The 57,671-nt window shown below is 60.1% G+C and carries 47 protein-coding genes, 4 tRNA genes and 1 pseudogene (1 of these 52 running past the window's edge); 31 read left to right on the forward strand and 21 right to left on the reverse strand.

The features are described 5' to 3' along the window. Window positions 1-195: 195 nt before the first annotated feature. From ASD58_RS32370 to ASD58_RS30785, 5 genes and pseudogenes are all read left to right on the forward strand, one after another. Window positions 196-285, forward strand: a pseudogene (locus ASD58_RS32370) (VOC family protein); the annotation flags it as partial. A gap of 9 nt (window positions 286-294) precedes the next feature. Then, window positions 295-756, forward strand: a complete 462-nt coding sequence (locus tag ASD58_RS22990; RefSeq protein ID WP_057263549.1) for a hypothetical protein — start codon at window positions 295-297, stop codon at window positions 754-756. Window positions 757-780: 24 nt separating this feature from the next. Further along, entirely contained in the window at window positions 781-1,338 is a 558-nt protein-coding gene (locus ASD58_RS22995; RefSeq protein WP_156401444.1) for a hypothetical protein, read from the forward strand. A gap of 13 nt (window positions 1,339-1,351) precedes the next feature. Continuing rightward, a complete protein-coding gene (locus ASD58_RS23000) occupies window positions 1,352-1,873 on the forward strand; it encodes an alpha-ketoglutarate-dependent dioxygenase AlkB (protein ID WP_057263551.1) in 522 nt (173 codons plus the stop codon). A gap of 10 nt (window positions 1,874-1,883) precedes the next feature. After that, window positions 1,884-2,279: a GFA family protein gene (locus ASD58_RS30785; RefSeq protein ID WP_082565623.1), complete on the forward strand. Its 396-nt coding sequence runs from the start codon at window positions 1,884-1,886 to the stop codon at window positions 2,277-2,279. Between the two features lie 21 nt (window positions 2,280-2,300). Here ASD58_RS30785 and ASD58_RS23005 read toward each other — a convergent pair whose 3' ends face one another. Beyond that, window positions 2,301-2,876 (reverse strand): helix-turn-helix domain-containing protein, encoded by a 576-nt coding sequence (locus ASD58_RS23005; RefSeq protein WP_057263552.1) that lies wholly within the window; start codon window positions 2,874-2,876, stop codon window positions 2,301-2,303. A gap of 114 nt (window positions 2,877-2,990) precedes the next feature. Here ASD58_RS23005 and kbl point away from each other — a divergent pair, with 114 nt between their 5' ends. The 9 genes from kbl to ASD58_RS23050 all read left to right on the forward strand — a co-directional run bounded on the left by kbl (window position 2,991) and on the right by ASD58_RS23050 (window position 13,822). Beyond that, window positions 2,991-4,193, forward strand: coding sequence for a glycine C-acetyltransferase (gene kbl, locus ASD58_RS23010; RefSeq protein ID WP_057263553.1), 1,203 nt, complete (start codon window positions 2,991-2,993; stop codon window positions 4,191-4,193). 19 nt (window positions 4,194-4,212) lie between these two features. Beyond that, window positions 4,213-5,175 carry an NAD-dependent epimerase/dehydratase family protein gene (locus tag ASD58_RS23015; protein WP_057263554.1) on the forward strand — a complete coding sequence of 321 codons (963 nt, stop codon included), beginning with the start codon at window positions 4,213-4,215 and terminating at the stop codon, window positions 5,173-5,175. A 20-nt stretch (window positions 5,176-5,195) separates the two neighbouring features. Next, entirely contained in the window at window positions 5,196-6,575 is a 1,380-nt protein-coding gene (locus ASD58_RS23020; RefSeq protein WP_057263555.1) for an L-serine ammonia-lyase, read from the forward strand. Window positions 6,576-6,722: 147 nt separating this feature from the next. Then, window positions 6,723-8,198, forward strand: coding sequence for a threonine synthase (gene thrC, locus ASD58_RS23025; RefSeq protein ID WP_057263556.1), 1,476 nt, complete (start codon window positions 6,723-6,725; stop codon window positions 8,196-8,198). 9 nt (window positions 8,199-8,207) lie between these two features. Further along, complete coding sequence (gene glp / locus ASD58_RS23030; protein ID WP_156401470.1) at window positions 8,208-9,404, forward strand: gephyrin-like molybdotransferase Glp; 1,197 nt, start codon at window positions 8,208-8,210, stop codon at window positions 9,402-9,404. Between the two features lies 1 nt (window position 9,405). After that, window positions 9,406-9,660 carry a molybdopterin converting factor subunit 1 gene (gene moaD, locus ASD58_RS23035; protein WP_057263558.1) on the forward strand — a complete coding sequence of 85 codons (255 nt, stop codon included), beginning with the start codon at window positions 9,406-9,408 and terminating at the stop codon, window positions 9,658-9,660. 166 nt (window positions 9,661-9,826) lie between these two features. After that, window positions 9,827-10,645, forward strand: a complete 819-nt coding sequence (locus tag ASD58_RS23040; protein WP_057263559.1) for a substrate-binding domain-containing protein — start codon at window positions 9,827-9,829, stop codon at window positions 10,643-10,645. Window positions 10,646-10,649: 4 nt separating this feature from the next. Then, entirely contained in the window at window positions 10,650-12,629 is a 1,980-nt protein-coding gene (locus ASD58_RS23045; RefSeq protein ID WP_057263560.1) for a bifunctional diguanylate cyclase/phosphodiesterase, read from the forward strand. Next, on the forward strand, window positions 12,602-13,822 hold the full coding sequence (locus ASD58_RS23050) for a TIGR03862 family flavoprotein (protein WP_057263561.1): 1,221 nt from the start codon (window positions 12,602-12,604) through the stop codon (window positions 13,820-13,822). The genes ASD58_RS23045 and ASD58_RS23050 overlap by 28 nt, the downstream gene beginning before the upstream one ends. Here the strand turns inward: ASD58_RS23050 and ASD58_RS23055 are convergent. The 5 genes from ASD58_RS23055 to hpnC all read right to left on the reverse strand — a co-directional run bounded on the left by ASD58_RS23055 (window position 13,796) and on the right by hpnC (window position 18,609). Continuing rightward, complete coding sequence (locus tag ASD58_RS23055; RefSeq protein ID WP_307178081.1) at window positions 13,796-14,611, reverse strand: head GIN domain-containing protein; 816 nt, start codon at window positions 14,609-14,611, stop codon at window positions 13,796-13,798. The two genes, ASD58_RS23050 and ASD58_RS23055, sit on opposite strands and share 27 nt — an antisense overlap. An 11-nt stretch (window positions 14,612-14,622) precedes the next feature. Continuing rightward, entirely contained in the window at window positions 14,623-15,408 is a 786-nt protein-coding gene (locus tag ASD58_RS23060) for a DUF1700 domain-containing protein (protein WP_057263562.1), read from the reverse strand. Window positions 15,409-15,534: 126 nt separating this feature from the next. Next, window positions 15,535-16,920: a hydroxysqualene dehydroxylase HpnE gene (gene hpnE, locus ASD58_RS23065; protein ID WP_057263563.1), complete on the reverse strand. Its 1,386-nt coding sequence runs from the start codon at window positions 16,918-16,920 to the stop codon at window positions 15,535-15,537. Then, window positions 16,913-17,746, reverse strand: a complete 834-nt coding sequence (gene hpnD / locus ASD58_RS23070; RefSeq protein WP_057263564.1) for a presqualene diphosphate synthase HpnD — start codon at window positions 17,744-17,746, stop codon at window positions 16,913-16,915. The genes hpnE and hpnD overlap by 8 nt, the downstream gene beginning before the upstream one ends. A gap of 38 nt (window positions 17,747-17,784) precedes the next feature. Further along, on the reverse strand, window positions 17,785-18,609 hold the full coding sequence (gene hpnC / locus ASD58_RS23075) for a squalene synthase HpnC (protein ID WP_057263565.1): 825 nt from the start codon (window positions 18,607-18,609) through the stop codon (window positions 17,785-17,787). A gap of 166 nt (window positions 18,610-18,775) precedes the next feature. Here hpnC and ASD58_RS23080 point away from each other — a divergent pair, with 166 nt between their 5' ends. Both ASD58_RS23080 and ASD58_RS23085 read left to right on the forward strand, forming a co-directional pair. Then, window positions 18,776-19,849, forward strand: a complete 1,074-nt coding sequence (locus ASD58_RS23080; protein ID WP_229210078.1) for an efflux RND transporter periplasmic adaptor subunit — start codon at window positions 18,776-18,778, stop codon at window positions 19,847-19,849. Then, window positions 19,846-22,935, forward strand: a complete 3,090-nt coding sequence (locus tag ASD58_RS23085; RefSeq protein WP_057263566.1) for an efflux RND transporter permease subunit — start codon at window positions 19,846-19,848, stop codon at window positions 22,933-22,935. Before ASD58_RS23080 ends, ASD58_RS23085 begins: the two co-directional genes overlap by 4 nt. Here ASD58_RS23085 and ASD58_RS23090 read toward each other — a convergent pair. Beyond that, the gene (locus ASD58_RS23090) at window positions 22,932-24,065 is read right to left on the reverse strand and encodes a hypothetical protein (protein ID WP_057263567.1); all 1,134 of its coding nucleotides are present in this window, start codon (window positions 24,063-24,065) and stop codon (window positions 22,932-22,934) included. The genes ASD58_RS23085 and ASD58_RS23090 overlap by 4 nt on opposite strands. A 139-nt stretch (window positions 24,066-24,204) precedes the next feature. Here ASD58_RS23090 and ASD58_RS23095 point away from each other — a divergent pair. The 11 genes from ASD58_RS23095 (at window position 24,205) to ASD58_RS23145 (ending at window position 34,170) form a co-directional block, all read left to right on the forward strand. Beyond that, window positions 24,205-24,291, forward strand: a tRNA-Leu gene (locus ASD58_RS23095). Between the two features lie 34 nt (window positions 24,292-24,325). After that, the gene (gene tig / locus ASD58_RS23100; protein WP_057263568.1) at window positions 24,326-25,663 is read left to right on the forward strand and encodes a trigger factor; all 1,338 of its coding nucleotides are present in this window, start codon (window positions 24,326-24,328) and stop codon (window positions 25,661-25,663) included. Between the two features lie 57 nt (window positions 25,664-25,720). Beyond that, window positions 25,721-26,338 (forward strand): ATP-dependent Clp endopeptidase proteolytic subunit ClpP, encoded by a 618-nt coding sequence (gene clpP / locus ASD58_RS23105; RefSeq protein WP_057263569.1) that lies wholly within the window; start codon window positions 25,721-25,723, stop codon window positions 26,336-26,338. A 134-nt stretch (window positions 26,339-26,472) separates the two neighbouring features. After that, window positions 26,473-27,741, forward strand: a complete 1,269-nt coding sequence (clpX, locus tag ASD58_RS23110) for an ATP-dependent Clp protease ATP-binding subunit ClpX (RefSeq protein ID WP_057263570.1) — start codon at window positions 26,473-26,475, stop codon at window positions 27,739-27,741. Between the two features lie 236 nt (window positions 27,742-27,977). Beyond that, window positions 27,978-30,386 carry an endopeptidase La gene (gene lon, locus ASD58_RS23115; protein WP_057263571.1) on the forward strand — a complete coding sequence of 803 codons (2,409 nt, stop codon included), beginning with the start codon at window positions 27,978-27,980 and terminating at the stop codon, window positions 30,384-30,386. 223 nt (window positions 30,387-30,609) lie between these two features. Continuing rightward, a complete protein-coding gene (locus ASD58_RS23120; protein ID WP_055927923.1) occupies window positions 30,610-30,882 on the forward strand; it encodes an HU family DNA-binding protein in 273 nt (90 codons plus the stop codon). A 41-nt stretch (window positions 30,883-30,923) separates the two neighbouring features. Beyond that, a tRNA-Val gene (locus tag ASD58_RS23125) sits at window positions 30,924-30,999 on the forward strand. 38 nt (window positions 31,000-31,037) lie between these two features. Continuing rightward, a tRNA-Asp gene (locus ASD58_RS23130) sits at window positions 31,038-31,114 on the forward strand. 21 nt (window positions 31,115-31,135) lie between these two features. Further along, window positions 31,136-31,212: transfer RNA gene (locus ASD58_RS23135), tRNA-Asp, on the forward strand. A 135-nt stretch (window positions 31,213-31,347) separates the two neighbouring features. Next, window positions 31,348-33,249, forward strand: coding sequence for a SurA N-terminal domain-containing protein (locus ASD58_RS23140; RefSeq protein ID WP_082565625.1), 1,902 nt, complete (start codon window positions 31,348-31,350; stop codon window positions 33,247-33,249). Between the two features lie 120 nt (window positions 33,250-33,369). Continuing rightward, window positions 33,370-34,170 carry a hypothetical protein gene (locus ASD58_RS23145; RefSeq protein WP_057263572.1) on the forward strand — a complete coding sequence of 267 codons (801 nt, stop codon included), beginning with the start codon at window positions 33,370-33,372 and terminating at the stop codon, window positions 34,168-34,170. On the opposite strand, the gene mnmH is transcribed toward ASD58_RS23145, so the two are convergent. Both mnmH and ASD58_RS23155 read right to left on the reverse strand, forming a co-directional pair. After that, window positions 34,097-35,152, reverse strand: coding sequence for a tRNA 2-selenouridine(34) synthase MnmH (gene mnmH, locus ASD58_RS23150; RefSeq protein ID WP_057263573.1), 1,056 nt, complete (start codon window positions 35,150-35,152; stop codon window positions 34,097-34,099). The two genes, ASD58_RS23145 and mnmH, sit on opposite strands and share 74 nt — an antisense overlap. Further along, window positions 35,149-35,778: an arylesterase gene (locus ASD58_RS23155; protein ID WP_156401471.1), complete on the reverse strand. Its 630-nt coding sequence runs from the start codon at window positions 35,776-35,778 to the stop codon at window positions 35,149-35,151. The genes mnmH and ASD58_RS23155 overlap by 4 nt, the downstream gene beginning before the upstream one ends. Window positions 35,779-35,782: 4 nt before the next feature. On the opposite strand from ASD58_RS23155, the gene ASD58_RS23160 reads away from it, so the two are divergent. After that, a complete protein-coding gene (locus tag ASD58_RS23160; RefSeq protein ID WP_057263575.1) occupies window positions 35,783-36,481 on the forward strand; it encodes an ABC transporter ATP-binding protein in 699 nt (232 codons plus the stop codon). Window positions 36,482-36,485: 4 nt separating this feature from the next. Here ASD58_RS23160 and ASD58_RS23165 read toward each other — a convergent pair whose 3' ends face one another. Continuing rightward, window positions 36,486-38,012, reverse strand: coding sequence for a bifunctional ADP-dependent NAD(P)H-hydrate dehydratase/NAD(P)H-hydrate epimerase (locus ASD58_RS23165; protein WP_057263576.1), 1,527 nt, complete (start codon window positions 38,010-38,012; stop codon window positions 36,486-36,488). Between the two features lie 54 nt (window positions 38,013-38,066). Here ASD58_RS23165 and ASD58_RS23170 point away from each other — a divergent pair, with 54 nt between their 5' ends. Then, entirely contained in the window at window positions 38,067-41,684 is a 3,618-nt protein-coding gene (locus ASD58_RS23170; protein ID WP_057263577.1) for a hydantoinase B/oxoprolinase family protein, read from the forward strand. Here ASD58_RS23170 and ASD58_RS23175 read toward each other — a convergent pair. After that, the gene (locus ASD58_RS23175) at window positions 41,681-43,318 is read right to left on the reverse strand and encodes a tetratricopeptide repeat protein (RefSeq protein ID WP_057263578.1); all 1,638 of its coding nucleotides are present in this window, start codon (window positions 43,316-43,318) and stop codon (window positions 41,681-41,683) included. The genes ASD58_RS23170 and ASD58_RS23175 overlap by 4 nt on opposite strands. Window positions 43,319-43,330: 12 nt before the next feature. Beyond that, window positions 43,331-44,941: a tetratricopeptide repeat-containing response regulator gene (locus tag ASD58_RS23180; protein ID WP_057263579.1), complete on the reverse strand. Its 1,611-nt coding sequence runs from the start codon at window positions 44,939-44,941 to the stop codon at window positions 43,331-43,333. 219 nt (window positions 44,942-45,160) lie between these two features. Here ASD58_RS23180 and purL point away from each other — a divergent pair, with 219 nt between their 5' ends. Further along, on the forward strand, window positions 45,161-49,204 hold the full coding sequence (gene purL, locus ASD58_RS23185; protein ID WP_057263581.1) for a phosphoribosylformylglycinamidine synthase: 4,044 nt from the start codon (window positions 45,161-45,163) through the stop codon (window positions 49,202-49,204). A gap of 4 nt (window positions 49,205-49,208) precedes the next feature. On the opposite strand, the gene ASD58_RS23190 is transcribed toward purL, so the two are convergent. From ASD58_RS23190 to ASD58_RS23225, 8 genes are all read right to left on the reverse strand, one after another. Next, window positions 49,209-49,889, reverse strand: a complete 681-nt coding sequence (locus ASD58_RS23190; protein WP_156401446.1) for a hypothetical protein — start codon at window positions 49,887-49,889, stop codon at window positions 49,209-49,211. Between the two features lie 143 nt (window positions 49,890-50,032). Then, window positions 50,033-50,731: a DNA alkylation repair protein gene (locus tag ASD58_RS23195; protein WP_229210079.1), complete on the reverse strand. Its 699-nt coding sequence runs from the start codon at window positions 50,729-50,731 to the stop codon at window positions 50,033-50,035. A gap of 26 nt (window positions 50,732-50,757) precedes the next feature. Continuing rightward, entirely contained in the window at window positions 50,758-51,534 is a 777-nt protein-coding gene (locus ASD58_RS23200; protein ID WP_057263583.1) for a peptidylprolyl isomerase, read from the reverse strand. Window positions 51,535-51,598: 64 nt separating this feature from the next. Further along, a complete protein-coding gene (locus tag ASD58_RS23205; protein WP_057263585.1) occupies window positions 51,599-52,378 on the reverse strand; it encodes a peptidylprolyl isomerase in 780 nt (259 codons plus the stop codon). A gap of 120 nt (window positions 52,379-52,498) precedes the next feature. Next, entirely contained in the window at window positions 52,499-52,771 is a 273-nt protein-coding gene (locus tag ASD58_RS23210; RefSeq protein ID WP_057263587.1) for a BolA family transcriptional regulator, read from the reverse strand. After that, a complete protein-coding gene (locus tag ASD58_RS23215; protein WP_057263588.1) occupies window positions 52,768-53,397 on the reverse strand; it encodes a septation protein A in 630 nt (209 codons plus the stop codon). The genes ASD58_RS23210 and ASD58_RS23215 overlap by 4 nt, the downstream gene beginning before the upstream one ends. Before the next feature lie 4 nt (window positions 53,398-53,401). Then, the gene (gene msrB, locus ASD58_RS23220) at window positions 53,402-53,800 is read right to left on the reverse strand and encodes a peptide-methionine (R)-S-oxide reductase MsrB (RefSeq protein ID WP_057263591.1); all 399 of its coding nucleotides are present in this window, start codon (window positions 53,798-53,800) and stop codon (window positions 53,402-53,404) included. A 12-nt stretch (window positions 53,801-53,812) separates the two neighbouring features. Further along, window positions 53,813-55,276, reverse strand: coding sequence for a YdiU family protein (locus ASD58_RS23225; protein WP_082565626.1), 1,464 nt, complete (start codon window positions 55,274-55,276; stop codon window positions 53,813-53,815). Between the two features lie 145 nt (window positions 55,277-55,421). Between ASD58_RS23225 and ASD58_RS23230 the strand changes: the two genes are divergently transcribed. Next, window positions 55,422-56,225, forward strand: a complete 804-nt coding sequence (locus tag ASD58_RS23230) for a PEP-CTERM sorting domain-containing protein (protein ID WP_057263593.1) — start codon at window positions 55,422-55,424, stop codon at window positions 56,223-56,225. A gap of 56 nt (window positions 56,226-56,281) precedes the next feature. Here the strand turns inward: ASD58_RS23230 and ASD58_RS23235 are convergent, their stop codons facing one another. After that, window positions 56,282-57,671 carry the 3' portion of a S8 family serine peptidase gene (locus ASD58_RS23235; RefSeq protein ID WP_057263594.1) on the reverse strand. It continues 377 nt past the right edge of the window, so 1,390 of the gene's 1,767 nt are visible here — the last part of the coding sequence; its start codon lies beyond the right edge, outside the window; the stop codon is at window positions 56,282-56,284.

A 57,671-nucleotide genomic window follows, 5' to 3' on the forward strand; every position in this document is an offset into this window, starting at 1 on the left:
GATGTCGATTCCGAGGCGACAACTGCATTTCGCGACGCGCCAGGCCCTTGGCCAGGTTCCAATCAAAGCGATTGAATTACCCGACAAGTAGTCTGACACGGGGGGGGCTTAAGGAGCTGCAATGTTCGATCACGTAAAATCGGCGCGAGTGATTATGCGGCGAGCAAGGCCTCGCCCATCTCTACCTGGCGTTCGCGGCCCAGGTATCACGCAAACTACTACGCCGCATTTGTCATCGGCCCGGACGGGCACAGCATCGAAGTTGTTTGCCACCAACCTGGTTGATTATTCAGAATGATTCAGGTCTTTGGAGCGCCGAACGATATAACGAATCGTTTTGCAGGATCATTGGTGACCGGTAGTGTCGTGATCCTCGTAATGGCTGCACTCGTGCTCCTTCTTGCGTGGGATCGCAAGCGCAGGCTTTACCTGCAACCTGCCATTGCGCTTGCTTTAGCCGGGATCGTCGTTGTAGCGTGGGGCTCGTACTCGGCATCTTATGCGCGCTTTATCGTTGCAGAGGTGAAGGACTCGGAACTGCGCCTGGGATTTGCGGGCCCCTTCGCAAGGGAACTCCCAGTTTCGCCGGCTTCGATTGAAACCGTACTATTTGGGTCGCCGGGCAAATCGAACCGGCAGTGCTATATCAAGATAGTCTTGAAGACCGGCGATAGCTATCGAAGTTCGACACTCGACGAGGAGCCTGGCGCATGCAAGAAGTTGAGGCGGGAATTGCTTGAGGCACTAGCCCGCTGAACGTAGAACCGGAATTCACCAAAAATGATCAAAATACTATTCCCCCTGGCGAGTCTCGCCTTGGCAGTTCCTGCTTTTGCAGAAGGCCCACCAAGCAAATATGTGATGCAAGCGCTGTCTCCTGCGGAAGGTCGCATTGCCCGCCCCGAGTCCTGGTTTTACAGGGAAAACCATCAACCGTGGACCCAAATGTGGGCCATTTCGCGGGAAGAGATCACTGACGATAATGGCGCCGACATACCTTTCACAACCGGTGTGATCATCCAGGCATTGATCGCAGTTGAGGCGAGTGGCGGCAAACGTGCGAAGCAGGTGGTCCTGGACTATGTCAATGGTAAGAAGCAGACCGTCAAGGTGATCAGGAGCTGTAAAGAAAAAGTCGTGGGCCAGTTCACATATACCTGCCTTGAAACGGAAGAAGATTCCAGGCACGTACTGTATTCGCTGTACTGGGGTAATAATGGCCTGGATGTCGCGATATTCTCGACCGCACTCACTACCAAGGACCTTTGGGCAAGCTATGCAACAACGTTTGAAAAGATGAGTGAGTTCGAGATCCGCTACCCAACTTCGTCGAAGTAAGCTTTTGAATCCAATGACTCCACCAGATGTTCGCTTCGAGCCACACTTCCTGCCGTCGCCTGGCGACTTGTTCAACCATCTGATTTCATCGGTTACATGGGATGAACGCATGAAGGCGCGAAAGACTGCCAGCTTTGGCGTCTCTTACGATTACTCGCAAATCTCTTACGAGCCGGCACCTATGCCGGGCGAGCTTGCCGCTGTCGCGCAGCGCATCGGGCGGCTTCTCGGGTTCATGCCTAACAATTGCCTGCTTAATTATTATCAGGATGGGAATTCATCCATGGGTTTCCATTCCGATTTGAGTGAAGAACTTGGTGCTGGCACAGGTGTCGTGATTGTTTCGTTGGGGAGCGTAAGGTCCCTCGTCTTCAGGAGTAAGACCGACAAGGCAGTGGAATTCGACTATCCGCTCCCGCCGGGGTCTTTGATTTACATGACGAAGGATGTACAAGACCACTGGCTTCACGCCATACCGAAAAAGGAAGGCGCAGGTCCCCGTATCAGCCTGACCTTCAGGTCTATCGTCAAATAGGAGCTATGTAATGACTAAACGCCTTGCATCCTGCAGTTGCGGCCAGCTGACGGCCGAAGTTTCGGGCGAACCTGTGCGAATCTCGATCTGTCACTGCCTGGCATGCCAACGCCGTACTGGCAGCGTGTTTGGCGAGCAGGCCAGGTTCCCGCGCGAGAACGTGACCGTGTCGGGAGTTTCAACCGAATACGAGCGGGTCGGGGACGAAGGTGGGAAGGTCAGGTTTCATTTCTGCCCGACCTGCGGTTCGACAGTCTATTACGGCCTGGAGAGCCTCGACGGGTACGTCGGCATTCCTGTCGGGGCTTTTGCCGATCCGGGTTTTCCGGTTCCACGTGTCTCGGTCTACGAGGAACGAATGCATAGCTGGGTTGTCCCGCCGGTGGATGCGGAACATATCCCATAACGATTGACTCGGGCGCGTTATTTAGCGGTGAATCACCACCAGCAGCGCTTTCGCTTCCGCCTTTCCTGGATTGCGGATGGCGTGATGCAGGTCTGCCGCGTAACGTGCGGTGCCGCCTAGCTTGATCTTCTTCTTGTTGGTGCCCACTTCCAGTTCCATCGATCCGTGCAGGATCGTCAGGTGTTCGGTCGTGCCCGGATCGTGCGGCTGCGACACCAGTTCGCCGCCTGGCGACAGTGTCAGCTCGTACCACTCATATTTACCCGCCAATTCCATCGGGCCGAGAATGCGCAGCACGTAGCCAGCGTGGGCGCCTGGCAGGGTAGGGGTTTCATGCGCATCCACTAACTTTATCGCTTCGACATCCTTTTCAACGTCTGACAGCAGCTCGCCGATCTGCACGCCGAGTGCATTAGCCAGGCGCCAGGTAATGGCGATGGTCGGATTGGCCTTTTCACGCTCAATCTGGGACAGCATGGATTTTGAAACCCCGGCGATGCGGGACAGGTCTTCCAGTGTCAGGCCGCGGGCCAGGCGCAGTCGTTGCAGGGCGGCGCCGACTTCCGGCGGGGCGTTGGTGGAAATGTTCGGCTTCACGCTTGCAGAGTTCAATATAGTAAAGTAGGATTCCGTATATCGAATTTACGTTCAATATAGTGAATTCCGGTCTTGTTAGTGAAATAAGAGTAAACTTTACATCAGAGGACGACCATGAGCCAAGCGACGAATGCGTTTTACACCGGCCTGCAACAAAACCTGGAAAAGCTGCGCAATGATGGCCTGTATAAACCTGAGCGCGTCATCGCTTCCCGCCAGGGCAGCGAAGTGCAGTCGGAAGATGGTCGTACCCTGATCAATATGTGCGCCAACAATTACCTCGGCCTGTCGGGCCAGGAATGGGTGGCTCAGGCTTCCATCGACGCAACCGAGAAGTACGGCTACGGCCTGTCCTCGGTGCGCTTTATTTGTGGCACCCAGACCGTGCACAAGCAACTGGAGAAGGCCATCTCTGAATTCCTGGGCACTGAAGACACCATCCTTTACGCGGCGGCATTTGACGCCAACGGCGGTGTTTTCGAGCCTTTGTTCGACGAAAACGACGCCATCATTTCGGATGCGCTGAACCACGCCTCGATCATCGACGGCATCCGCCTGTGCAAGGCCGCGCGCTTCCGCTACGCCCACAATGATATGGCCGACCTGGAAAAGCAACTGCAGGCTGCCGCCGACAAGCGCCATAAAGTCGTCGTGACCGATGGTGTGTTCTCGATGGACGGCACCATTGCCCAGTTGGACAAGATCGTTGAACTGGCTGAAAAATACGGTGCCCTGGTCATGATCGACGAATGCCACGCTTCCGGCTTCATGGGCAAGACCGGCCGCGGCACCCACGAGCATCACAATGTGCTGGGCAAGATCGACATCATCACCGGCACCCTGGGCAAGGCCCTGGGCGGTGCGATGGGCGGCTTCACCTCTGGCCGCAAGGAGGTAATCGATACCCTGCGCCAGAAATCCCGTCCTTACCTGTTCTCGAATACTCTGGCACCAGCCATCGCCGGCGCTTCGCTGGAAGTGCTGAAGCGCCTGTCCGCTTCGACCGAACTGCGCGACCGCCTGCATGAAAACACCGCTTACTTCCGCAAGGAGATTGAGCGTATCGGCTTCACCATCAAGCCAGGTACCCATCCCGTCGTGCCAGTGATGCTGTTCGAGGCGCCGGTGGCGCAGAAATTTGCGGCCCGCATGTATGAACTGGGCGTGCTGCTGTCCGGCTTCTTCTATCCGGTGGTGCCGATGGGCCAGGCGCGCGTGCGCGTGCAGCTCTCCGCCGCCCACACCCGCGAGCAGTTGGACAAGGTCCTCGCAGCATTCGAACAAGCCGGCAAAGAGCTGGACATCATCAAGAACTAATCAGGAATATAGGTAGATCATGGAACGCATTCTCGTCATCGGCGCCAACGGCCAAATCGGTAGTGAATTGGTGGACGCGCTGGCCAAACAGCACGGTGCACAAAACGTCATCGCCACCGACATCGGCCCGATCAACAAGTACAACGCAGCCCGCTACCAGGTGCTGAACGTGATGGACAAGGCCGCGCTGGAAGCATTGGTTGCTGCGGAAGGCATCACCCAGGTGTACCAACTGGCCGCGATGCTGTCCGCCACCGGCGAAGCGGCGCCGCTGAAGGCGTGGGACTTGAATATGGACGGCTTGCTGAACATCCTGGAAGTGGCGCGTGAGCGCGGCGAGCAGGGCAAGCCGCTGCGTATTTTCTGGCCGTCTTCGATCGCGGCTTTCGGCCCGAACACCCCAGCCGAGAACACCCCGCAGTACACCGTGATGGACCCAACCACGATTTACGGCATCTCGAAACTGGCCGGCGAACGACTGTGCGAATACTACTTCCTGAAGTATGGCGTGGACGTGCGTTCGATCCGCTACCCTGGCATCATCAGCTTCAAATCGCCTCCAGGCGGCGGCACCACCGACTACGCAATTGCGATCTTCCACGCTGCGTTGCGCGGAGAACGCTACGATTGCTTCCTCGGTCCAAAGACCACTTTGCCGATGATCTACATGCCTGACGCGATTCGCGCAACCATTGAATTGATGGACGCACCCGCTTCACAAATCAAGATTCGTTCGTCGTACAATGTCGCCGGCGTTTCCTTTAATCCGGAAGAACTGGCCACAGCGATTACCCGCGCGCTGCCGGACTTCAAGATCGCTTACACGCCGGACAGCCGCCAGGCTATCGCCGACAGCTGGCCGCGTAGCCTGGATGATTCCAAGGCGACCGCGGACTGGAACTGGAAGGCCCGCATCGGCGTGGATGAGATGGTGAAGGACATGCTGGCGAATATTGACGTGAGCCTCAGCGAGGCCGCATAACTAGAGAGAGACAAGCAACAATGGACATGAGTGTTTTCGACTTATTCAAGATTGGCATTGGCCCATCGAGCTCGCATACGGTGGGACCAATGGTGGCGGCGCGCCGCTTCCTGGTCGAAAACGGTCCATTGGATGATGTCACCTCGGTGACGGCAGAGCTCTATGGCTCGCTGGCCTTGACCGGTGTTGGTCACGGCACCGACAAGGCAGTGCTGCTTGGCCTGATGGGTGAGACGCCGCAAGGCGTCGATCCTGACGCGGTGGACGACATGCTGGCAGCGGCCGACGTAGACGGCGAGCTGCGCCTGCTGGGCGAAAAGACGATTGCTTTCACCCGCAAGCAACACCTTGTTTTCCATATGGCCGAGAACCTGCCGGGGCACCCGAACGGCATGCGCTTTACGCTGACCCGCACGGATGGCAGCTCGGTTTCCAGGATTTACTACTCGATTGGCGGTGGCTTCATTCGCGCCGAAGGCGAGGAGGCGGCCACTGATGGCAAGCCTGCTGTTCGCCTGCCGTACCCGTTCAACACCATGGCCGAACTGCTGGGACATGGTGTCAGCAGCGGCAAGACCATCCCACAGATGCTGCGTGCAAATGAGCTGACTCGCATCAGCGAGGCTGAACTCAACGAGGGCATGGACCGCATCTGGCACGTGATGCGCGACTGTATCCAGCATGGCCTGGAGACGCGCGGCCAGTTGCCGGGCGGCCTGAATGTGAAGCGCCGCGCGGCTGATCTTTGGCGCCAGGCGCAAGGCGGCGATCGCGCCAACCAGCTTCCGCACGATGCACTGAACGGCGTGAGTTTGTACGCGATGGCGGTCAATGAAGAGAATGCAGCGGGCGGACGTGTTGTAACGGCGCCTACAAATGGTGCTGCAGGCATCATTCCCGCTGTGCTGAAATACTATGCGGAAGACTGCAAACCGGTCGATCCGGTTTCCGGCGTGCGTGCGTTCCTGCTGACCGCTGCGGCGATTGGCATGCTGTGCAAGCGTAATGCCTCGATCTCCGGTGCCGAAGTAGGGTGCCAGGGCGAAGTTGGCGTGGCATGCGCGATGGCGGCTGCCGGCCTGGTGGCGGCTCTCGGCGGTAGCAATGCACAGATCGAGAATGCGGCGGAAATCGGCATCGAACACCACCTGGGCATGACTTGCGACCCGATCGGTGGTCTGGTGCAGATTCCTTGCATCGAACGCAATGGCATGGGGGCGGTGAAGGCGATTACCGCGGCGTCGCTGGCCTTGAAAGGCGACGGCACCCACTTTGTTACGCTGGACAATGTGATCGAGACCATGCGCCAGACGGGCGCTGATATGCAGGCGAAGTATAAAGAGACTTCGCTGGGCGGGTTGGCTATTCATGTCGTGTCGGTGAATCACGCTGCGTGTTAAGCAGGTAGACCTGGGTCAGACCCGAGGGTCTGACCAAGAACTGGCGGGTTTCAGTAGAAAATTTCAAAAACTAGCTTAATTCACAAAGAAACTCCGGCCAGACTATAATAGGTGTCCGTTTTCACCTGCCACCGGACTTTCTAATTTATGCAATACGTGTCTACCCGGGCCGACGCGTCGGCTGCATCACACTCCCCACAGCAATTTTCCGACATCCTCCTGGGTGGTCTGGCGCCAGACGGCGGCCTCTACCTGCCAGTCGAGTATCCGCAAGTTACCGGCGAAGAGCTGAACAAGTGGCGGCACATCTCGTATGCCGACCTGGCCGTGGAAATCCTGAAGAAATTTGCCGGCGACGTCCCGGAAGGCGACTTGCGGGCCCTGGCACACAAGACTTATACCGCAGATGTGTACCGCAACGTCCGTGATGGGGAAAACGCTGCCGAGATCACGCCGCTGCGCTTATTGGAAGAAACCGGCGGCAAGAAGCTGGTGCTGCAATCCCTGTCCAACGGGCCGACGCTGGCCTTCAAGGACATGGCGATGCAACTGCTCGGCAACCTGTTCGAGTATGCGTTGGCCAAAAAGGACGCGCAACTGAACATTTTCGGCGCCACCTCCGGCGACACCGGCAGTGCGGCCGAATACGCGATGCGCGGCAAAAAAGGGATCAAGGTCTTCATGCTCTCGCCGCATAAGAAGATGAGTGCATTCCAGACCGCGCAGATGTTCAGCCTGCAGGACCCTAACATTTTCAACATTGCCGTTGAAGGCGTGTTCGACGACTGCCAGGACATGGTCAAGGCCGTGTCGAACGACCTGGAATTCAAGGCCCGCCACAAGATCGGCACTGTGAACTCGATCAACTGGGCGCGCGTGGTGGCGCAGGTGGTGTACTACTTCCGCGGCTACCTTGCCGCAACCAGGAGCAATGACCAGAAGGTGTCGTTCACTGTCCCATCGGGCAATTTCGGCAATATCTGCGCCGGCCATATCGCCCGCCAAATGGGCCTGCCGATCGACAAGCTGGTCGTCGCCACCAATGAAAACGACGTGCTGGACGAGTTCTTCCGCACCGGCATCTACCGTGTGCGCAAGTCGGCCGAGACTTATCACACCTCCAGCCCGTCGATGGACATTTCCAAAGCCTCGAACTTCGAGCGCTTCGTATTCGACCTGGTGAAGGGCGACGGCAAGCGCGTGCGCGAGCTGTTCAGGAAAGTCGAAACCGAAGGCGGCTTCGACCTGTCCGGCGCGCCGGGCAGCGATGGCGATGAATTCAAGCTGGTGGCCAACTACGGCTTTAAATCCGGCAAGTCGACCCACGATGACCGCGTGCAAACCATCCGCGACGTCGCTGACGATTATGGCATCGTGATCGACACCCATACCGCGGACGGCATCAAGGTCGCCAAGGAATACATGGAACCTGGCGTGCCGATGATCGTGCTGGAAACCGCACTTGCCGCCAAATTCAACGAAACCATCCTGGAAGCGCTGGGCGAAGACGCCGAACGCCCGGCCGGTTTCGAAAATATCGAAGCGCTGCCGCAGCGTTTCGAAGTCATGCCGGCTGATGTGAGCAAGATGAAGGCCTACATCGCCGCCAACACAGGACTGTAAAACATGGCAATGCTCGCTGTCCGCGAAGCCCTTGATTTCCTGCTCTCGGCCGCCCGTCCGGTGGCGGAAGTGGAGAAGGTCCCAACCCTGGAAGCCAATGGCCGCGTACTCGCAAGCGCCGTGGTATCGGGCATGAACGTGCCAGGCCATGACAACACGCAGATGGATGGCTACGCGGTACGCGCAGCCGATTGCGCCAGTGGCGACGCTACCCTCACGGTCACGCAGCGGATCCCGGCGGGCCATGTTGGCCAGCCGCTGCTGCCTGGCTGTGCCGCGCGCATTTTCACCGGCGCCTTGATTCCAGAGGGCGCAGATGCAGTCGTCATGCAGGAGCAATGCGAAGCGAACGACGGCCTGGTGACCATTCGCCACAGCCCCAAGGTGGGCGAGTGGATCCGCCGCACCGGCGAAGATATCGGCATCGGCAGCGTGATCCTGGCCGCCGGCACGCGCCTGCGCAGCCAGGAACTGGGGCTTGCCGCATCGATCGGCATGGCGGAGCTGAACGTGCGCCGCAAGCTGCGCGTGGCCGTGTTCTTCACTGGCGACGAGCTCACGATGCCAGGCGAGCCTTTGGCGCCGGGCGCCATCTACAATTCCAATCGTTTCACGCTACGCGCCTTGCTGGAGAACCTGGGCTGTGAAGTGCGCGATTTCGGCATCGTTCCGGATTCGCTTGAGGCCACGCGCAATGTACTGCGCCAGGCGGCTGAAGGCAATGACCTGATCATCACTTCCGGCGGCGTGTCGGTAGGCGAGGAAGACCATATCAAGCCTGCTGTCGAAGCGGAGGGCAAGCTGAATATGTGGCAGATCGCCGTCAAGCCGGGCAAGCCGCTGGCCTTTGGCGAAGTAGGGCAGGCGTTCTTCCTTGGCCTGCCGGGCAATCCGGTGTCGAGCTTTGTCACTTTCCTGCTGTTCGTGCGGCCGTTCCTGCTGCGCCTGCAGGGTGCCGACGTGCCGGCCCAGCCGCGCGGCATGCTGGTGCGCGCCGATTTCAACTGGCCGAAGGCAGACCGCCGCAACGAATTCCTGCGCGCTAAACTGAACGAGAAGGGCGGCCTGGACCTGTTCCCGAACCAGGGTTCCGGTGTGTTGACGTCGACCGTCTGGGGCGACGGCCTGGTGGACAACCCGCCCGGCAATCCGATTGCGCCTGGTGACGCAGTCCGATTCATTCCCTTCAGTGAACTGATGTATTGATATGCTGATCAACCTTAAATATTTTGCCAGTGTGCGCGAAGCACTGGGCAGTGGCGAGCAGGTAGTACTGCCGCCTGGCGCCGAGACTGTGGGCGATGTGCGTGCGTGGCTGCTGGCGCGCGGCGAGCCCTGGTCCAGCGCCCTGGCTGAAGGACGCGCCTTGCGCATGGCCTGTAACCAGCGCATGTGTGAGGCAAGTGCCCGCGTTGCCCCGGGTGATGAAGTTGCCTTTTTCCCACCTGTGACAGGCGGTTAACGCTTATTGCTGTGCGCACGCAACAGTCGAGGTCAGACTGTTGACCATAGGCATTGTCACGTTATACTTGATCACATGCGGCCCAAAACCTGCGCCGCATTTATCCTTCCCGATTTCCCGTCGCCTCTTCCCTGCGGCTTTTCCCTTCCCTGCAAGGAGAGTCGCAATGGGTTTCGTCTTTGCCGCCCTTGGCCTGAATGGCCTCGCCCGCAACCAGGTTCCAGTCCCGCCGCGCAAGCGTGCGCAGAAGCTTCACATCGCCGGGTCCACTACGATGGGGCCGTTGCTGAAGGAAATTGCTTCCAAATACCGCCTGATGCATCCGGAGATCGGGGTCGAGGTGGCGCTGGGCGGTTCCTCGCGCGGGCTGGACGACGTGCGTTCCGGCCATGCACATATTGCCATGTTGTCCCGCGCACTTGCACCGGCCGAACGCGATTTGTATGGCATCCCGATTGCACGCGACGGCGTCGGCGTTGTGGTGCATGCCAATAACCCTGTGCGCCAGTTAAGCGTCGAAGAACTGCAAGCCATTTTCACTGGCCGCATGCGCGAATGGCGTGACGCCGGCGGCCTGCAGGATTCGGTGTATGCGCTTGGCGGCCTGCGCGACGGTGCTTCCAGCGCGCTGTTTGCGCGCTTTCTCAGGCAGCCGTTGGATGCGTTCAGCCTGAACGCCGCAGTCGAATCGAATATCGAGCGCCTGGCCGTAGTGGCCTCATGTGAAAACGCAATTGCCTACGTTTCTGTCGGTGCCGCAGAGCGTGCGATCTCGCAAGGCGTTTCGGTGCGCCTGCTGCCGATTTCCGACGTCGCCGCCAGCACCGCAAATATCCGTAACGGCAGCTATCCGATCTGCCGCGTACTCACCCTGGCAAGCAGGGATGCGCCAACCGGCGTCGCACGAAGTTTCTTCGCCTTCTGCCTTTCCGCCCAAGTGAACGGCATCCTGTCGGCATTCGACTTTGTACCTTACCTGGACTGACGCCATGGAAAACTATATTTTGCCTGGATTGCTTGCTGCTTGTGCAGCGCTGACGACGTTCAAATGGTTCGTGGCGCGCGAGGCGGAGCGCCAGCGCGCGAATGCGCAAACTGCTGAACTGCTGCGTGCCAACCGCGCGCTGCGCATGGCCTCACGCTGCCGTGAAGCGCTGCTGCACGCCAGTAGTGCGGAGGAAATGATGGCAGCCGTCTGTCGTGCCATTTCGGAAGAAGGCAGCTATTCCCTGGTGTGGACTGGTTTGGCCATGGCGGGCAGCAGCAAGGATTTGCTGGCCAGCGAGATCCAGGGTACGCCGGCGGGACGTTTCGCCGCAGCCTCCGGTGGATTGCAGCGTGGCTGCGCTTGCGAAGGCATCGCGCTGGACGTGATGTGGGACGGCAAATCGCGCCTGCGCCGTGGAGCCCCGGCCGAATACGGCTACCCAAGCGTGCTTGCCATGCCCTTGGCAGGCTCGAACGACGATGCAGCGCCGATGGGCGTGCTGTGCATGTATTCGATTGACCCCTGCGCGTTCGAAAGCGAAGAAGTACAGATGTTGCAGGAGCTGGCCGCCGACCTGGCGCTTGGCTTGAGCAAGATGCACGAGGCACGCAAGCGCCGGGCAGCGGAGCACGCCCTGGCTTATCAAGCGCACCACGATCCGGCCACTGGGCTGGCCAATCGGTCGCTGTTCAATGACCGCTTGCGCCAGGCGCTGGTGGCAGCGGAGCGCACCGGCCGCAAGGTCGCAGTGCTGGCTTTGACGATGGACCGCTATCGCGGCGTCAAGGCGAGCCTCGGGGCCGACGCCTGCAGCGCCTTGCTGATGCACGCTGCTTCTGCCATGAAGTCCTGCTTGCGCGAGGGCGATACCGTGGCGCATCTGCTTGGGAATGAATTCGCGGTGATCCTGGCCGACATGGTCAGCGACGACGATGTGCTGCCGGTGGCCACCAAGCTGCTCGAGGCCATCAAGGCACCAATGCGCTGGAAGGACAATATCGTCAACAGCACCGCCAGCATCGGCATCGCATTGATGGGTGAGGAGGGTGGCGACGCGACGGGTATGCTGCGCTCGGCCAATTCGGCGATGGCCCATGCAGTTGGCCACGGCGGCAATCGCTTCCGCTTCGTCGCGCAGGAAATGAACGATCGCGCCTCGCGCATGTTCGCGCTGGAAACTGAGCTGCGCAGCGCCCTGGTGCACAATGAAATGGTGGTGCACTACCAACCGCGCGCATCCTTGAGCGATGGCAACCTGTGCGCCGCTGAGGCCCTGGTGCGCTGGCAGCATTCGACCCGAGGCTTGGTGCCGCCGGCCGAGTTCCTGCCGCTGGCCGAGAGCAGTGGCTTGATCGTCCCCCTTGGCGCCTGGGTGATTCGCGAGGTCTGCCGCCAGCAGCGGGCATGGCGCGAAGCGGGGCTGCCGATGGTGCCGATCTCGATCAACCTGTCGCCGCGCCAGTTCCGCGAAGAGGGCCTGGTCGAGCACATTGAGGTGGCATTGGAAGAATACGACGTGCCGTCGGCCATGCTGAGCTTTGAAATTACCGAATCGATGGTCATGGAAGATCTGGAGGATGCCGTCGCCAGGATGAATGAATTGAAAGCGATTGGCGTCAAGTTGTCGATGGACGATTTTGGCACTGGGCATTCTTCGCTGGCCCGACTGCGCCTGCTGCCATTGGACCAGTTGAAGATCGACCAGTCCTTCGTGCGCCAGCTCGGCAGCGAGCAGGCCGACGAGGCAATCTGCCGCTCCATCATCGACGTGGGACACAACCTCAATATGCAGATCGTGGGCGAGGGCGTGGAAACGCTGCTCCAACGCGAATGGCTGCGCGATCACTACTGTGACGAGATCCAGGGCTGCTTCTTTGCCCGGCCGATGACGCCGGAGGACTTTGCCCAGCAGCTGGCAGCCGATCGCCCGAGATCGACTACAATGCTGCCCCTATGGAAAGCAATCAATTACAAGGTGTAGCGGTTATCGGTGGCGGACCCGCCGGCCTGATGGCGGCGGAAGTATTGGCCGAGGCGGGCGTGCATGTCGATGTGTATGACGCCATGCCGTCGGTCGGCCGCAAGTTCCTGCTTGCCGGCCGCGGTGGCATGAATATCACCCATTCCGAGCCTTACGAACCTTTCGTGGCGCGCTATGGCAGCCGTGCGGGTGCCTTGCGCCCCATGCTGGATGCCTTCAAGCCCGACGACTTGCGCAGCTGGGTGCATGGCCTTGGCATCGACACCTTTGTCGGCACCTCGGGCCGCGTCTTCCCGACCGAGATGAAGGCCGCGCCCATGTTACGCGCCTGGCTGCACCGCTTGCGTGAAAGCGGAGTACATTTCCATCAGCGCCATCGTTGGCTGGGCTGGTCGCCCGATGGCGCCTTGCGATTCCAGGTGCCGGATGGAGAACGCACGGCACGTCACCGTGCGGTGTTGCTGGCACTGGGTGGCGCGAGCTGGGCGCGCCTCGGTTCGGACGGCGCATGGCAAGGGCTATTGGCGGAACGTGGTGTCGAAATGGCGCCGCTGGTTCCTGCCAATTGCGGTTTCGATGCCGATTGGAGCGCCCATTTCGCCGAAAAATACGCGGGCCAGCCACTGACCACCGTGGCGATTGGCGGCCGCAAAGGCCAGATGATTGTTACGGGGACTGGTGTGGAAGGCAGCTTGGTTTACGCCCTGTCCGCAGGGATTCGCGATCGCATTGCGGCGCATGGCAGCACCACCATTGAGCTGGACCTGCTGCCGGACTGGCCGCTGGAACGCCTGCAGAAGGAACTGTCGCATCCGCGCGGCGCGCGCTCGATGTCCAGCTTCCTGCAAAGCCGCGTGCACATCAAGGGCGTCAAGACCGGCCTGTTGCATGAAGTGCTGGACAAGGAAGCCTTCCACGACCCGATGCGCGTGGCGGCGGCGCTGAAGGCCCTGCCTGTGAAGCTGCGTGCAGCACGCCCGATCGACGAGGCGATCAGTAGTGCCGGCGGGGTCCGCTTCGAAGCGCTGGAAGGTATGATGCTGAAGGCCATGCCTGGCGTGTTTGTCGCCGGCGAGATGCTGGACTGGGAGGCGCCAACCGGCGGTTACCTGCTCACTGCCTGTTTTGCCAGCGGGCGCGCCGCCGGCAGGGACATGCTGCGCTACTTAATGAACCCAGCTAACGCCGCCTGAGCCGCTGCGGCTCACGTTGCGTTCGGAGGGATTGCCAAACACGCGGATGTTGCCGTTGCCTTTGACGGTAAGGTCTGCCGATTGGCGGGCAAAGACATTGGTGGTTCCAGAGCCCAGCAGGGTGACGACCACCTTGTCGGTTGCCAGGTGCTGCGCGTCGAGGTCGCCGGAACCTGTCACTTCGGCGGTCAGCTCCTTGCAGCTGCCACTGGAGGTGATCGCGCCTGATCCAATCATTTCCAGCATGACTTTCTCGCCGTGGCCGGTGTTCAGGTTCAGGTCGCCACTGCCGTGCACGCCGGCTTCCACGTTCTTGTAGCGGCCATTGAAGGTCAGGTTGCCTGAACCTTGCAACTGTACGCTCAGGTGTTCGCCGCTGAAGCCATTGACGTTGCTGTCGCCGCTGCCGTTGATCACCAGTTCGTTCAGGGACGGCAGCACCAGCTCGACCTCGATCGGACGGCGCGGATGCAGCAGCAGGCCTTTCGATCCGATGCGCAGGGTCGAGCCATCCTGCTCGGTGGCGATATTACCCAGCAGGCGTTGTTCGCCGCGCACTTTCAGCAGCGGGACATCGCCCTGTTTCAGGCGCAGGTCGATCGGGCCGACCAGTTCAACATTGGAAATCGTCGCGCTCACTTCGCGCACTTCAGTGCGAGCGGCACGGCCAGCCACACTGGTGGGGTTGGCAGCGCCTTGCGCGCGCAGCATGCTGTAAGTGATGCCAGTCAGCAGCACTGCCAACACGGCCATGCCGAAACCAATCTTGAGCAGGGAACGGATGTTCATGGCGTTTCCTTTCAGTGGCCGCGCAGCAGCGAAACGTTCATCTGGATGTAGCGTTTCAAGCCAATCAAGGAGAAACGTGTAATCACGATGCTCACGAGGCTCAATACGATGCCGAGCAATACCAGGCCGATGCCGACGGCGGTTTGCGTGGCGCGCGATTCGTTGTCGAGGTCCGAGGTGATGCGCACGCCGCCTTCAGCCATCGCTTCCGCACCTTCCAGCCATTTTTCGGACTTGCTGTCCGCCTCGTCCCATTCCTTGCGCAGGCCGGCCGAGGGTTCCTGGAAGACGTCGATGCCCTGGTCGCTGATCGAAATCTTGGTCTGCATGCGGGAATCGACCTGGTCGCCTTCATCGTCGAAGATGACAAGGTGGCGCAATGGGCCGGTCAGGACCAGTTCATTGGCGCCCGCCAGGCCGGTTGCGGTAATGGCAATCCCGCTGATGTAAAAGGCAAAGGCACTGGCATAAATCGATACCAGCAAGGCGGAAAAGACTGCCGCCGGCACCACCATGAAGAGGTTGAAGATGCCAAGGCCGATCAGAGAAAACATCATGCGCACCAGGTTGGCCGGGTTGCGTTTCTGCTCGAATGCGCTGCGATGGGCGTTGGCGCGCAGGGTCATGGCGATCTTGCGCGGTTCGTCCAGCTCGGCCGAGATTTCTTCTTCAGTCTTGCCCGCGGCCACGCTGTCGATAAAACGCTGCTCGTAGTAGGCCATCGTCTTGGCCGCCACGTCGGGCGGCAAGCCGGCAAGCGCCTTCTTCAGTGCGTCGAGGTACTCGTTTTTGCTCATTGGAAACTCAAGCCTCCTGTTGTCCCATGCTTGCACTGTATCGCTTGCACGGGAGGAGCTCGGGTTGTTTACGACAGGATGCAGAATCGGGGGAGCAGGCGACTAAAACGCGGGACAGGCGGAACATCAAGGTTTCGCCTTTGCGAGCAGTCCAGCGGCCCGAACGCCGCTGCGGATGGCCATTTCCAGCGTCGCGGGGTATTCGCCAGCCGTGTAATCGCCGGCCAGGACCAGGCCTTTTGCCTGCGTTTCGTTGGGTGGACGCTTGAGGCCAGGCGTGCAGGCGTAAGTGGCGCGTTTTTCGGTGATGACCTTGCTCCAGGATGGACGCGCGAGCTCCGGTCTTGCCAGGTCGACGGCCAACTGGCTTGCGATTGCCGCCGTCAGCGCATCTTGGGACAGGCTGGCTGCCTCGCTTGAGGCGCTGATGACGACGGTGAACAGGCCATCCTGCCTGGCATCAAGCTGGCCGCGGTCGAACACGAACTGCCCCCAGCGTTGGGTTGCTGGATCGTCGATCAGGGCGTAGAACGGGATTTCCAGGCGGGTGCCGGGGGGGTATTGCAAGTAGCAAGTCGTGATCGGCTCTGGTTCGAACGCGGCCAATTGGCTTGCCAGATCGGCAAATCCGCCGGCCGGCGGCGAGGCCTCGCCGCCGGCGCCGGGGTTCCGCAGGACGCCGAGCAGGCTGGCGGAAGCGGCAGGTGACGCGGCGAGTACCACGCCGGCAAATTTGCCGCTCCAATCACCCCCGACAGCTGCGCCGCTGGCCTCGACGGTCCAGCCATCGGCAGCGGGGCGGAGGGCGGTGACTTTGGCGCCGAGGTGGATGGTATTGCCTTTTCCCTGGAGCCAGGAAGCAGCCGCCTCCGGGAACAGGGCGGAGAGGTCGGCACGCGGCACCAGCATGTCCGATGCGGCACGGCGCGCTCCCAGGCTGTCCCGCAGCACGGCGAGGAAAACCTGCGCCGAGGCGCGTTCCGGCGGCGTATTCAACGCGGCAAGGCATAACGGGCGCCACATCAGCGCCACCAGCCGCGGCGTCTGGTCAAAGCGCACCAGTAATTCCGCCACGCTGCAATCGTTGTTCAGGCGCCAATCCATCCAGCGCGCAGTCGTGGTGAAACGCGCCAGGGCCATTTTGTCTGCGCGCTCCAGCCCACGCGCCCGCAATAGTGCAATGCTGACATGCAGCGGTGCCGGCAAACGAGGCGCCACAAAATCCATGCCGCCGCCAGCGGGCGGATACCGCATCTGCAGGGGAAGCGTGAGTACGGCCGAACGCAGATCCACCCCAACCGCGCGCATGATGCGCAGCGATTCCGAATAAGCCCCGAGCATGATGTGCTGGCCGTTATCGAGCTCACGCCCATCGAAAGAAACGCGTCGCGCCCGGCCGCCCAAGGTTCGGGCAGCCTCGAAAACGGTGGCCTGGTGACCGGCGCGCACCAGTTCGACGGCGGCGGCGAATCCGGCCCAGCCGCCGCCGACTACGGCAAAGTGCTTAGCCACGAACCCAGGTCTTCCACGCCAGCCACAGTTTGCGGATCGGGGTCAGCGAAATACGCTGTTTGAGGACGTGATAACCGTCTTCCTCGATTTCGTTCAACAAGGTGCGATAAATGGCCGCCATGATCAAGCCCGGACGCTGGGCACGGCGGTCTTCCTTCGGCAGCAGCGCAAATGCCTCGTCGTAAGCCTTCTGCGCGCGCGCCACCTGGAATTCCATCAGTTTCGAGAAATTCTCGGTCTCGCGAGCGTTGAGCAGGTCGGCCGCAGTCACATTGAACTGCTGCAGTTCGTTGACTGGCAGGTAGATGCGGCCCTTGCGCGCATCTTCCCCCACGTCGCGGATGATATTCGTGAGCTGGAAGGCATGCCCCAGCTTTTCGGCATATTGCAGGGTCTCCGCCCGTGTTGCGCCGAAAATCGACGCCGACAGGATGCCAACCACGCTGGCCACATGCCAGCAATACTTGGTCAGGCCTGCGTAATCCAGGTAGCGGGTCTGGTTCAGGTCCATTTCCATGCCATCGATGATGGCCTGCATATGCTCCTGTTTCAGGTTATAAACCGTGATATGCGGCTGCAAAGCCTGGGTCACAGGGTGCGTCTGCTTGCCTTCGTACATCTGGGCGATCTCGTTGCGCCACCAGGCGAGCTTGATGCGTGCCAGCGATTCATCGCTGCATTCATCGACGGTGTCGTCAACTTCACGGCAGAAGGCATACAGCGCCGTAATGGCGCGGCGGCGCTCCGGCGGCAGGAACAGGAAGCTGTAGTAGAAACTGGAACCGCTGGCGGCGGCCTTCTGCTGGCAGTATTCGTCGGGGGACATGTTGTTATGGCTTGGGTAATGCTGTCAAAGGCGCTATTTTATAGGGAAGAGCGCTTCATCCGAAGCGCGCGCCACAAAAGCTTGAACCAATCGCGCTTTTCGAGCTTCGGACGACGCAGGAAAACGTCGTAATCGACTTCTTCGATGGCTTCCAGGATGCGCAGGCCGCCCTGGACCACCATGCGCAGTTCCAGGCCAATGCGGCCCTTCAGGCGGCAGGCCAGCGGTGCACCGGAGAGCATCAGGGCGCGGGCACGATCGACCTGGTACTTCATCATGGCGCGCCATTTTGCCTTGTTGTCGGGGCGGGCCAGGTGGGCAGGCGACAGCGCATAGCGCGCCAGGTCTTCCATCGGCAGGTAAATACGCTCCTTATGCTCGTCGATCGCTACATCTTGCAGGAAGTTGATGATCTGGAGTGCCGAACAGATTGCGTCCGACTGGCGGATGTTTTCTTCATCGGCCGCGCCGTACAGGTGCAGCATCAGCCGGCCGACCGGGTTGGCCGAGCGTGCGCAATAATCCAGCAGGGACGAATAGTCCTGGTAGCGGTGCACCACAATGTCTTGCTTGAAGGCGGACAAGAGGTCGTAAAAAGGCCGCAGTGGAAGTTTGTGCTGTTCAATCACCGCAGCCAGGCGTTCGAACATTGGTTCGTGGCCGCCTTCGGCGCGCTCGATGCGCCCAAGGGCTTGTTCATAAGCGGCCAGGCCCGCCAGGCGCTGTTCAGGCGTGGCGTCGCCTTCGTCAGCGATATCGTCGGCACTGCGGGCAAAGGCGTAAATCGCCTCCACCGCCGGGCGCAAGCGGCGCGGCATCAGGATCGAGGCGACAGGGAAATTCTCGTAATGGTCAACGGACATAGAGGTGCTGTTCTAAATTAATGACGCGAAAGTCATTTGCAAGTACGGTTGACCCGGCTATAATTTTTTCTTACTAAACGGAAAGTCATTTAGTTCCAAACGGGAAATAATAATGGCAAACATATACACCCTGCAATTGCCAGAGACACTAAAAAGGAATTCCATCGTGTTCGTAGCGAAAAAACTACCCCTGGTTGCGGCTTGCGCCTTATTGCTCGCAGCCTGCTCAAAAGAAGCCCCCAAGACCGAAGATATCCGGCCGGTACGCGCCATGGTGCTGCAAAGCTCGGACATTGACGTCAATGCCGAATTTTCCGGCGAGGTCCGCTCGCGCGTTGAATCGCGCCTTGGCTTCCGGGTCGGCGGCAAGATTATCTCCCGCAAAGTGGATGTGGGGAGCATCGTCAAGCGCGGCCAGGCGCTGATGGATCTTGATCCCCAGGATTTGAAATTGTCGCAGGCGCAATCCATGGCTGCCTTGCGCGCTGCGGAAACCACGCGCGACCTGGCCAGTGCCGAATTGAAGCGCTACCAGGAACTGCGCGAAAAGAACTTCGTCAGCCAGGCCATCCTCGATGCCAAGCTCTCCGCCTTTAAATCGGCGCAGGCGCAAGTCGATTCGGCGCAGGCGGCGTATCGCGGCATGTCCAACCAGGCCGGTTACGCCAGCCTGGAGTCGGACATCGACGGCGTCGTCACCGCAGTGGATGCTGAAGTAGGGCAGGTAGTATCGCCTGGCGCGCCGGTTGTTCGTGTCGCCAAGACCGATGAAAAGGAAATCGTGTTTGGCGTGCCGGAAGACAAAGTCGACACGCTGCGCGCGATTACCGACGTTCACGTGCGCCTGTGGGCCAGCCCGGATAAGGCGGTGCAGGGCAAGATTCGTGAAATTTCGCCGGTGGCAGATCCGTCTACCCGTACTTACGCCTTCCGCGTGTCGATTCCCGCCAGCTTGTCCGAAGCGAAACTGGGGATGACTGCGCTGGTGGCTTTCGCCTCGCGCACGCCCCAACCTCAAATCAAGGTTCCGCTGACTGCACTGTTCCACGAAAAAGCCGCGACCTCGGTGTGGGTGGTCGAAAATGGCGCGGTGCGCCTGGTGCCGGTTACGGTAAGCGGCGTGTCCGGCAATGACCTGGTGTTGGGCAGTGGCGTCAAGCCTGGCCAGACTGTGGTGACTGCCGGCGTGAACCTGCTGAAGCCGGGCCAGAAGGTCACCATCCTTGGAGCTGCCAAATGAAGGGCTTCAACCTCTCGCGTTGGGCGCTGGAGCACATCCCGCTCACACGCTACCTGATTGCCGTGTTGCTGTTGGGCGGCCTGCTGGCGTACAAGAACCTGGGACAGGACGAAGACCCGCCGTTCACCTTCCGCTCCATGGTGGTACAAGCTTTCTGGCCAGGCGCCACGTCGCTGCAGATGGCCGAGCAGGTGACCGACAAGCTGGAAAAGAAGCTGCAGGAAACCCCATTTATCCACGAAATCACCAGCTATTCAAAGCCGGGCCAGACGCTGATCATTCTCAGCCTGCGTGAATCGACGCCGCCCAAAGAGGTGGCCCAGGCCTGGTACCAGGTGCGCAAGAAGATCGGCGACATCCGTTCGACGTTGCCTTCCGGAGTGCAGGGCCCCGTCTTCAACGATGAATTCGGAGATACCTACGGCTCCATCTTCGCGCTCTCCGGCGACGGTTTTACCTATGCGGAGTTGAAAGACTACGCCGACCTGGTGCGCCAGCAACTGCTTGGGGTAAAGAAGGTCTCCAAGGTCGAACTGTTTGGCGTACAGGACGAGAAGATCAATATCGAGTTCTCGCACAAGAAGTTTGCCCAACTGGGCCTGACCATCGAGCAGATCGCCAACCAGATCACGACCCAGAACGTGGTTGAAGCAACTGGCGTCGTGGTGACGCCGACCGACAACCTGCAGGTCCGCGTATCCGGTGCGCTGCGCACGGTCAAGGACCTGGAAGAGCTGGAACTGCGTGCCAACAACACGACCTTCCGCCTGGGCGACTTTGCGACCATCAAACGCGAATACCTTGATCCGCCGCGCGACAAAATGCGCTTTAACGGCAAAGAGGTGATCGGCCTTGGCGTGTCGATGGAGAAGGGCGGCAACATTATCCAGATGGGTAAGGACCTGGAGAAGACCGTCAATGCCATGAAGACCAAGCTGCCGGTCGGTGTTGAGCTGGAGCGCGTGTCGGACCAGCCGGCCGCAGTTACCGCATCGGTGGGCGAATTCCTGCATACCTTGATCGAAGCGGTGCTGATCGTGCTGGCGGTGAGCTTCGTCTCGCTCGGCTTGCATACCAAGCCCAAGCTGCGCCTGGATGCGCGCCCTGGCCTGGTGGTGGCGCTGACCATCCCGCTGGTGCTGGCGGTGACCTTCCTGTTCATGCGTATCCTGGATATTGACCTGCACAAGATTTCGCTCGGCGCCCTGATCATCGCGCTTGGCCTGCTGGTGGACGATGCCATCATCGCTGTTGAAATGATGGTGCGGAAGATGGAAGAGGGCCATTCCAGGCTGGAGGCTGCGACCTTTGCCTACACCTCGACGGCGATGCCGATGCTGACCGGCACCCTGATTACCGTCGCGGGCTTCCTGCCGATTGGCCTGGCGGCTTCGGCAGCGGGCGAATATACCTTTTCGCTGTTCTCTGTGAATGCGATTGCACTGGTCACTTCGTGGATCGTGGCGGTGGTGTTCACGCCGTACATCGGCTACATCCTGCTGAAGGTCAAGCCGCATTCGGAAGGCGGCGGTCATCACGAACTGTTCGATACGCCGGGGTACCGCAAGTTCCGCTCGATCGTGAACTGGTGCGTGGAATACCGAAAGACCACGATTATCGCGACGCTGGTGGTGTTCTTCCTCGGCGTGTATGGCTTCAAGTTCATCGAAAAGCAGTTCTTCCCGGACTCCAGCCGCCCGGAACTGATGGTGGAAATGTGGTCGCCGGAAGGCACGGCTTTCGCGCAAACCGAGCGCCAGGCGAAGAAGTTCGAGGAATTCATCCGCAAGGAGCCAGGCGTAGCCAGTGTGACGACCTATGTCGGCACCGGCAGCCCGCGCTTCTACCTGCCGCTGAACCAGATCTTCCCGCAAACGAACGTGTCGCAGACCGTGGTGCTGGCGAAAGACCTGCATTCGCGTGAAGAGCTGCGCAAGAAGATCAGCAACATCTTCAAGACCGACTTCCCTGAGGTACGCGGCCGCGTGCAGCTGCTGCCGAATGGCCCGCCGGTGCCGTATCCAGTGCAGTTCCGCATCACCGGTACCGAGGTGGAGGGCGTGCGCTCGATCGCCGACCAGGTCAAGGACATCATGCGCGCCAACCCGAACGCGGTAGGCGTGAACGACAACTGGAACGAATCGATCAAGGTGCTGCGCCTTGACCTGGACCAGGACAAGATGCGTGCGCTGGGCGTGACTTCGCAAACCGTGATGCGTGCTGCGAACACCATCCTGTCCGGCACGCCGATCGGCCAGTTCCGCGAAGGCATCCGCCTGATCGACATCCAGGTGCGCCAGCCGCTGGACGAACGCAGCACGATTGCAGTGCTGAACGACACCTACATCCCGACCAATAGCGGACGTTCGGTGCCGATCTCGCAACTGGCCCGGGTGCATTTCGTATGGGAACCGGGCGTGGTGTGGCGAGAGGGCCGCGAATGGGCGATTACCGTGCAGTCCGACGTGGTGGAGGGCGTTCAGGGGCCGACCGTATCGGACCAGATCAACCCCAAGCTCGATGCCTTGCGCGCCAAGCTTCCGCCCGGCTATGAGATCAAGGTGAAGGGCGCCGCTTCCGACAGCAGCGCGGCAGAGGAATCGATCGGCGCGAACTTGCCGCTGGCCGTGTTCATCATCTTCACCTTGCTGATGCTCCAGCTTCACAGCTTCTCGCGCGCACTGCTGGTATTCCTGACCGGGCCGCTGGGTGTGGCGGGAGCGGCGATGGCGCTGCTGGTGATGGGGCGTCCCCTGGGCTTTGTGGCGAACCTCGGCATTATTGCGCTGTTCGGCATGATTATCCGGAACTCGGTGATCCTGGTGGACCAGATCGAGCAGGATATCAAGGCCGGCGTGCCGGCCTGGGATGCGATCGTGGAATCGGCGGTGCGCCGCTGCCGCCCGATCATCCTGACTGCCGCTGCGGCGGCGCTGGCCATGATTCCACTGTCGCGGTCCGTGTTCTGGGGCCCGATGGCAGTTGCGATCATGGGCGGCCTGATTCTGGCCACTGCCCTGACGCTGCTGTTCCTGCCGGCGCTTTATGCGGCCTGGTTCCGCGTGCCGAAGCCGGCAGGCCGCTAGTACTCGAACGTGAAGCGCCGCGGGAATTCAGCGGGATAACGCGGAATATCGCGGATGCCTGCAGCGACGGCGTAGTCGTTAGCCTGGTCGCCGGAGCTTTGCAACAGCCGGACTTCGTGCGGCCGCCCGGTGCTGTCCAGGATCACGTCGTATTGCGTGGTCCTGACAGCGCGCGGCAGTTCTTTGCGAATCCGGTACACGATGAAACGGTGCTGTTCCTCCGTCAGGTCTTCGGGCTTGAGGCTGTAATTGACGGCTTCAGGCGGGGGCGGGGGCGGGGGCGGTGTCGGTTCATTCTCCGGATGGGTAATCCTGCTGATCATTCGCAGGGCGTAAAAGAGAGAAATGAGCACCAGCGCAATGGCCGCCTTGTAGCGGAACTTCAAACCAGGATCCGGCCTGCGCAGCGCCTGGCGCCAAGCCTCCACGCGTTGCGGGAGCGCCAGAATGTTAAGCAGCGGGGCGAAATTCTTTTCGAGGAACTCGGCATATGCCAGATCCCTGCGCAATGCTTCCTTGCTAGGCTCGTATTGCTGCCGCAAATCCCGGATCACGTAGCGGAAATGACGCCGTTCCGCCTCTTCAAAGTGCTCAAGACAGTGGCGTAGGGCGAGGGCGGCGTCCAGGGTTGCGCCGTTCGCGCCCAGGTTCTCCCAACGCCAGCCGGCTTCATTCCAGCCAAATGCTTCGCTGGCGGCGACGAGCAGGGCTTCGTGCCCATGCCGCCAGCCGTTGAGGAGCAGGATGCCGACCTGGTGCTCGAATTCGGCCTGGGCGGCAAAGCTTGCCGGGCGCAACTCTTCGAGCAACGCCCGGATCTCGTCTTTCCATATCAATTCGTCATCGGCGACCCGGCCGCGGGCAGTATTGGCAATCCCGAGCTGGAGGCGTGCGATCAGCTTCGCCACCGGTTCTTCGGCGGGCAAAGCTTCCGTTTGTGGAGTCGGATCCACCCGGATCGGCGCCAGGGCTGACTCTGGCGCGCCGGCTGGCTCCGGCTGGTGGGCATTCTTTAAGGCTGCTTCATATGCCTCGCGCAGTTTCTGGAACGCTTCTGGATTCTTTTCGAGGTCAATCAGCTTGAGTTCGCGGGCGTAAGCGCGTTTGATTTCTTTGACAGTGCCTTGCATAAAAACTGAATGTTGTGTGTAAGCTAAAAAACACTACCACACTCCTGCAACACCGTATAGAATGCCGGGTTGAAGTTGAAAGCCCCGGGCGACCCCGTTTTCACTGTAAGGTCGCCCTTTGCTTTTGTGCAAATATGCCGCGAGGATGGCGAAATTGGTAGACGCACCAGGTTTAGGTCCTGACGCCAGCAATGGTGTGGGGGTTCGAGTCCCCCTCCTCGCACCATAAGTACACTTATTTTTATTGGACGATTTTTACAATGGCCACTGCAGTTGAAACCCTGGGCAAACTCGAACGCCGCATGACGATTTCCTTCCCACTGTCGGACGTGCGTTCCGAAGTGGAAAAGCGCCTGAAAGTACAGGCTCGCTCCGCACGTGCTCCTGGCTTCCGTCCAGGTAAAGTGCCAATGAAGATGGTTGCCGCACAATACGGCTACCAGATCGAAACCGAAGTGCTGAACGATAAAGTCGGCCGCGCTTTCAACGATGCTGCCAACGAAAACCAACTGCGTGTAGCAGGCTTCCCACGCATCGAGCCAAAACAGGACGCGCCTGAAGGCCAACTGTCCTTCGACGCAACCTTCGAAGTGTACCCGGAAGTTGAGGTCGGCGACCTGACCAAGGTCGAGATCGAAACCGTCAAGTCCAACGTGACCGACGCAGAAATCGACAAGACCCTCGACATCCTGCGCAAGCAGCGCGTGCACTTCCACGTAAAAGGCGAGAAGGGCGAGCACGGCGACGGCGGCGAAGCTATCGCTGCTAACGGCGACCGCGTGACCGTGGACTTCGTTGGCTCCATCGACGGCGTTGAGTTCCCAGGCGGTAAAGCTGAAGGCTACCCATTCGTACTGGGCGAAGGCCGCATGCTGCCAGAGTTCGAAGCCGCTACCGTCGGCCTGAAAGTGGGCGAGTCCAAGACCTTCCCGCTGTCGTTCCCAGAGGACTACCACGGCAAGGACGTAGCCGGCAAAACCGCTTCGTTCACCATCACCCTGAAGAACCTGGAATGGGCGCACCTGCCGGAAGTCGACGCTGAATTCGCCAAGTCCCTGGGCGTGGCTGACGGCGACCTGGCCAAAATGCGCGAAGACATCAAAGTGAACCTGGAGCGCGAAGTTGCTGGCCGCGTCAAGGCGCGCAATAAAGAAGCCGTGATGGACACCCTGGTGAAGACCGCGACCCTGGAAGTTCCACAGTCGCTGATCGCACAAGACACCGAGCGCCTGGCTGAAATGACCCGCCAGGACATGGCTCAGCGCGGCATGAACGTAAAAGATGTACCATTCCCTCCAGAGCTGTTCAAGGACAAAGCCGAGCGCCGCGTGCGCCTGGGCCTGATCCTGTCCAAGCTGGTGGCTGACCAGAACCTGCAGGCTACCCCTGACCAGGTAAAGGCGCAGATCGAAGACTTCGCACAGAGCTACGAAGATCCGCGCGAAGTGCTGAAGTACTACTACTCCGATCGCCGCCGCCTGGCTGAAGTCGAAGCTCTTGTATTGGAAGAAAACGTCGTTACTTACGTCCTGGGCCTGTGCAAGAACGTCTCGAAAGAAATTCCTTTCGACGAACTCATGGGAAGCGTACAAGCTTAATAGCTTGATATCATTCGACGCCGGCCCCGAGCCGGCGTTGTTTTCAAAGGAATTGGAATGAATCGTAATCCCGCACTCGATACGGAAATGCTCGGCCTGGTGCCGATGGTGATCGAACAAAGCGGCCGCGGCGAGCGCTCGTATGATATCTACTCGCGCCTGCTGAAGGAACGCGTGATCTTCCTGGTCGGTCCGGTCAATGACCAGATGGCCAACCTGATCGTGGCACAGTTGCTGTTCCTGGAAAGCGAAAATCCGGACAAGGATATCTCGCTCTACATCAATTCCCCGGGCGGCTCCGTTTCCGCGGGCCTGGCGATCTTCGACACCATGCAGTTCATCAAGCCTGACGTGTCGACCCTGTGCACCGGCATGGCCGCCTCCATGGGCGCCTTCCTGCTGGCTGCAGGCGCCAAGGGCAAGCGTTTCTCGCTGCCGAACAGCCGCATCATGATTCACCAGCCTTCTGGTGGCTCGCAGGGCATGGCGTCGGATATCGAGATCCAGGCGAAAGAGATTCTCTACCTGCGTCATCGCCTGAACAGCATCATGGCAGAACGCACCGGTCAGTCGATCGAGCAAATCGCCAAGGATACGGACCGCGACCGCTTCATGTCTTCGGACGAAGCAGCGGAATATGGCCTGATCGACAAAGTCTTGACCAGCCGCGCATAAGCGTCCTTGCAAGTCGACGCCCGGACGCTACAACGTTCGGGCGTTTTGCTTTTATTTCGGGTAGCATGTGGTTGTGCGCAGGATTTCTTGCTTGTGCGCACGGCAAATTTGCACCAAAACTAAAGATTAGTCCCATGTCAGAGAAAAAATCCTCCAGCGGTGAAAAACTCCTTTACTGCTCGTTCTGCGGCAAAAGCCAGCACGAGGTGAAGAAGCTGATTGCCGGCCCGTCCGTCTTCATCTGCGATGAATGCATTGACTTGTGCAATGACATCATCCGCGACGAGACCTCCAGCATCGAATCTGTCACGGGTGCCAAGTCGGACCTGCCGACCCCGCTGGAAATCACCGAACTGCTGAACCAGTACGTGATCGGCCAGTCGACTGCCAAGCGCATCCTGTCCGTGGCGGTGTACAACCATTACAAGCGCCTGAAGCACCTGGGCAAGAAGGATGACGTCGAACTGGCGAAGTCCAACATCCTGCTGGTGGGCCCGACCGGCTCCGGCAAGACCTTGCTGGCCCAGACCCTGGCGCGCATGCTGAACGTGCCTTTCGTGATCGCCGACGCCACCACCCTGACCGAAGCCGGTTATGTGGGCGAAGACGTGGAAAACATCATCCAGAAGCTGCTGCAGAGCTGCAACTACGATGTTGAGAAGGCGCAGCGCGGCATTGTCTACATTGATGAAATTGACAAGATTTCCCGCAAGTCCGACAACCCATCGATCACGCGCGACGTGTCGGGTGAGGGCGTGCAGCAAGCGCTGCTGAAGCTGATCGAAGGCACCATGGCTTCCGTGCCTCCGCAAGGCGGCCGCAAGCACCCGAACCAGGACTTCGTGCAGATCGACACCACCAACATCATGTTCATCTGCGGCGGTGCGTTTGACGGCCTGGCCAAGATTATTTCCAACCGTTCCGAAAAGTCCGGCATCGGCTTTGCGGCGGAAGTGAAGAGCAAGGAACAGCGTTCGAACAGCGACCTGATGATGGAAGCCGAACCGGAAGACCTGATCAAGTTCGGCCTGATCCCTGAATTGGTGGGCCGCCTGCCGGTAGTGGCAACCCTGGCCGAGCTGACCGAGGAAGCCCTGATCGAAATCCTGGTCGAGCCAAAGAACGCCCTGGTCAAGCAGTACTCCAAGCTGTTGGAAATGGAAGGCGCCGAACTGGAAATCCGTCCAGCCGCCTTGCACGCCATCGCCCGCAAGGCGCTGGCCCGCAAGACCGGTGCCCGCGGCCTGCGTTCCATCCTGGAACACGCGTTGCTGGACATTATGTTCGACCTGCCAAACCAAACGAACGTCACCAAAGTCGTAATCGATGAAAATACGATCACCAGTGGCGCAAAACCCCTCCTGATTTATCAGGAATCCCCAAAAGCAGCAGGGGAAAACTAAATAGGGTTTTGAATCCCTGAGGCAAGGCGTTACAATCGGTCTCAATAACCAAAACGCCGGCTTCAGTCGAAAAGCCACTCGCGATCACCCGTCGCGCGTGGCTTTTTTTGTTCTGAATCGGCAATTTGTTTAGAGTGCCACTGCATTTTCTCAAAGCAAATATAATTGCAGCATAGGGCTTGTGAATTAGCCGCTGGGGCTTATATCAGATCCAAGCTTTTAAAATAAGGTACGCCATGACAACTACCAAATTAACTGAGCAAACTCAACTGCCTCTGTTGCCACTGCGTGATGTCGTTGTCTTCCCGCACATGGTAATCCCGTTGTTCGTTGGCCGACCAAAGTCCATCAAGGCGCTCGAAGCTGCCATGGAGCAGGGTAAGAGCATCATGCTGGCGGCGCAAAAAGCCGCTGCCAAGGACGAACCTTCGCCTTCGGATATCTATGAAATCGGCTGCGTGGCCAACATCCTGCAGATGTTGAAGCTGCCTGACGGCACCGTGAAGGTGCTGGTCGAGGGCGCACAGCGTGCCCGCATCAAGAAGATCACCGATGCGCCAACCCATTTCATCGCCGACCTGATGCCGCTCGAATCGGAGCAGGGCGACGAGTCGGAGATCGAAGCGATGCGCCGCGCGATCGTCCAGCAGTTCGATCAGTACGTCAAACTGAACAAGAAAATCCCGCCGGAGATCCTGGCATCGCTGTCGGGCATCGACGATGCCGGCCGCCTGGCCGACACCGTGGCGGCGCACCTGCCGCTCAAGCTCGAGCAGAAGCAGGTGATCCTGGAAATCATTGAAGTCTCGAAGCGCCTGGAGCACCTGCTCGGCCAGCTGGAAGGCGAGCTCGATATCCTGCAGGTGGAAAAGCGCATCCGTGGCCGCGTCAAGCGCCAGATGGAGAAGTCGCAGCGCGAGTACTACCTGAACGAACAGGTCAAAGCCATCCAGAAGGAACTGGGCGAGGGCGAAGAGGGCGCCGATATCGACGAACTCGAGAAGAAAGTCGCCGCCGCCAAGATGCCGAAGGAAGCGCTGGAAAAGGCCCAGGCCGAGCTGAAGAAACTGAAGCTGATGTCGCCGATGTCGGCCGAAGCGACCGTGGTGCGCAACTATATCGACACCCTGGTTTCGCTGCCATGGAAGAAGAAATCCAAGGTCAACAACGACCTGGCCAACGCCGAGAAAGTGCTCGACCACGACCACTACGGCCTGGAAAAGATCAAGGAACGCATCGTCGAGTACCTGGCAGTCCAGCAACGCGTGGACAAGCTGAAGGCGCCGATCCTGTGCTTCGTGGGTCCTCCAGGCGTGGGTAAGACCTCGCTGGGCCAGTCGATCGCCAAGGCCACCAACCGCAAATACGTGCGCATGGCGCTCGGCGGCGTGCGCGACGAAGCCGAGATCCGCGGCCACCGCCGTACCTACATCGGCTCGATGCCGGGCAAGGTGCTGCAGTCGCTGTCGAAAGTCGGCGTGCGCAACCCGCTGTTCCTGCTGGACGAAATCGACAAGATGGGCGCGGACTTCCGCGGCGATCCGTCGTCGGCGCTGCTGGAGGTGCTGGATCCTGAGCAGAATCACACCTTCTCGGACCACTACATCGAAGTCGACTTCGACCTGTCCGATGTGATGTTCGTTGCGACTTCGAACTCGTACAACATCCCGCCGGCACTGCTGGACCGCATGGAAGTGATCCGCCTGTCCGGCTACACGGAAGACGAGAAAACCAACATCTCCTTGCGCTACCTGTTGCCGAAGCAGGTCAAGAACAATGGCCTGAAGGACGAAGAAATCTCCGTCAGCGAAGGCGCTGTGCGCGACATCATCCGCTACTACACTCGTGAAGCGGGCGTGCGTTCGCTGGAGCGCGAAATCTCCAAGATCTGCCGCAAGGTCGTGAAGATGCTGCTGCTGAAGAAATCGGACAAGAAGGTCAGCGTCACGCCGAAAAACCTGGACAAGTTCCTGGGCGTGCGGCGCTACGATTTCGGCGTGGCCGAGAAAACCAACCAGGTGGGCCAGGTGGTCGGCCTGGCCTGGACCGAAGTGGGCGGCGACCTGCTGACCATCGAATCGGTCGGCATGCCTGGTAAGGGCAATGTGATCCGTACCGGTACGCTGGGCGATGTGATGAAGGAGTCGATCGAAGCAGCGCGCACCGTGGTGCGCAGCCGCGCCTCGCGTCTCGGCATCAAGAACGAAGTGTTCGAGAAGCAGGACATCCACATCCACGTGCCGGAGGGCGCAACGCCGAAGGATGGTCCATCGGCAGGCATTGCGATGACCACGGCGATGGTGTCGACCTTCACCGGCATTCCGGTCCGTGCGGACGTGGCGATGACCGGCGAGATCACGCTGCGCGGCGAAGTGTTGCCGATCGGTGGCTTGAAGGAGAAGCTGCTGGCAGCGCATCGCGGCGGCATCAAGACCGTGCTGATTCCCGAGCAGAACGTGAAGGACCTGGCCGAGATTCCGGACAATGTGAAGAACAAGCTGGAAATCGTGCCGGTGCGCTGGATCGACAAGGTGCTGGAAGTCGCGCTGGAGCGCCAGCCGGAGCCGATCACCGAGCCAGTGGCTGCAGTGGAGGTCCCGGCCGTCGCGGCAGCCGAGGGGAGTGGTGAAGTAGTTAAACATTAAACCGGTAACCCAGTGTCTGACCCGCAGGGCCAGACACTGCGGGTCAGACACCGAATTACCTGTTTTGGAATGAAAAGGGCGCCAGAAATGGCGCCCTTTTCATTTCTACCCTTGACACAGTGCAACCCCGACCTGTCTAATACGGCCCTGAGATTTTTATACGCACCACAACGCGGCATAAAAAACGGTATAAACGATATAAACCTTTGTGACGGGGACTGTAATGAACAAGACCGAACTGATCGACCACATCGCGACTTCCGCTGACATCTCCAAGGCTGCTGCTGCACGCGCCCTGGATGCTGTGATCGATGGCGTAACCACCACCCTGGCCAAGAACGACAGCGTCACCCTGGTTGGCTTTGGCACCTTCTCCGTAAGCGAACGCGCAGCCCGTACCGGCCGCAATCCGCGCACCAAAGAAGAGATCAAAATCGACGCAGCAAAAGTTCCTAAATTTAAAGCTGGCAAAGCTTTGAAAGACGCTGTACAATAATGGCCTTCGGTAAGCAGTGATGCTTACCGGGTAGTTTAAGCGGGCGTTTAGCTCAGTTGGTAGAGCGGATCCCTTACAAGGATTAGGTCGGGAGTTCGAGCCTCTCAACGCCCACCAAAGCTTAAGCAAAATGTAGTACCTGTGTTGTGAATGCTGGAGCGGTAGTTCAGTTGGTTAGAATACCGGCCTGTCACGCCGGGGGTCGCGGGTTCGAGCCCCGTCCGCTCCGCCAGCAAACGCACACACACTACCTGGAGCGGTAGTTCAGTTGGTTAGAATACCGGCCTGTCACGCCGGGGGTCGCGGGTTCGAGCCCCGTCCGCTCCGCCAGAATCCCGAAAAAGCCCCACAAGTCCCCAAGACTGTGGGGCTTTTTCATTTGCTTTCATTTGCTATTGGAGCAACTGCGCTGTAAAATCGCGCGAGCAGTTTTCACGCCTCCTCTATACGGAATAAATAGCTGACATGTTTGATTTTGTACGCACGCATCAAAAACTGATGCAGATTATCCTGGCGCTCCTGATTGTGCCGTCGTTTGTGCTGGGCGGTGCGATTGTCGGCGGCGTCAAGCTGTTCGGCGAAGATGCGAACACCATCGCCAAAGTGGCCGACTACCCGCTGACCCAGCAAGAATGGGAAAACGCGCAGCGCCGCCAGTTGGACCAGGCGCGCCAGCAAATGGGCAAGAACTTTGACCAGAAGGCGTTTGATACCCCGGAGTTCAAGCAGAACATCCTGGATCAACTGATCGCCCAGCGTGCCGTGAATGTGGAAATCCGCAGCGCCCACCTGACTGTCAGCGACGACAAGATTCGCCAGCAACTGTGGGCGATTCCTGGTCTGACCAAGCCTGATGGCACCTTCGACACCGAACGCTACCGCCAGATCCTGGATTCGCAAGGCATGAACGTCAATATGCACCAGAGCCAGATGCGCAACGACATGGTGCTTGGACAGGTGGCCGCCGGCGTGGAGCTGAGCGCCTTCGTTCCGCGTACCGTTGCCAAGGCTATTTCCGATTTCGGCTCGCAAGAGCGTGAAGTGCAGGAGATGGCGCTGCCGGTTTCCCAATTCCTGCCGAACGTGAAGGTCACCGACGACATGGTGAAAGCCTTCTACGACAAGAATGCCAAGCTGTTCGAGATCCCTGAGTCGGCCAAGATCGAATATGTGGTGCTGAACGCGGATGCCGTCGCGTCGCAAGCCACCGCAAGCGACGAGGAAGTTGCGAGCTACTATAAGTCGAACGACAAGCGCTTTACCACCGAAGAAACGCGCCGCGTCTCGCACATCCTGATCAGTGCAGAAGGCGGCAAACCTGCCGCCAAGGCCAAGGCCGAAGCTGTGCTGGCCGAAGTTCGCAAGAACCCGGCTGACTTTGCCAAGATCGCCAGCGCCAAGTCCGATGATGCGGGCTCCGCTGCCCAAGGCGGCGATCTGGGCGTGCTGGTCAAGCCTTCCAGCCCGGCCGAAATTGCAGCGCTCAAGCTGAAACAAGGGGAAATCAGCGATCTGGTGGAATCCGACTTCGGTTACCACATCGTTACTGTGACCGAGCTGAAACCGACGCACCTGAAGCCGCTGGATGAAGTGAAGGACGACATCGCTGCGGAAATCAAGAAGCAGAAAGCCGCCAAGCTGTACTCGGAACTGTCGGAACAATTCACCGATGCCGTGTATTCGCAATACGAAAGCCTGAAGCCGGCCGCCGACAAGCTGAAACTGAAGATCGAAACCATGGACGGCGTATCGCGCCAGCCTAACCCGATCCTCGGCGCCGCGCCATTCAACAACGCCAAGTTCCTGACCGCGCTGTTCTCCGACGATTCGCTGAAGAACAAGCGCAACACCGAAGCGGTTGAAGTCGCGCCACAAACCCTGGTGTCCGGCCGCGTCGTTGAATTCAAGCCAGCATCCAAGAAGCCGTTGGCTGAAGTGGAAGCAGCCATCAAGCAGCAGGTAACGCTGGAAGAAGCCGTGAAAGCAGCGAAGAAGGCGGGTGAAGAAAAACTCGCGGCCGCCAAAAAGACCGGTGACGCTGCAGGCTTCGGCGAAGTGAAGACCATTTCCCGTTCCAAGGCCGACGGCATCAATCCTGCGGCCGTTGCTGCGGTGATGAAGGCCGACGCCTCCAAGCTGCCAGCCTACGTTGGCGTGGAAATTCCAGGCCAGGGCTACGGCGTGTACCGCATCGGCAAAGTCAGCCAACCAGCGGAGCAGGACGCGGCCCGTCGCGAGCAGGAAAACGTGCAGATGAACCAGATCATCTCGCAGCAAGAGATGTCCGGATACATCGCCGCGTTGAAACAGAAGGCCAAGGTCAAGATCGTGCGCCCAGTCGCAACGATCAAGCCGCAAGTCGAATAAAGCGCTTAACGCTCTATGAAAGCCGGTGTCCGTGCAAACGGACCCCGGCTTTTTTCTTATGTGCCGATAATGCTAGCGGGGGACGGCGCCCCGCGGTCCCTGTAATGGGAGGAGCACATCATGCACTTAATCCGCTACGCTTTGGCGGCGCTTGCCTGCGCCTGTATTGGCAGCGCAAGCGCTTCGACGGTCACGCTGCAACTGACTGACCTCACATACAGCGCATACTCGCTGAATCCCCAGGGTGGGTCCGCCGCTGTCAGCGTGCAGCACGATCCCTATCACATCGTCGCCGACCTGCTTGGCACACGCGAGCAGCAGCACGAGGAAAGTACCTGGAGCAACGGCAATATCGCTGCCGGCGTATGGGGCGCGTCAACGCGCATGCCCAATGCCGCTTCGGCCTCCGGATGGTGGAATATTCTGATGGGGAACCAGCTTTACGATATCGACGCCAGCGCCGCCATCAATGACCCTTTGAGCCAGTGGTATTTCGCAGAGACCAAGCTGGATACCAGTGCGATCCTGACGCTGACGCCAAATTCCGTTGTGGTGGTAAGCGGGCACCTGGCTGGGGTGAGCACGCTGGTCGATACGGATGCTGTAGGGTATTTTTCGGCACTGCTGGAAGGCGGTGGCGGCATCACTGCCTACGAGCGCACATTCGGAACCGGTTCTGCATTGAGCGCGGTGAACGACTTCTTCACGTTGACGCTGTTTAACCGGACCGACAGCGCAATGGATTTCAACTGGAAGATTGATGCTGGCGTCACCGCGTCAAGGGAAGTCCCGGCAATCCCGGAGCCACCGTTTATCGCGATGGCCCTGGCCGGGCTGCTGGTAATGTTTATGCCTCGTGCAGTTTTCGTGCTGCAGCGACAAAGGATTCGGGAGAAATATCGGGCAGCGCCACTTCTATAGCTTTGTCGAATTGCACGAAATTGCGATGGATCGACTTGAGGTAGGCTGGGTCATAGTGGTCCACCAGCAGTTCATCCACCAGCGCCGGCATTTCTCCGGCCGTTGCCATCGACTGCCAGCGCTCGATGCGTTCGCGGCCATGCAATTGAACGAGGAATTCAAGCTGCGCATTCAGGGCCGGCGCGTTGCAGGCAAAATGCTGATAGTCCTCGATCAGCAGCTTGACACGGTCCTCGCGCGATACCTGCATGGAAATGCACGGGGATGCGCGCATGCGGTCCATCAGCGCGCCCGGCACGCGCAAGCTGCCGACTTTGCGGCTCTCCGCTTCAACAAAGACCGGAAGTTTCGGATCGTAGCGGCGCAAGCGGTCCCAGATCGAGGTCTCGAATGCCTTTTGCGAAGGCTGCGGCTGGCAAGGGATGTTGCCCAGCACCGAACCGCGGTGCGCTGCCAACTGCTCCAGGTCCAGCACCTGGGCACCAATGGCTTCCAGCGTATCGAGCAGGCGGGTTTTGCCACTGCCTGTGGTGCCGCAGATGACGCGGAAGTCCAGTTCGGGCGTTTGTTCAAGCTGGGTATTGATGGCGGCGCGGAAGGCCTTGTATCCGCCATCGAGCTGCACTACCGGCCAGCCGATCTTCGCCAGCACTGTGGCCATGGACCCGCTGCGGTTGCCGCCGCGCCAGCAGTAGATCAAAGGCTTCCAGTCGCGCGGCTTGTCCAGCCACAGCGTCTCGATGTGGTAGCCGATATTCTTCGACACCATCGCTGCACCGGCCTTTTTCGCCTCGAAGGAGCCGACTTGCTTGTACATGGTGCCGACCGTGATGCGCTGCTCATCGTCCAATACAGGGCAGTTGATGGCGTTCGGCAGGTGGTCAAGCGCATATTCGGATGGACTGCGCGCGTCGATGATGGTGTCGAAATCGTCCAGGCGGGCGAGAACGTCTTCGATAGGCAGGATTTCTGGATACTTCATTTGGTTTTCAGTATTGGCTGGAGGTGGGGCCAGATATTGCCCAGGATGATAGGATGCGCCGCCGCGAGCGGATGCAGGCGGTCGGCCTGGAACAGCTCCGGTTTTTGCACGACGCCATCGAGCATGAACGGCGCCAGCGGCACCTTCACATCCTTGCTCAAGGTGCCGTACATGGCGAAAAACTTGTCGGCGTAATCGCGTCCGTAATTCGGCGGCATGCGCATGCCGACCAGCAGCACCTGGGCGCCGGCCTTGCGCGATTCGTCCACCATGGCGCGCAGGTTGGATTCGGCCGCGGCGACCGGCAGGCCGCGCAAGCCATCGTTGGCGCCCAATTCGATGATCACAATGTTCGGTTTGTGCTTGCTCAGCAGGGCCGGTAAGCGGGTGCGGCCGCCGCTGGTGGTTTCGCCGCTAACGCTGGCGTTGACCACGGTTGCCGGCAGTTTCTGGTCCTTCAGGCGCTGGTCGAGCAGGGCCACCCAGCCGGCGCCGCGCGAGATGCCGTATTCTGCGGAAAGGCTGTCGCCCACCACCAGGACGGTTTTTGATGCAGAATAAGCGTTGGTGGCGGCGCTAAACATCAGGATCAGCACTGCGAAGCGGCGAACTATATTTTTGAACATGACCATGCGTGATATTCCTCAAACTTCCAGCCAGGTGGCCAAGGCGGCTATTGCCGTTTCGGGCCTGGGCAAGCGGGTGGCCGACGCCAGCGGCGAACTGACCATCCTGCATGGAGTGGATTTTACAGTGCAAAAGGCGGAAACGCTTGCCATTGTAGGGGCCTCCGGCTCCGGCAAATCAACCTTGCTTGGCCTGCTGGCGGGCCTGGATACGCCTACCGAGGGTACAGTGGTTCTCGATGGCGTCGATATTTTCGTGCTGGACGAAGATGGGCGGGCCGCCTTGCGCAAGGAAAAGCTTGGCTTCGTGTTCCAGTCCTTCCAGCTGCTGCCTCATTTGACCGCAGTTGAGAACGTGATGCTGCCGCTGGAACTGGCGGGCGATGGCGGCGCCCGTGAAAAGGCGGAGGCCATGCTGGGCCGCGTGGGCCTTTCGAGCCGCCTGAAGCATTACCCGAAATTCTTGTCCGGCGGCGAGCAGCAGCGCGTTGCACTGGCGCGCGCCTTTGTGACCGAGCCGCCATTGCTGTTGGCCGACGAACCGACCGGCAGCCTGGATGCGGCCACTGGGGAATCAGTGATCCAGTTGATGTTCGAATTGAACCGCGAGCACGGCTCGACCCTGGTGCTGGTAACGCATGACACCCATATTGCAGCGCGCTGCGGGCGCGTCATCACGATCGCGGCAGGCCGGATCGCCTGACGCTTCAAGTGCCGTGGTGTGCGGCCAGGCGGTTGACGGCCGTGCGGATGGCAGGAATCAGTTCGCTGGCGGTGAGTCCGATCGGGCCTGCTCCCTCGGTGACGAGGACGTCGGCCGCCATGCCGTGCAGCCATACCCCCGCCAGCGCCGCTTCCCATTCCGGCCAGCCCTGGGCCAGCAGGCTGCCACACAGTCCTGATAGCACATCGCCGGTTCCCGCCGTAGCGAGGGCTGGGTTGCCGGTTGTATTGACCGCAATCTCGCCGTTGCGGGCCGCAATCACGGTTCCCGAGCCCTTGAGCACGACGGTCGCCGCCAGCCGGGCGGCCAGGGCGCGTGCCGCCTTCGGCCGGTCGGCCTGGATCTCGGCTGCCGTCATCCCAAGCAGGCGGGCCGCTTCCAGCGGGTGGGGCGTCAGGATACAGGGCGCCTTGCGCTGAGCCAGTTGCTTGCGCAGGGCCTCTGAGCCAGCCAAAAGGTTGAGTGCATCTGCGTCGAGTACTGCCGGGCTTTGACTATGCAGCGCGCCGGCCAGCATTTCTGCGCTCGCCGCGGAGCCGCCCATGCCGGGGCCGAGCACCAGTACTGCACTATTAAAATCGAATTCTTGCGCGCTGCGGCACATGAGTTCGGGTTGCGCGGCATCGAATGCCGGCGGTTCGCCCACGAAGCAGGCGTAGACGCGGCCCGCGCCGCTGTTGAGGGCCGTGCGGGCTGCCAGGATCGGCGCTCCGGCCATGCCGCGCGCGCCGCCCACCACCGCGACGCTGCCATTGCTGCCTTTGTGTGAACTGTGGCGGCGCCTGCGTGCACAATGGGCGAACAAGGCCACGTCATTCAGCCTTGCTCGCGCGGCGGTGAACAGCTCGCGGCCAATCTCGAGGTTGCTGACCATGATTACGCCGGCGTGGTCTCGGCCCTCTGCCGTGTGCAAGCCTGGCTTGTCGCCGATGAAGGTGACAGTGTGCGTGGCGCGTATCGAGACGCCCTGGACGGCGGCGCCGACGATTGCGCCGGTATCGGCGTCAAGGCCGCTGGGGACGTCGAGGGCGAGTATTGGGCAGCCTATTGCATTGACCGTCGTGACCAGCCTTGCGAAGTCGCCAGTGATCGGCCGCGCCAGGCCGATGCCGAACAAGCCATCGACAACCAGGTTCCACTCTGTGCCTGCCGCGACAGTACACGCTTCAGCAGTGCTGTTGATCGCTGCAAAGCGGGCAGGGGAATTTCGTGCACGCTGGAGCGCATCCACGCGTTCCGCAGCAGCCGTGCCCGGGGGCGCGAAATGCAGTACGGTGACCTGTGCACCGGCATGGCCGAGATGCGCTGCGGTTTCCAGCGCGTCGCCGCCGTTATTGCCGGGACCCGCCAGCACCAATACTTGTGCGCGTTGAATGGTGAAGGGCAGCAGGTCGAGCGCCTCGTTCGCACCTGCCTGTCCAGCGCGCTGCATGAGCGCGCCGTCGGGCAAACGCTGAGCCGCAGCGTGCTCGATCGCGCGGATTTCTGCAATCGTAAAGAGGGGCGTCATGCGGGGCATTCTAGCACTACAATAACTGCTTCACGATTAGAGCGAGGCAGCGCAATGGATTGGCAATTCTGGATCGACCGTGGCGGTACTTTCACCGATATCGTGGCGCGCCGGCCTGATGGCAGCCTGGCTACCCATAAGCTGCTGTCGGAAAGTCCCGAACATTACCGCGATGCCGCCATTGCCGGTATTCGCCACCTGCTCGGCGTCGCCGCAGGCGGTCCGATTCCGGTCGAGCAGGTCGACGCCGTGAAGATGGGCACCACCGTGGCCACCAACGCGCTACTCGAGCGCAAAGGCGAGCCCACCGTGCTGGCGATTACGCGCGGTTTCCGCGACGCGCTGCGCATCGCTTACCAGAACCGGCCACGCCTGTTCGAGCGCCATATCGTGCTGCCTGAGCTGCTCTACCGGCACGTCGTCGAAATCGATGAACGCATGGGTGCCCATGGCGAAGTGGTGCAGCCGCTGGATGCCGCTGCGGCGCGTGCCGGGCTGCAGGCGCATTACGACAAAGGCCTGCGCTCGATTGCCATCGTCCTGATGCACGGCTACCGCTATACCGCGCATGAGGCCAGTCTGGCGCAAATTGCGCGCGAGATCGGTTTCACCCAGGTCTCCGTTTCGCACCAGGTCAGCCCGATGATGAAGCTGGTGGCGCGCGGCGATACGACCGTGGTGGACGCCTACCTGTCGCCGATCCTGCGCCGCTACGTCGACCAGGTCGCCTGCGAACTGCCGGGTGTGAACCTGCAATTCATGCAGTCCAGCGGCGGCCTGACTGATGCGCGTACTTTCCAGGGCAAGGATTCGATCCTGAGCGGCCCGGCGGGCGGCATCGTCGGCATGGTGCGGGCCAGCCGCGCGGCCGGTTTCGAAAAAATCATCGGCTTCGACATGGGCGGCACCTCGACCGACGTTTCGCACTTCTCGGGTGAATTCGAGCGCGTTTTCGAGACTCAGGTAGCCGGCGTGCGCATGCGCGCACCGATGATGAGCATTCACACCGTCGCAGCCGGCGGCGGCTCCATCCTGCATTTCGACGGCAGCCGTTTCCGTGTTGGCCCCGATAGCGCTGGCGCCGACCCTGGCCCTGCCAGCTATCGCCGCGGCGGCCCGCTGGCAGTCACCGACTGCAACGTCATGCTCGGCAAGATCCAGCCCGACTTCTTCCCGAAACTGTTCGGCAGCGACGGCGCGCAGGCGCTCGATGCCGCGGCAGTGCGTGAAAAGTTCGGCGCCATGGCTGCTGAAATCCAGGCTGCAACGGGCGCACCTTCTTCGCCGGAGCAGGTTGCCGAAGGTTTTATCGAGATCGCTGTGGGTAATATGGCCAATGCGATCAAGCAGATCTCCGTCCAGCGCGGCCATGACGTGACCGAATATGCCCTCACCAGTTTCGGCGGCGCCGGAGGCCAGCATGCTTGCCTGGTGGCCGATGCGCTGGGCATGAAAACGGTCTTCATCCATTCGCTGGCCGGCGTGCTTTCCGCCTACGGCATGGGCCTGGCCGACCAGACTGCAATGCGCGAAAGCGCCGTCGAATTGCGCCTGGCAGCCGAGGCGTTGCCTGCACTGGAGTCCCGCCTGCAGGCCCTTGGCGCGGAAGCTGTCGCTGACCTGCGCGCCCAGGCCGTCGCCGACGATCGAATCAGCGTGGTCCACCGTGTCCACCTGCGTTACGAAGGCACGGATTCAGCCTTGATCGTACTGTTCGACACTATCGACAGCATGACGGCGCAGTTCGAATCCGCCTACCGCAAGCGTTTCTCGTTCCTGATGCCGGCCAAGGCACTGATCGTGGAGGCAGTTTCGGTGGAGGCCATCGGCAAATCCGACGCTCCGCCCGAAGCTGCGCCGCAACAGGCGCCGCGCCACGCGCCGCTGGCCCCATCGCAGACCGTGCGGATGTACAGCGCCGGGCAATGGCACGACACGGGGCTGTTCAAGCGCGACGCGACCCGTATCGGCGACATCATCAAAGGGCCGGCCATCATTGCCGAAGCCAACGCCACGACAATCGTGGAGCCGGGCTGGCAAGCCGAAGTGACTCCACAAGACCATTTGGTGCTGACCCGCGTGGAAGCACTGCCGGTGCGGCGCGCCATCGGCACCACGGCCGATCCGGTCATGCTGGAGATCTTCAATAACCTGTTCATGTCGATTGCCGAGCAGATGGGCCTGCGCCTGCAGAACACGGCCTATTCGGTCAACATCAAGGAGCGCCTGGATTTCAGTTGCGCCATTTTTGACGCCGAAGGCAACCTGATCGCCAATGCCCCGCATATGCCGGTACACCTTGGCTCGATGGGAGAGAGCATCAAGACGGTGATGCGCGAAAATGCCGGCCAGATGCAACCAGGCGATGTCTACATGCTGAACGACCCCTATAACGGCGGCACCCACCTGCCGGATGTTACGGTTATCACGCCGGTGTTTGACGAGGCGGACAGGGAAATCCTGTTCTACGTCGGTTCGCGCGGCCACCATGCCGACATTGGCGGCAGCACGCCGGGATCGATGCCGCCGGACTCGCGCAATATCGAGGAAGAGGGCGTCTTGATCAACAATTTCAAGCTGGTCGACGGCGCTGCCGGCGGCCGGTTGCGCGAGGCCGAGGCGCGCGCCTTGCTGGCCGGTGCGCGCTATCCGGCGCGCAACCCGGACCAGAACATGGCCGATTTCCGCGCCCAGGTGGCAGCAAACCAGAAGGGTGTGGAGGAGTTGCGCAAGATGGTCGCGCATTTCGGCCTGGACGTGGTGCGGGCGTACATGGGCCACGTGCAGGATAACGCCGAGGAAGCAGTGCGGCGCGTGATCAGCGCCCTGCGCGACGGCAGCTATGAATTGAAACTCGATAACGGCGCGGTGATCAACGTTGCCGTTCGCGTCAATGCTGCCGAACGGAGCGCCGAGATCGATTTCAGCGGCACCTCGGGCCAGTTGCAGAATAACTTCAATGCTCCCTCCGCGGTGTGCATGGCTGCAGTGCTATATGTTTTCCGGACCCTGGTGAACGACGATATACCGCTTAACGCTGGCTGCCTGAAACCGCTGCACGTGATCATTCCGCCGGGCTCCATGCTTAACCCGCATTACCCCGCATCAGTCGTATCGGGCAATGTAGAGACGTCGACCTGCATCACCAATGCGCTGTACGGCGCGCTGGGTGTACAGGGCGCCTCGCAAGGGACGATGAACAACTTCACCTTCGGTAACGCGAGATACCAGTATTACGAAACCATCAGCGGGGGCTCCGGCGCGGGCGACGGCTTCAACGGTACCGACGTGGTGCAGACCAATATGACCAACTCGCGCTTGACCGACCCGGAAATCCTGGAGTTCCGTTTCCCGGTAAGATTGGAAAGCTATGAGATCCGCCACGGTTCGGGCGGCGCCGGCCGCTGGCATGGCGGCAATGGCGGGGTGCGCAAGGTGCGCTTCCTGGAAGCGATGACGGCAGCCATCCTGTCGAACAACCGCGTCCATGCGGCATTCGGCATGGCCGGCGGCGAGCCGGGTGCCCTGGGCCGTAACACGGTCCAGCGCGCCGACGGCAGCACCGAGCAACTGGGCCACATCGGCAAGACCGATATGCAGCCCGGCGATATCTTCGTGGTGGAAACGCCGGGCGGCGGGGGATTCGGCGCGGTCCAGCAGCGCGGGGATTAGGCGGTCGTCGAGATACCGTACTTGCGCTGAGTGCCCGAATACTGCGCCAGCAGGGCTTCCAGGGCAGGGCTGCCGGCGTCGAGCCGGCGGATGCGGTCGATCAAAGTGCCGGCCTGGTCGCCCAGCGGTGCTTCCCAACCCATTTCGTCCAACTGGCGCAGGATGGCCTGCACGGCGGCATACAGCACTTTGAGGTTGCCCGGTGTGCGGCGCAGGGCCTGATGCAGCGTCGCCACGGCCGCCCGGTGGTCGCCCTGGCGCGCCATGGACTCGGCCTCAGTGACCAGTTCCTGCATGACGTTGTCGATTTTCTCTCCAACGCCGCGCGCCAGGTCGTGGCGGCCGGCTTTTTCGAACACGCTGACCGCTTCTTCCATCGTGATCGGCTTCTCGTTATCGTTCATCATGTGCATGACGACGTCGGCGGCGTCCTTGTCCAGGCGATGCTTCAGGCAGGAGTCCACCAGGCCGATGCGCAGCCGGTTCGACAGGCCGCGCGCCATGCCCACCGCCGTCACGGCGTTCGACAGCTCGGAGGCCGCCTCGGTGGCGTGTCCGGTCACGTCCAGCAGCAGGGCCGAGGAGATATGCTTGCACACTTCCGTATTGGCGCTGGCGCGCAGCGTGCGCTCCATGTCGCGGATCACGCCGGAAGCCTGGTTGACGTCACCCTTGCGCACCAGGGCGCGCACCAGGTTCACATGGTCCTCAGGGTCGCGGAACTCCGAATAGCGCGCCTTGGTAACGACCTGGCGGAACGCTTTCTCGGCTCCGGTGATATCGCCGGTACCATAAGCGACTTCACCCAGATGGCGCAGGCGCCGCACCATGTTTGGTGACATGGAAACCGCGTCTTCCAGGATCTTCTTCGCCTGCTGCGACTGCCCCATCGCCTCGTATGAACGGGCCAGCAAGTCGTATGCTGCCATCATGTTCGGATTCGCTTCGAGCAGGCGCTCCAGCGTGCCAATGGCGTCGCCATGGCGTTCCAGGCCGAACTGGCAGCGCGCCAGCCCGAGTTGCGCCCAGCCCGTAGGGCGCCCGATGAGGATCGTCTGGTAGATCATTTCGGCTTGCGCAAGATCGCCGAGTTCGTAGTGCAGTTCGGCCCGCAGGCGTGCAAATTCGGTGGCGTAGCGGGGATTGGCGCTTTCCGCTTCGTGGCATGCATCGATGGCTTCGCGCTGCTTGCTTTGCGCGATAAGCTGGTAGATCGGCATGAAGATTGCGCGGCGTTCGACGGCGCGGCCGATGCGCTGCATCAGGCCATCGACGGTGAAGGGCTTCAGCACGTAGTCGGTCGGCGTCAGTTCGGCTGCGCCAATCACCTTGGTCTGCACCGCCTCCGAGGTCAGCATGATGAAGATGGCCGACCGGTCGATCAGCTTGTGATGGCGCAGGTCTTCCAGCAATTGCTGCCCGTCCTGGCCGTTGTCATCGTTGCCGCTGCCGAGGTCATATTCGCACAGGATGACGTCGAAGCGCTTATTGGTCAGTTGCCGGATCGCCGTGCCCGAGCTGACGGCATACTCGATCCGCGTAATCGAGGCCTGATTCAGCATATTGTGCAGGTTGCCCCGCATTGCCGGGTTGGGGTCGATGATCAGTACCGACAGGTCGCTATACGATTGCATTAACTTCGTCTCTTATTGTTTGCCCCGGAGGGTGACATATTGTGATGATAACGCAGCCAGCATCGGATGATGGGGATCTGCCTTGCGCATTCGTATCAACAATGCCGCACATTGCTCGCCCAGCGCCGATTCCCAGCCGCTGTCTCCCATCAGGCGCAGCATGGCGGAGGCGAGGGCGGAGATCAAGCCGGCGTTCTCCGGCCGCCGCCGCACGGCCACCAGGAGTACCTCAATGGCGCCGCGCTGGTCGCCCTGGCCACTGCGCGCCGCCGCCTGCCGGACCAGGCCGTCGAGGTAGCGCTCCACGCTGTCGCCCTGGTTTTGCGCCAGTTCGGCACGGCCGGCGCGCTCGTAGACCGCCGCCGCATCGGATTCGGTGACGCCGCTCGCAGGATCGCCCGCCAGCGCGTCCAGCAGCTGCATGCCTTGCTCGTCCATCCCTTGGGACAGGCAATTTTCCGCCAGGTCCATTTTCAGGCCAGTTGACAGCTGGTTTGCTTCGCCGGCGGCGCGTACTGCATTCGCCAGTTCCTTGTGCATCGCTTCCCCATTGCCGTTCAACTCCTGCAGCAGGGCGGCGGAAAAAGCCTTGCAGGCATCGGTCGCAGGCCCGCTGCGGGCCGACCGCTCTAGTTCGCGCAGGGCATTCGCTGCGGCCACCGCGTCACCTTTCTGGACCAGGGTTCGCACCAGGTTCACATGGTCTTCCGGATCGCGAAATTCCGAATATTTGGATCTGGCGACCACCTGCTTGAAAGTCTTTTCGGCGGCATCCAGATCGCCGGCCTGCAGCGCCACCTGGCCGAGGTGGCGCAGGCGCCGCACCATATGGGGCGAGATCGAGACCGCCGCCTCCAGCGCCGCGCGAGCCTCTGCCGGCTGGCCAAGGGCTTGCTGGGTCCGGGCCATGAGGTCGTAGGCCGCCATGTATTTGGGATTGTCGTCGATCAGGCGCTGCAGGGTATCGAGGGTTTCGGCCAATTGGTCTTGCAGGAATTGACAGCGCGCCAGGCCATGCTGGGCCCAGCCAAGCGGGCGGGTTTCGAGGATTTCGCGGTAGATCGTTTCAGCCTGCGCCACTTCACCCACGGCCGCATGCGCCTCGGCGCGCAAACGGGCGCACTCTGTGGCATAGCGCGGATTCGCCGCTGCCGCTACTTCGCTTGCCAGTATCGCCTCGCGCGGTTTGTCGCGCTCGATCATCTGGTGGATCGGGAGCAGGGCGGCGCGGCGGTCGACGGCCCGCGCAATGCGCTGGGCCAGCACGTCTACCGTGAAGGGCTTGAGGATGTAGTCGGTTGGCGTCAATTCCGCCGCGCTCACCACCTTGCTGTACACGCCCTCCGTGGTCAGCATGATGAAAATCATGGAAGGGGAGACCAGCTTGTGGTGGCGCAGGTCTTCCAGCAACTGCTGCCCATCCTGTCCCTGCTCATTGCCCAGGTCGTATTCGCACAAGACGAGGTCGAACCCCTTCTTTTCGAGGTGGCGGATGGCGCTTCCTGCGCTCACGCCGTGCTCGATGCGGGTGATCCCCAGTTGGCCCAACATATTGTGCAAGCCGCTGCGCATATGCTGGTTAGGGTCGATAAGCAGGACTGACAGGTCGCTATATTCTTGCATTTTGAGGGCAGAAGGCTGTCATAGAGGGAGAATACCCCAAGGACGCTCAAAAAACAGGCGAAAATACAGCAAATGTTGCTTTCGGACCAATGAAGGAAGGGTGGGAAGTGATGCCTGAAACAAGTATAATGTCGGCAAATCGAAATACAGCAAGACCAGTCAGCTCGTGCACAGTATTCCTTTAAACCGCAGCAACGCTGCATTCTTCACGCCCCCACTATGTTGATTCTGCCGGGTTCCAACGCCCTGTCCTCCTTCCGTAGCCAACGCCTCCTCAACCAGCTTCAAGCAGTTCTGCCGTCCATTACGTCGGTGCAAGCCCGCTTTATCCACTTTGTCGACGCCGCTTCGCCCCTGTCCGAAGTCGATCTGAACCGCATGAATGGCCTGCTGACCTACGGCGAGCCAGCCTTGCCGGAGCACGCTGAAGGCGTGGTGGAAGAGTTTGTCGTCATTCCCCGTTTCGGCACCATCTCGCCGTGGGCTTCCAAGGCCACCGACATCGTGCATAACTGCGGCATGGCGCACATCCACCGCGTGGAGCGTGGCGTTGCCTACCGCATCAACCTGAAGGGCGGCATCCTGGGCACCGGCCTGGGCGCAGCCAAGAAGCTGGATAGCGAGCAGGCGCAAGCCGTTGCCGCGCTGCTGCACGACCGCATGACCGAGTCCGTGCTGCGCCATCCTGACCAGGCTGCCGGCCTGTTCTCGAGCCTGGAAGCCAAGCCGCTGGAATCGATCGACGTGCTGGGCGCTGGCCGCAATGCGCTGGAAAAAGCCAACACCGACCTGGGCCTGGCGATGTCGGACGACGAGATCGATTACCTGCTAGAGGCGTTCACCAACGCCAAGCGCAACCCGACCGACGTTGAACTGATGATGTTCGCGCAGGCGAACTCGGAGCACTGCCGCCACAAGATCTTCAACGCCGACTGGACCATCGACGGCGTAGCGCAGGACAAGTCGCTGTTCAAGATGATCAAGAACACCCACGAGAAGAACCCGCGCGGCACCATCGTTGCCTATTCGGACAACTCCTCGATCATCGAAGGCGCCGAAGTCACCCGTTTCTACCCGCGTGAAGGCCAGGAATACGCGCCTTCCACCGAGCTGGTGCACACACTGATGAAGGTGGAAACCCACAACCACCCGACGGCGATTTCCCCATTCCCGGGCGCCTCGACCGGTGCCGGCGGCGAGATCCGCGACGAAGGCGCGACCGGCCGCGGCTCCAAGCCGAAAGCTGGCCTGACCGGCTTCACCGTCTCCAACCTGATGATCCCGGGCGCGGTGCAGGCGTGGGAGAACGCCGCCAATGTGACCGCACCGGTCGGCAAGCGCGACGAAAGCCAGGCTTACGGCAAGCCGGAACGCATCGCTTCGCCGCTGCAGATCATGATCGAAGGCCCGCTGGGCGGCGCCGCATTCTCGAACGAATTCGGCCGTCCTGTGCTGGGCGGCTATTTCCGTACTTACGAACAGAACATCGGGCAGCAATTCGCCGGCGGCAAAGATACCGTGATGGGCTACCACAAGCCGATCATGATCGCTGGCGGTATCGGCAATATCTCCGGTTCGCACACCCACAAGAACGACATTCCGGTCGGCAGCCTGCTGATCCAGTTGGGCGGCCCCGGCATGCGCATCGGCATGGGCGGTTCGGCCGCTTCCTCGATGGCGACCGGCACCAATACCGCCGACCTGGACTTCGACTCCGTCCAGCGCGGCAATCCAGAAATGGAACGCCGTGCCCAGGAAGTCATCAACGGCTGCTGGCAACTGGCCGACAAGAACCCGATCATTTCGATTCACGACGTCGGTGCGGGCGGCCTGTCGAACGCTTTCCCGGAAATCACCAACGACGCCAAGCGCGGCGCGATCTTCGACCTGCGCAAGGTGCCGCTGGAAGAATCCGGCATGGCGCCGAAAGAAATCTGGTCCAACGAATCGCAGGAACGCTACGTGCTGGCCATCGCCCCGGGCGACCTGGCTGGGTTCCAGGCCCTGTGCGAACGTGAGCGTTGCCCATTCGCAGTTGTCGGCGTGGCAACTGAAGAGCGCCAACTGAAGGTAATCGACCAGGAAATGGGCAACAACCCGGTCGACATGCCAATGGAAGTCCTGCTGGGCAAGCCGCCCAAGATGCACCGCGACGTGAAGCACGTGCAGAACGACCTGCCTGCCATCGACCTGACCGGCATTCAGCTCGAAGAAGCCGCCAAGCGCGTGCTGCTGCTGCCAACCGTGGCCGACAAGAGCTTCCTGATCACCATTGGTGACCGTACCGTGGGCGGCATGTCCGTGCGCGACCAGATGGTCGGCCCATGGCAGGTGCCAGTGGCTGACTGCGCGGTGACCACCTTGAGCTACGACGCCTACGTAGGCGAGGCGATGGCGATGGGCGAGCGCACGCCGCTGGCCGTGATCGACGCCCCGGCTTCCGGCCGCATGGCTGTCGGCGAAACCGTCACCAACCTGGCTGCCGCGCCAATCAACGATATTTCGGACATCAAGCTGTCGGCCAACTGGATGGCTGCTTGCGGCCAACCAGGCCAGGATGCAGCCCTGTTTGATACCGTGAAAGCGGTCGGCATGGAACTGTGCCCGGCACTGGGCCTGTCGATCCCGGTCGGCAAGGATTCGCTGTCCATGCGCACCACCTGGAGAGACGAGGGCGCCGACAAGGCCGTGATTTCGCCGGTATCCCTGATCGTTTCCGGTTTCTCGCCGGTGTACGACGTGCGCAAGTCGCTGACCCCGCAGATCCGTACCGACAAGGGCGAGACGTCCCTGATAGTGATCGACCTGGGCCGCGGCAAGAACCGCATGGGTGCTTCCGCCCTGGCCCAAGTCATGGGCCAGTTGGGCAATGCCGCTCCGGATGTGGATTCGCCGGAAGACCTGAAAGGCTTCTTCAACGCGATCCAGCAACTGAACAAGGAAGGCAAGATCCTGGCCTACCACGACCGTTCCGACGGCGGCTTGTACGCAACCCTGGTGGAAATGGCCTTTGCCGGCCGCGCCGGCCTGTCTGTCAACCTGGACATGCTGACCCTGGGCGAAGAAGGTACCATGGATCATGGCGACGCCAAGAACTGGGCTGGCCAGGTGGCTGAGCGCCGCAACGAGCTGACCCTGTCTGCATTGTTCAACGAAGAGCTGGGCGCCGTGATCCAGGTTCGCGCCGAAGAGAAATCGGCCGTCATGGACGTGCTGCGCACCTTCAACCTGGGCGCTTGCAGCCACATCATCGGCAAGCTGAACGACCGTGGCGTGATCGAGTTCACCCGCGACGCCAAAGTCATCTACTCGCAGCCGCGCGCCGAACTGCACCGCCTGTGGAGCGAAACCAGCTGGCGTATCTCGCGCGTGCGCGAGAATCCGGCGACCGCGGATGCCGAATACGATCGCCTGCTGGACGAAAGCGATCCAGGCATGCAGCCAAAAGTGTCCTTCGACATGGCGGAAAACATTGCTACGCCGTTCCTGTCGTCGGGCGTGCGTCCACGGGTGGCGATCCTGCGCGAGCAGGGCGTCAACTCGCATATCGAGACTGCCTGGGCGATGCACCGCGCCGGCTTTGCCGCTGTCGACGTGCACATGAGCGACCTGATTGCGCGCCGCGTTTCGCTGGACGACTTCCAGGGCATTATCGCCGTGGGCGGCTTCTCTTACGGCGACGTGCTGGGTGCGGGCGAAGGCTGGGCCAAGTCCATCCTGTTCAACCCGGAAATGGCTGAGCAGTTCGCCAAGTTCTTCCAGCGCAAAGATACCTTCGGCATGGGCATCTGCAATGGCTGCCAGATGATGTCGAACCTGAAATCGCTGATTCCGGGCGCGCATGCATGGCCGAAGTTCACCACCAACAAATCGGAGAAGTTCGAGGCACGCTTCTCGATGGTGGAAGTACTGGATTCGCCATCGATCTTCCTGCATGGTATGGCCGGCACCCAGACCCCGATCGCGATTGCGCACGGTGAAGGTTTCGCAGACTTCAGCCAGACCGGCAATATCGATGAGGCAATCGGTGCACTGCGCTTTGTGGATAACAAAGGCAGCGCCACCGAAACCTACCCATACAACCCGAACGGTTCGCCGCGCGGCCTGACCTCGGTGACCACGCCTGACGGCCGCTTCACCGTGATGATGCCGCACCCGGAACGCGTTTCCCGCACGGTGCAGAACTCCTGGCACCCGGACGGCTGGGGCGAGGATTCGCCTTGGGCGCGTATGTGGGGCAACGCGCGCAAGTTCATCGGCTAAGGGCTTAAACGCGTTTCCGGCGTGCCGCCAGCAAGGCGGCGATACCGCCGAACATCAACACGGCCCCACCCGGGGCCGGCACCTGGGTCGCATCGGCGAACGTGAAGTCGTCTGCGACCCAGTTGCCACTCTGCTGGCCGAGTTCCCTGCGGTCGATACGGTAGCCGGTGATCGCGCCCAGCATGGCGAAGATGCTGGTGTCGACAAAGGACAGCGGTTCCGGCAATCCCGGATGGCTTTCCGGCAAGTCAAATACGACAGAGGCGAGTTCGCTGGCACCATTCAGCGCCACGATCGTGACCTGGTCAGCACCACCTTCTCCAAATCCATAGTATTGATTGCGGCCGAACCAAGCGCCGGTCAGGACCTTATTGGTCGTGATGGTCATGCCGGTCGAACCCGAGGAGTTGGAGACGAAATAATGTCCGGAATGCGGACTGCCAAATAGCGGGCTGCCTGCTCCGCCAACCCTATATTGGTCCCCGACTACTCCAAACCGGTCATCCCAAATGACGCCCTGATACTCCAGGCTGGCGGTCGAATTGGTCCATTGAATGCCGGTCGCACTGTCCAGCGCGGGCGGGAATGGCAGGTCGTCAAACGTGGCAATTACGCCTGCCATGGCGGGAGTTGCGGCAATAAAAGCGCCGCAAACGATTAACTGCCGTATCGCGAGTTTATTCATGTCCAGCCTCCTTTTAGTTGTCACGAGTTTAACGCGACATTTTCAGGGGCGGCAATTGTGCACATTATTATTGTTGTTTTAACGCTGCCTGGCGGCTACCACATTGCATGCTAACTACTGGCATATACACGCCAGTTTCGGGCTTAGCCCCCGGGGGAGAGGTGCTTGCCCGCCTCGCGGATACTCAACTTGGACAGCGCAGTCTTATTTTCACTAATGAATAGAGCGACATTATGTGGAGCATGCCGCGCATAATCCCGCAGGGCCCAGCCAATTGCTTTCTGAATGAAAAATTCATTTTCATGGCCAAGGGCGAGTGAATAACGGAACAGGCGCATTTCGTCGGTTTTGCCTCGCCAACCCAATTGATGGAGCAAGGCAATCCGCCGCATCCAGAAATTATCGTGCTTCAAAGCAGCATCCATTTCGTGGTGATTGAAACGCAGGACGTCGCCGATAATGCCAGCCATGCCGTCGACAGAATCCCACCACGATTTCCGCAATACAAAGGCGAGCAGCTCCGGCAAATCGGCACTTTCGAACTGCTTCCAATGCGCGGCCATCAAATCCAGGGCCGCATACTGATATTCCCGTTCCGGAAATTGCCAAAGCTCGCTGGCGACGCCGATCAGTTCGGCCGACGGCGCTCCTTTGAAATCACGGATCAGCGGCTTCAGTGCCTCGCGCCGTGCAGGGGTTGGTATGCCGAGGAAAGGGAACTGGTCGCGCATATACGCGCGCATCGCTGGAGCCCGAGCGGCATCGGAGAGCGGGGCGAGGGTGGAGAGGAAGTCTTTAGTCGTTGGCATAATAAAAAAGCGCCCCGTGGGGCGCTTGATCAAGGCGGCCGGCGAGGGCGCGCCTGGGATTATTGCACTTTAGCCTTGGCAACCAACTGGTCGCGGTAAGCCGCAACTTTACGCTGGGTCAGGGACTCAGCGATCTGGCCCTTGATTTCTTCCAGGGAAGGTACTTTGGCAGCGCGGGAGCCTTCCAGCTTGATCACGTGGTAGCCGAATTGCGATTGCACTGGCTTGTCGGTGACTTGGCCGTCTTTCAGGGCCACCATCGCATCAGCGAATGGCTTCACGTAGTTGCCTGGGGCTGCCCAGTCCAGGTCGCCGCCGTTGGCTGCCGAACCCGGGTCTTGCGAGGCCTTGGCCAGATCTTCAAACTTGGCGCCGCCTTTCAGCTTGGCGACGATGTCGGTCGCTTCTTTCTCGGTCTTCACCAGGATGTGGCGAGCGTGGTATTCCTTTTCGCCCTTGGAGGCTTTGAACTGGTCGTAAGCGGACTTGATTTCAGCGTCGCTGACAGGGTTCTTCTTGACGTAGTCAACCAGCAGGGCGCGGATGATGATGTCCTGGCGAGCCTGCTCCAGGGCGTCTTTCACTTCCTTGTTCGCAGCAACGCCTTGCTTGGTCGCTTCCTGGACCAGAACTTCGCGGCCGATCAGGGATTTCTTGATCATGTCGCGCAGTTGTGGCGAGTCAGGCTGGCCTTGGGCAGCGGCTTGTTTGACAGCGGCATCCATCTGGGCGGATGGGATCGCTTTGCCGTTCACGGTAGCGACGGTCTGGGCGAAAGCAGGGGTGGCTGCAACTGCGATCAGTGCCAACAGCAGGGTAGCTGGTTTAAATTTCATTGAGTGTTTCCTTAGTTAAAATAAATCCGGCGCCACGTGGGCGCCGGATCAGGTCCGTGACGGATTATTGTACTTTGGCTTTCTTAACCAGGGATTCCTGATAGGACTGCAGTTTTGCGCGCATCAGGGAATCGGCGATACGTGGCTTCACTTCTTCCAGGGTAGGCAGTTTGACTGGACGGGTGTCGTCAACCTTGATCACATGGAAACCGCTTGGGGTTTGCACTGGCTTCTCGGTAACCTGGCCTTTTTGCAGGGAGGCGAATGCATCTGCGAAGACTTTAGGGAAGTTGCCTGGGGTACCCCAGTCCAGGTCGCCGCCATTCGCTGCCGAGCCGGTGTCCTTGGAGTTTTTGGCCAGGTCTTCGAACTTGGCGCCGCCTTTCAGCTTGGCGATGATGTCGTTAGCTTCTTTTTCGGTTTCCACCAGGATGTGGCGCACGTGGTATTCCTTGTCGCCTTCGGCGGCAACGGCGCGGTCGTATTCAGCCTTGATCTCGGCATCGCCAACCGGGTTCTTCTTCACGTAGTCAGCAGCCAGGGCGTTCAGCATGATGTCCTGACGAGCCTGTTCCAGGGCGGTGGTCACGTCCTTGCTCTTGGACAGGCCTTGCTTCTCGGCTTCCTGGATCATTACTTCGCGGCCGATCAGGGACTTCTTGATCATGTCGCGCAGTTGCGGGGTGTCTTGCTGCTGGCCTTGGGCAACGACTTGCTTGACCAGGGCGTCAACTTTGGCGGTCGGGATGGCTTTGCCATTGACGACAGCGGCGTTCTGGGCGAAAGCTGGTGCAGCGGCAACGGCGATAAGTGCGAGCAGCAAGCGGGCTGGCTTGAAAGTCATTTAGTCTAATTCCTAGGGAAAGTTTACTGAATTGCGGGGATTTTGGGCTGGTTCGCCGAGATGTCTCTACTATTCAACGATCGAGGTTCTTTTTGATGTTTCCCAAAAACTCCGCGCATATCATACTTCGGACGGTGCCAGTGCGGTAATGGCCAATGCATGAATTTCTTTATGCATCATATCGTGCACGGAATCATACACCAGACGATGGCGCATGACGAGTTTCACACCTTCGAATTTAGTAGAGACAATTTTCAGTCGGTAATGGCCGCCGCCGGAGGCAGCGCCGGCATGGCCGGCATGCAGGGCCGATTCATCATCGAGCACAATTTCCGACGGGGCCAGTGCTGCTTCCAGGCGTTCACGAATCTTGGTCAGGCGCGGGTCGCTCATGCTTCATCCTTAATATGTTTAGAGAGGTAGAAAGCCTGCGCGATAAAGAACACCAGCATCAATCCGGTAACGCCGAAGGCCTTGAAATTGACCCAGGCATCGTTATCCGACTTGAACAGGATGAAGGCGACAAACAGGTTAACAAAACCCAACACCAGCCAGAAGGTAATCCACATGAAATGCAGGCGCACCCAGACGTGCTCCGGCAGTTGCACCTGCTTTTCCATCGCCAGGCGAATCATGTTTTTATCGAAGAAGCGGTAAGCAACCAACATAGCAGTGGCCAGGAACCAGTAAATAATGGTCGGCTTCCACTTGATAAAGTCATCGTCGTGGAAATAGATCGTCATGCCGCCAAATACGATAAACACTACAAGGGAAACCCATAGTACTCCGTCGACTTTCTTGCGACGTGCCAGCAGATATAACACCTGGGCAGCGGTGCCGATAATACCGACGATGGTGGCGGCTACGATCGGCGCCTGAGAAGCCGGAATTGCGCCTCCGGATACCAGGCTGCCTAAATGGGCATTCAGCATGGCGTGCACAGCTTCCTGGTGGCCGCCGGCGAATTTGTAGCTGACAAAGAACAGAATCAGCGGAAACAGGTCGAAAATAATCTTCATCTTATTAAGGCGTTGGTTCGAAACGCAGCGACGCCGAATTAATGCAATAGCGTAATCCGGTCGGCGGCGGACCATCAGGGAAGACATGGCCTAGGTGGGCATCACATACTGCACAGATGATTTCGGTGCGCAGCATACCATGCGAACGGTCCGTTTTCTCGATGATATTCGCTGGATTGAGCGCCTTGAAGTAGCTCGGCCAACCGCAGCCGGAATCGAACTTGGCATCCGATTCGAACAAGGGCGTATTGCAGCAGACGCAGGTATAGATGCCGTGCTCGTGGTGATCCCAGAACTTGCCGGTAAACGCGCGTTCGGTAGCGGCGTGGCGCGTGACCTGGTATTCCATCGGGTCGAGCTGGGCGCGCCATTCGGCATCGGTCTTGACTACTTTATCGCTCATTTTTTTTTGATCTCACGAAGAGCAGCTTACCGATAGCTGGCTGGACCAGTCCGGCGGGAAGCCTGCGTATTGTTCATTTTCGGGTTGCTCGTCGAACGGACGTGCGAGCAGTGCCAACAGGCGCTCGACTTCGGAAAAGTCTTTATTCTGCGCCTTTTCGATGGCGACCTGTGCCATATAGTTTCGCAGCACGTATTTGGGGTTGACCTGATCCATCGCAAGCTTTCGCGCAGCATCGTCGCTGCCTTCGGCGCGCAAGCGAGCGCGGTAGGCCTCTGCCCAATTATCGAAAGCGGGGCGGTCAATAAACAGGTCGCGCAGCGGTTCATCGCCTTCGGGGCCGCTGGCATGCAAGCCGCCCAGTCGGCGGAAGAAGATGGTGAAATCGGTGTGGTTGGCTTGCAGCACGGCAAACAAACCATCGAGCAGCTCGCGATCGCCTTCCCGCACGGTCGTCAAACCAAGCTTGGCGTGCAGCAGCTTATCGATATGTTGGGCGAACTCAGCTTGGTAGACATCCAATGCTTCCTGCGTTAGCTCCACTTCGCCGATCAACGGCAAGAGCGCTTGTGCCAGTGCATAGCAGTTCCAGTGTCCGATTTGCGGCTGGTTCGAGTAGGAATAGCGGCCGCGGTCGTCGCTGTGGTTGCAGATCTGGTTGGCATCGAAGCCATCCATGAAGCCGAATGGGCCGTAATCGAGCGTTTGGCCTAGGATCGACATATTGTCCGAATTCATTACGCCATGCATGAAGCCGACAGCCTGCCAGTGCGCAATCATGCGCGCTGTGCGGCGGGTGACTTCTTCCAGCAACGCGGCGTAAGGGTTTTCCTCGTCCCGCAGGGAAGGGTAGAAACGATCGATGACGTAATCGGCCAATTGCTTCAGTTCTTCCTGCTTGCGGTTGTAATACCAGTGCTCGAACGAACCGAAGCGGATGAAGGTCGGCGCCATGCGCACGACAACGGCAGCCGTTTCGATCGATTCACGCACAATGCCCTGGTCTGAACCCACTACCGACAAAGCGCGGGTGGTCGGGATGCCGAGGCCGTGCATAGCCTCCGAGCACAGGAATTCGCGGATTGAAGAGCGCAGTACGGCGCGGCCATCGCCCATCCGTGAATACGGAGTCATGCCGGCGCCTTTCAGTTGCAGCTCGACCGGGCCTTCGCTGGTCGCGATATCGCCGAGCAGGATGGCGCGGCCGTCCCCTAACTGGCCTGCCCAGACGCCAAACTGATGGCCGGAATATACGGCCGCCAGCGGTTTTGAACGCTCGGCGACGCGGTTGCCGATCAATACTTCAATTGCTTGTTGAGTTGCAAGTGCCGCGGGCTCCAACCCAATCATGCTTGCGGCGGAAGGGCTTACCGCGACCAGATAGGGCGCCGGCAGCGGCGTTGGCATCAGGTGCGTATAGAACGCAGGCGGCAAACCTGCGAAGGAATTTTCAAACTGGAAGTTAATAGCGCTCATGTCAGGCGCATTGTAACGCAGGCATCGCGGGGTGGTTAGCGCCCTAAGGGAAAGCTAAGTTTCTGTTTGCCCTCGATGCAAGTGTGCTTTTGCTTCAACTGACTTGCTGTCGAAAAGTTTTACAGCTGATGACTGCGAAATCAATATGGCTGAGGTTAACTGGTTGATTCTATTCATTTGTAATTTTCAGGCACGCTTGATGCATAGACTTAGGCATTACAACCAGGCGGGGGATGCCATGAAAATCTTAAATAAAGTGTTGGGTGCTGCTGCTCTGATCCTTGCTGCTTCGATGCCTGTAGCACAAGCCGATGTGGTCTACAGCTTCACGAATCCGGCCTATTCTGGTGCAGATTTGCCGGGCGTCGTTCCTGGCCAGATCTTTGCAACCGGGACGTTCTCGCAAATTGCTAATGGCGACCTGCAATTGAGATTGGACGTAACTTCCCTCGTTGGGGCGTCCATCATCACCGCTTGGTATTTCAACATCAACGTGGACCCTGCAACGTTGTCGTTCGCTAATGCCATCGACCCGGCCGCAGTTGACGCAAGCAGCATGCTCCAGCGTAACCAAAATACCTGCTGCAGCGCTGACGGCACTGGTGAACACGACTTCGCTATCTTCTTTGACCCTAGTACGGCGGAACTGGCCGGCGGCCACTACGCCCTGATTAACATCTCCTCGTCCACTACCGACCTGACGTTGGCAATGCTCGCAGGCCAGCTGTCTGTGATGCCAAACCATACGACCGGCTTTGGCGCTGCCATTCACGTGCAGCGGATCCCTCAAGGGGAAGGCAGCGGCTGGTTCGTGAATTGCATCCCTAGCGCGAATCAGCCTTGCGAACCTCCAGGTGAACCTGAAGGCAACCCTACTCCAGAACCTGGGACTCTGGCTCTGCTTGGACTTGGTTTCGGTGTGATGGCTTATCGCCGTCGCAAACAGTAAGCAACCCAGGCATCGAAATTAAAAACCCGCAGCGAGCTGCGGGTTTTTTTCGTTGCTTACCTCGTCACGCTGACGGAGTAGCTAGACGTGTTGCCAGCCTTGTCTTTCGCAACAGCTTTTACCACGTGGGTGCCGCGGGGTTCACGGTTGGTTTGCCAGTTGTACGACAGGCTGCTGCCTGTGCCGCTGGCCTTGAGTGCACCGTCGATGTAAATCCAGACCGCCAGTTCGCTTGCCGGCTTGTTGTCCGAAGCACTCAGGCTCACAGTCACGTTGCCATTGACTCGGCCAGCAACCGGATTCGTCACGCGAACGGTCGGTGGCGTGGTGTCGGTGGTCACGATGGTGGTGGTGCTGTTGGCTACGTTTACCGAAACCGGCGAAGAACTGGTCACATTGCCTGCTGAATCGTAGGCAATCGCGGTCAAGGAAGCCATGCCGTTTGCAACGCCTTTGGAGTCCCAGCTAAATGCGAAAGGAGCGCTGGTATCGGTGGCAACAACAGTGCTGTTGACTTTCAGCTCGACGCGCGCCACGCCCACGTTATCCGCCGCATTGACCGAAACTGGCACAAGGCCGGAAACAGTGCTGCTACCCAGTGGGGCTGCGATTGCGACGGTTGGCGAACTGGTGTCGGCGACAACCTGGGTGCTGCCCTTGGCCTTCAACACTGCGGCGGCAGCATTGACGCGGCCGTAACCGAAGTAAATGTCGCGGCCGGCAGTGCCGAGGTCCACGGCGGTGGTGAACAGGATGTTCTGTACCTGGTCGGCGGTCAGCGACGGGTTGGCAGCCATCACCAGTGCTGCAGCGCCTGCAGCGACCGGCGACGCAAAGGAAGTGCCGTTCCAGGCGCCATAGCTGCCACCCTTGTTGGTGGTGTAGATGTTCGAACCAGGGGCCGACAAGGACACGAAGGCGCCGTAGCTGGAGAAACTGGAGCGATTGTCGTAGGCGTCGGTGGAAGACACGGCGATCAGGGCGGTGCTAGGGGTGAAGCCTTCGTCACGGTTGTTGTTGTTCGCGGAGACGAACAGCAAGCCGCCTTTGCCCTTCAGGTAGTTACCGGCACTCTGGACGGCGGTGCTGTTGGGCGCATTGGAGAAGGATACATTGACTACTTTCGCGCCATGGTCGGCAGCGTAAGTCACGCCGCTGGCGATGGTCGAGGCGTAGGCATAGCACAAACCATCGCTGCCCTTGTACGCAATACGCAGCGGCATGATCTTCGACTGGCCCGACACGCCGGAAACGCCGGTGGCGTTGTTGCCGGCAGCAGCGGCGGCGCCAGCGACAGCGGTACCGTGGCCGCACAGATCGGAGGTATCGGCGCTATTGCCATAGATGTCCCGGCCGGCGACCATGCGTGGTGCCAGGTCAGGGTGGGTGCCGTCAACGCCGGTATCCAGGATGGCGATGGTGATGCCGGCACCCTGGGTGCTATCC

This window comes from Duganella sp. Root1480D1 (genome assembly GCF_001427305.1).
Lineage (GTDB): Bacteria > Pseudomonadota > Gammaproteobacteria > Burkholderiales > Burkholderiaceae_D > Rugamonas.

What these genes read in the sequence shown, in the direction of transcription:
- ASD58_RS23205 (WP_057263585.1), bottom strand. Translation starts at nt 52,378, where the DNA reads ATGACTTTCAAGCCAGCCCGCTTGCTGCTCGCACTTATCGCCGTTGCC.
- ASD58_RS30785 (WP_082565623.1), top strand. Translation starts at nt 1,884, where the DNA reads ATGACTAAACGCCTTGCATCCTGCAGTTGCGGCCAGCTGACGGCCGAA.
- thrC (WP_057263556.1), top strand. Translation starts at nt 6,723, where the DNA reads ATGCAATACGTGTCTACCCGGGCCGACGCGTCGGCTGCATCACACTCC.
- ASD58_RS23145 (WP_057263572.1), top strand. Translation starts at nt 33,370, where the DNA reads ATGCACTTAATCCGCTACGCTTTGGCGGCGCTTGCCTGCGCCTGTATT.
- tig (WP_057263568.1), top strand. Translation starts at nt 24,326, where the DNA reads ATGGCCACTGCAGTTGAAACCCTGGGCAAACTCGAACGCCGCATGACG.
- ASD58_RS23060 (WP_057263562.1), bottom strand. Translation starts at nt 15,408, where the DNA reads ATGAGCAAAAACGAGTACCTCGACGCACTGAAGAAGGCGCTTGCCGGC.
- ASD58_RS23140 (WP_082565625.1), top strand. Translation starts at nt 31,348, where the DNA reads ATGTTTGATTTTGTACGCACGCATCAAAAACTGATGCAGATTATCCTG.
- ASD58_RS23155 (WP_156401471.1), bottom strand. Translation starts at nt 35,778, where the DNA reads ATGTTCAAAAATATAGTTCGCCGCTTCGCAGTGCTGATCCTGATGTTT.
- ASD58_RS23120 (WP_055927923.1), top strand. Translation starts at nt 30,610, where the DNA reads ATGAACAAGACCGAACTGATCGACCACATCGCGACTTCCGCTGACATC.
- ASD58_RS23170 (WP_057263577.1), top strand. Translation starts at nt 38,067, where the DNA reads ATGGATTGGCAATTCTGGATCGACCGTGGCGGTACTTTCACCGATATC.
- lon (WP_057263571.1), top strand. Translation starts at nt 27,978, where the DNA reads ATGACAACTACCAAATTAACTGAGCAAACTCAACTGCCTCTGTTGCCA.
- ASD58_RS23175 (WP_057263578.1), bottom strand. Translation starts at nt 43,318, where the DNA reads ATGCAATCGTATAGCGACCTGTCGGTACTGATCATCGACCCCAACCCG.
- glp (WP_156401470.1), top strand. Translation starts at nt 8,208, where the DNA reads ATGCTCGCTGTCCGCGAAGCCCTTGATTTCCTGCTCTCGGCCGCCCGT.
- ASD58_RS23050 (WP_057263561.1), top strand. Translation starts at nt 12,602, where the DNA reads ATGGAAAGCAATCAATTACAAGGTGTAGCGGTTATCGGTGGCGGACCC.
- ASD58_RS23020 (WP_057263555.1), top strand. Translation starts at nt 5,196, where the DNA reads ATGGACATGAGTGTTTTCGACTTATTCAAGATTGGCATTGGCCCATCG.
- clpX (WP_057263570.1), top strand. Translation starts at nt 26,473, where the DNA reads ATGTCAGAGAAAAAATCCTCCAGCGGTGAAAAACTCCTTTACTGCTCG.
- ASD58_RS23015 (WP_057263554.1), top strand. Translation starts at nt 4,213, where the DNA reads ATGGAACGCATTCTCGTCATCGGCGCCAACGGCCAAATCGGTAGTGAA.
- kbl (WP_057263553.1), top strand. Translation starts at nt 2,991, where the DNA reads ATGAGCCAAGCGACGAATGCGTTTTACACCGGCCTGCAACAAAACCTG.
- hpnD (WP_057263564.1), bottom strand. Translation starts at nt 17,746, where the DNA reads ATGTCCCCCGACGAATACTGCCAGCAGAAGGCCGCCGCCAGCGGTTCC.
- ASD58_RS23225 (WP_082565626.1), bottom strand. Translation starts at nt 55,276, where the DNA reads ATGAGCGCTATTAACTTCCAGTTTGAAAATTCCTTCGCAGGTTTGCCG.
- ASD58_RS22990 (WP_057263549.1), top strand. Translation starts at nt 295, where the DNA reads ATGATTCAGGTCTTTGGAGCGCCGAACGATATAACGAATCGTTTTGCA.
- mnmH (WP_057263573.1), bottom strand. Translation starts at nt 35,152, where the DNA reads ATGAAGTATCCAGAAATCCTGCCTATCGAAGACGTTCTCGCCCGCCTG.
- ASD58_RS23210 (WP_057263587.1), bottom strand. Translation starts at nt 52,771, where the DNA reads ATGAGCGACCCGCGCCTGACCAAGATTCGTGAACGCCTGGAAGCAGCA.
- purL (WP_057263581.1), top strand. Translation starts at nt 45,161, where the DNA reads ATGTTGATTCTGCCGGGTTCCAACGCCCTGTCCTCCTTCCGTAGCCAA.
- ASD58_RS23200 (WP_057263583.1), bottom strand. Translation starts at nt 51,534, where the DNA reads ATGAAATTTAAACCAGCTACCCTGCTGTTGGCACTGATCGCAGTTGCA.
- ASD58_RS23215 (WP_057263588.1), bottom strand. Translation starts at nt 53,397, where the DNA reads ATGAAGATTATTTTCGACCTGTTTCCGCTGATTCTGTTCTTTGTCAGC.
- msrB (WP_057263591.1), bottom strand. Translation starts at nt 53,800, where the DNA reads ATGAGCGATAAAGTAGTCAAGACCGATGCCGAATGGCGCGCCCAGCTC.
- clpP (WP_057263569.1), top strand. Translation starts at nt 25,721, where the DNA reads ATGAATCGTAATCCCGCACTCGATACGGAAATGCTCGGCCTGGTGCCG.
- hpnC (WP_057263565.1), bottom strand. Translation starts at nt 18,609, where the DNA reads ATGTCCGTTGACCATTACGAGAATTTCCCTGTCGCCTCGATCCTGATG.
- ASD58_RS23160 (WP_057263575.1), top strand. Translation starts at nt 35,783, where the DNA reads ATGCGTGATATTCCTCAAACTTCCAGCCAGGTGGCCAAGGCGGCTATT.
- ASD58_RS23055 (WP_307178081.1), bottom strand. Translation starts at nt 14,611, where the DNA reads ATGAACATCCGTTCCCTGCTCAAGATTGGTTTCGGCATGGCCGTGTTG.
- ASD58_RS23165 (WP_057263576.1), bottom strand. Translation starts at nt 38,012, where the DNA reads ATGACGCCCCTCTTTACGATTGCAGAAATCCGCGCGATCGAGCACGCT.
- ASD58_RS22995 (WP_156401444.1), top strand. Translation starts at nt 781, where the DNA reads ATGATCAAAATACTATTCCCCCTGGCGAGTCTCGCCTTGGCAGTTCCT.
- ASD58_RS23045 (WP_057263560.1), top strand. Translation starts at nt 10,650, where the DNA reads ATGGAAAACTATATTTTGCCTGGATTGCTTGCTGCTTGTGCAGCGCTG.
- ASD58_RS23090 (WP_057263567.1), bottom strand. Translation starts at nt 24,065, where the DNA reads ATGCAAGGCACTGTCAAAGAAATCAAACGCGCTTACGCCCGCGAACTC.
- ASD58_RS23000 (WP_057263551.1), top strand. Translation starts at nt 1,352, where the DNA reads ATGACTCCACCAGATGTTCGCTTCGAGCCACACTTCCTGCCGTCGCCT.
- ASD58_RS23085 (WP_057263566.1), top strand. Translation starts at nt 19,846, where the DNA reads ATGAAGGGCTTCAACCTCTCGCGTTGGGCGCTGGAGCACATCCCGCTC.
- ASD58_RS23180 (WP_057263579.1), bottom strand. Translation starts at nt 44,941, where the DNA reads ATGCAAGAATATAGCGACCTGTCAGTCCTGCTTATCGACCCTAACCAG.
- ASD58_RS23230 (WP_057263593.1), top strand. Translation starts at nt 55,422, where the DNA reads ATGGCTGAGGTTAACTGGTTGATTCTATTCATTTGTAATTTTCAGGCA.
- ASD58_RS23040 (WP_057263559.1), top strand. Translation starts at nt 9,827, where the DNA reads ATGGGTTTCGTCTTTGCCGCCCTTGGCCTGAATGGCCTCGCCCGCAAC.
- moaD (WP_057263558.1), top strand. Translation starts at nt 9,406, where the DNA reads ATGCTGATCAACCTTAAATATTTTGCCAGTGTGCGCGAAGCACTGGGC.
- ASD58_RS23190 (WP_156401446.1), bottom strand. Translation starts at nt 49,889, where the DNA reads ATGAATAAACTCGCGATACGGCAGTTAATCGTTTGCGGCGCTTTTATT.